Here is a 57,671-nt window from a genome sequence, read left to right on the forward strand (position 1 = left end):
TTGACCTTGCGGATGTACGGCGACACATCGTGAGACTACCCGCGAACCTAGTGCCCCAAATCAAGCCCCAACACGCCGCTGACCAGCACAAACACTCTCAGGACCACCCGCACCTGTGGAAGTCAGGTTCGACCGCGCCGCCCCGGCGGAGCCCTGGGGCACCGAGGCCGTCAGCGACCACCTGCTCGACATCACCGACGCCGGCCAGGTCGCCGCGGCTGTCGCCTCGGCCGTGGCGACGCACGGCCGTCCGGACATCCTCGTCAACATCGCCGGGATCATCGGTCGGCCGGCGCCGTCACACGAGGCGACGGAGGAGGAGTTTGACGACATCTTCGGGGTCAACGTCAAGGGCGTGTGGCAGGTGACCAAACACGTGGTCCCGCACATGATCGAGGCCCGTCAAGGCAGCATCATCAACTTCTCGTCCATCTACGGCCTCACCGGTGGCAAGACCGTGCCGCTGTACCACGCCACCAAGGGCGCCGTGCGGTTGCTCAGCAAGGCTGACGCCGCCGCCTACGGCGAGTACGGCATTCGGGTCAACTCGCTCCACCCGGGCTCCATGAACACGACCATGAGCCGCTCGGCCGCCGAACGGAGCCCGCTGGGCCGGGACGAGTACTACCGCCGGCTCTTCGGCTCCAACCCCCTGCCCCGCCAGGGCGAGCCCGGCGAGATCGCGTACGGCGTCCTCTACCTGGCTTCCGACGAGTCGAGCTTCACCACCGGCGCAGAGCTCGTCATCGACGGCGGCTTCACCGCGATCTGAATACGCATCCGCGCAGAAGAAGGATCTGACATGTCACAGACCACACGCAAGACCGACGTCCTCGTCATCGGGTCGGGTGCCGCCGGCATCGCGACGGCCCTCAAGGCCGCGAAGGACGGCCACAGCGTGATCGTCGTCGAGAAGGAGAAGTACCTCGGAGGTACCTCCGCGATCTCCGGTGGCTGGGCCTGGGTGCCCGGCAACAAGCAGGGGGTAGCGCAGGGTGACACCAGGCGGGAGGTGGAGACGTACCTCAAGGCCATCGCGCCCGACACCTACAACGCCGAGAGCGTGAAGACCTTCCTCGACGAGGTTCCCGAGGCGATGAACTTCCTGGAGGACGAGGTCGGCATCGCCGTCCAGTACGCCGACAAGGCCCCGGACTACCAGATGGACCAGCCCGGCGCGAAGGAGTCCGGCCGGGCCGTGACGTTCCGGGCGGCCAACGCTCGCATGCTCGGTGAGGACCGCCTGCGGGTGCAGCCCTACCTCATGTCGTACACCGTCTTTGGCTACATGCCCGAGATCGGCAAGGACATCGGCACCTTCCTCAAGGCCAACCAGAAGCTCTCCGCGTTCGCGTACGCGACGGCGAAGGTGGGCCGGACCTGGGCCGAGACCGCACTGTTCAAGCGGTCCCTGACCCGTACGAACGGCAATGCGCTGATGACGCGCATGATCTCCGCCGCCCGCGACGCCGGGATCCAGATGTGGACGTCGACCCCCGCCCTCGAGATCCTCACGGATGCGGACGGCGCGGTCACTGGTGCCCGCGTCGGCGGCGACCACGCCGGTGTCATCGAGGCCCGTCTCGGCGTCGTGCTCGCCGCGGGCGGCTTCTCCGGCAACGCCGAGCTGCGCAAGAAGTACTTCCCGCACGACCCCAGCGGGGACAACCACCACACCCCCACCATCGGGCACACGGGAGACTCGTTCCGCCTTGCCGAGCCGTTCGGCGGGCACATCGACGCCTCCCCGCACCAGCCCGCCTCATGGGGTCCGGTGACGGTGTTCAAGGGACTGCGCGGCCAGCGGAGGCTCTTCCCGCACCTCCGGGCCTTCGGGCTCCCTGGGCTGATCGCCGTCAACCGCGAGGGAAGGCGCTTTGCCAACGAGTCCCTCTCGTACCACGACTACGGCGTCGAGATGATCAAGGACAACCAGGGCAAGGACAAGACGTTCGGCTGGATCGTCGCCGATCACACCGCGATGCACAAGTACGGCATCGGCTGGGCCAAGCCGTGGCCCTTCCCGCAGAAGCTGTTCACGTCGGCGGGCTACCTCCACAAGGCGGCCACGGTGCCCGAGCTCGCCCGGAAGATCGGCGTCCCGGCGGCCAACCTCCAGGCCACGCTCGCCGAGTTCAACACAGCCGCCGCCCGAGGCGAGGACCCGAAGTTTCACCGGGGCTCGAACAAGTTCCACCACTTCAAGGGCGACGTGGAGCACAAGCCCAACCCGAACCTCGCGCCGATCGAGAAGGGCCCGTTCTACGCCGTCAAGATCGAGATGGGGGACCTGGGCACCTACGCCGGTCTCGCCGTGAACTCCCGGTCCGAGGTCCTCGACGACCACGGCAACGGGGTGCGTGGCCTCTACGCCGTCGGAACTGCCGCGGTGAGCCCCTTCGGGGGCGGATACCCCGGCTACGGCGCGAACATCGGTCCGGCGCTCGTCTTCGGGTACAAGGTCGGCCGCGACATGGCCGCCCACGCCGCCGAGCGCTCGTCCGCTCGCGCGCCGGAGCTGGAGGTGGCCGATGCGCCGCGACGTTAGTTCGCTCCTCGGTGCAGGACTGGTCGGATCTGGGCGCCTGCCCTCGACGCACCGACCGGGCCGTGGCACGAAGGAGTGCGGGGGGTCCCGATGGTCGTGATCCTGCTCAACGGCCTCGCGTTCGGCGTGCTGCTCATGGTGCTTGCCTCCGGGCTGGCCATGATCTTCGGCCTCCGCGACGTCGTGAACTTCGCGCACGGCGCGATGTACATGCTCGGCGCCTTCGTCGGATTCACGATCTCCAGCGCGACGAACTACTGGGTGGCGATCCTGCTCACCCCGCTGATCTTCGCGGTTTTGGGGGTTCTGTTCGACAGGTACGGCATCCGCTACCTCGCGGACCGCGACCACCTCGACATGATCCTCATCACCTTCGGGCTGACCTTCGTGCTCACCGGCATCGTGCAGCTGGTGTGGGGGACCGCGCCGCGGTCGCTCACGCCGCCGGCCCCGTTCGCCGGGAGCGTCGACATCCTCGGCAGCAGCTATCCCAGCTATCGGGTGTTCGTCATCGTCGTGGGGCTCGTCATCTCGGGGGCGCTCATGCTCTGGCTGCGCAGGTCCCGCACCGGCCTGTACGTCCGTGCCTCGAGCACCGACCGGGGCGTCGCCGCCGTGGTGGGCATCGACGTCGACAAGGTCAGCGCCACCGTGGTGGGCGTGGGCACTGCCCTAGCCGGTGTGGCGGGCGTTCTCGCCGGCCCCTACCTGAGCCTGTCGCCCAACATGGGCGTGGAGATCCTCATCCTCACGTTCATCGTGGTCGTCACCGGCGGGCTGGGCAGCATCGGCGGCGCCATGGTGGCCGCCATCCTGCTGGGCATGCTCAACAGCTTCTCCTCGACCTACCTGCCCGGCTTTGCGGCCTTCGTGCCCTACGCCCTCATGTTCGCGGTCCTTCTGCTGCGTCCGCGTGGGATCGCGGGGGTGAGGGTCGTATGAGCGCGCTCAACCCACCCAAGGAGAAGGCCATGACTGAACCCGGCACCGCGACCCTGTCCCGGCGCCGCCAGGGTACGGCGCCGAGTGTCCAGGAGGCGCTAGGGACCATCCGCGGTTCACTGCCCCGCCGCGCCGTGATCTGGGCACTCATCGCGTTCGTCGGTGTGTGGGCTCCCTACGTCCTGCCCCTTTACCCCCTCCAGCTCGCCGTCCAGGGCGTCACCCTCGGGCTGCTCGGCCTGAGTGTGGGGTGGCTGCGCCGCCAGACCGGCATGCTGAGCTTCGGCCACGCGATGTTCTACGGGTTCACCGGGTACGCCGTCGGCGTCCTCGTCGTGCACGTCGGTCTGACGACGACGCCCGCCCTGCTCCTAGGCATCGCTGCGGGCACGGTCCTCGCCCTCGTAGTCGGGCTGCTCATCATGCGCGCGGGCGGTGTCGCATTCTCCATGCTCACCCTCGCCACCGGCATGCTGATCTGGGTCGCGGTCACCCAGAAGCGGTCCATCACCAACGGTTTCGACGGCCTCCCCGTGAACTTCACCGGAGCGCTTCTGGGTCGCGACCCCAACGATTTCACCAACCCGGTCGTCGCCTGGCCGCTCATCTGGGTTGTGCTGATGGTCGCGGTCGCCGCCTTCTGGCTCATCAGCCGGTCGGTCTTCGGCCGCCACCTGGCAGCCCTGCGGGAGAACGAGGAGCGAACGCGCTTCACGGGGCGCCGCACCTACCTGCCCAAGGTTCTCGCCTTCACGCTCACCGGTCTGCTCGGGAGCATCGCAGGGGCCGTGGCCGTGCTCAACATCGGATACATCTCCCCCGAGAGCCTTTTCTGGTCCATGTCGGGCCAGGCGCTCATCGTCGCCGTCATCGGTGGCGTGGGAAGCGTATGGGGCCCGCCCGCCGGGGCGATCGCCTACGTCTTCCTGCAAGCCTGGCTCTCCGACAGCCCGTACTACCAGCTCATCATCGGCCTGATCCTCATGGTGGTCGTCGTCGCAACCCCCGGTGGTGGCGCGGAGCTGGTCACGCGGGCGTTCCGAGCCCTCGCCCGTCGCACGAAGGGACGCTCCCATGCTTGAGCTGAAGGGGCTGACGTTCGCCTACGGCGCCGTCAAGGCCGTCAACCAGGTCGACCTGTTCGTGGAGAAGGGGTCCATCCACGGTCTGATCGGACCCAACGGTGCGGGAAAGAGCACCTGCATCGAGCTGATCTCGGGCAACCGCAAGCCGACCGCCGGCATGATCGTCTACGACGGTCAGGACATCACTGCCAAGTCCATCAGCTGGCGCCGGCACGCCGGCATCTCCCGGTCCTTCCAGCGCATCAGCGTGTTCGACGGCCTCACCGTGGCGGACCAGCTCGAGCTCGCGGCTCGAGCCGTCGGCGAGTCTGACCTGGACACGATCGTCGCCGAGCTCGACCTGGGCAACACGCTCACCGAGCATTGCGAGGCCGTCAGCTACGGCGAGCAGCGGCGCGTGGACATCGCGCTTGCCCTGCTCGGCGAGCCGCCGCTGGTCCTCCTGGACGAGCCCGCCGCCGGGCTCTCGCGCGATGAGAGCCTCCAGCTCGCCGACCACCTCGCCCACCTCGCCGAGGAGCGCGGCACCACCGTCCTCATCGTCGAGCACCACCTCGAGGTCGTGTTTCGGATCTGCAGCCGGCTCTCCGTGCTCGAGCAGGGCTCGGTCATCGCCGACGGCGTACCCGAGGAGGTGCGGCGGGAGCCGCGTGTCATGGAGGCATACCTGGGGAGGGCAGCCTGATGAATCCCGTGCTGACATTCGACGGCGTGCGCGCCTTCTACGGCCAGGCCCTGATAGTCGACGGCCTTAGCTTCGAGGTCGGCGAGGGGGAGTGCTTCTCGCTCCTCGGCCCGAACGGGGTGGGCAAGACCACCAGCCTCAACGCCATGTTCGGTATTGCCCAGACACGGGGCGGCTCGATCGCCATCGATGGACACGCGCTCGGTGGCAAGAAGGCCCACGAAGCTGCCCGCCTCGGGGCGGCCCTCGTGCCCCAGGGACGCTGGATCATCTCCTCGCTGACCGTGGAGCAGAACCTGCTTCTTGGTCAGGCCTCGGAGCGCAAGGGGCCCTGGACCCTGCCCAAGGTCTACGAGATGTTCCCCGACCTGCAGGACCGCAGCGCTTCACTGGGCACCGCCCTGAGCGGCGGGCAGCAGCAGATGCTCGCCATCGGACGGGCGCTCATGGCCAACCCGCGGATCCTCCTGCTCGACGAACCGTCCGAGGGCCTCGCTCCGGTGATCATCGACCGTCTCGGTGACTCGCTCGCCAAGCTGCGCGAGGAAGGGACGTCGATGCTGCTCATCGAGCAGCGACTAGACCTCGTCATGGATCTCGCTGACCGCTACGCCGTCATGGCAAAGGGCGAGGTCGTCTCGCAGGGTCGCGTCAGCGACACCACCAACGACGCCCTGCGCGAGCTCGTCTCCATCTGACCCCTCCCGGACACCCCGGGAGACGCAGCACCCACCCCTCCACACCACGTGACTCTCAACGAGGAGCAACCGCATGTCTCGCAAGTGCACCCGTCTCGGACTGTCGGCGGGCATCACCGCCCTGGCCCTCACACTCACCGCCTGCTCCGGCGCCGCCACCAGTGCAGGTGCGGGCGCCAGCAACGGCGACGGCACGGAGGCCGAGCCCATCCGGGTCGCGGTCGTCTCGCCCCACTCCGGACCTTACGCAGAGTTCGGCGAGCAGCAGCGTGCCGGCTACCAGTTCGCCGCGGACGAGGCCAACGCCAACGGCGGCATCGACGGTCGGCGGGTCGAGATCTTCGTGGCGGACGACCTCGGCACGAACGAGGGCGCCGTGGCCGCCGCCCAGCGTCTCGTCCAGCAGAAGGACGCCAAGTTCATCGTCGGCACCATCGCCACTCCGACCACCCTGGCCGTCATGCAGCGCCTGGCGTCCTGGGACGCACTGGCTTTCGGCACCCAGTCCCAAGGGGACGCCCTGACCGGGGAGTCGTGCTCCCCGCGGTTCTTCCGCACGAATGTGAACGACCACTTGCTCATCCAAGGAGTCGGTAAATGGCTCGCCGAGCGCGACGCCACCGACTGGGACTCCGTCGCCGCCGACTACGCCTTCGGCCACGGCTCCGCAGAAGGCCTCCAGCAGGTCGCCGACGCGAAGGGCTGGTCCGTGGACAAGAACCTCTTCGCCCCGCTGGGCACCACCGACTACGCCTCCTACCTCAACCAGCTCGACGGCGGCCAGGGCCTGCTCGTCTCCCTCTCCGGCGGGGACTCGGTCCACTTCCTCGGGCAGGCTCTGGACTTTGGCACGCTCGACAAGTACGACCTCATCGTCGGTAACGCGGCCATGACGACCTCATCGCTGAACGCTGTCTCCGACGAACGCCTCATCGGTAAGTACGGCACGGCGAACTGGGGCCCAACGGTCGACGCACCCGAGTCGCAGGCGTTCGTCGAGGCATTCAGCGAGGCCAACGGCGAGGCGCCGGCGGACTTCACCGGCGCCGCCTACATGGCGATGCAGACCATCTTCGCCGGCGTCCGGGCAGCCGGCAGCATCGATCCGTCCGAGGTCGCTACGGCCCTCGACGACCTGACCTTCGACTCCATCAAGGGCGAGGTCACCATGCGCGCCGAGGACCACCAGATCGAGGCACCCATGTACATGGGCAAGGTCGAGAAGGTTGGGGACCGCTACGACCTGGTCATCGAGGACACGATCCCGATGTCGGAGACCATGCCCGAGCCCGACCCTGCCTGCTCCATGCCGGAGCTCTGACCAGATGAGCGTTCTCGTAGTCACCGGCGGCGCCTCAGGCCTGGGCCGCGCCATCGCGGCCCAGGCCGCCGCCGAAGGCTGGACCGTCGTCCTGGTCGACCGCGACGCCGATGCGCTTGCCGTCGCCGCTGAAGAGCTCGGGGTGGCGAGCACCGCCGTCGACGTGACCGACCGGGAGGCGCTCGGCGCCGCCTTCGCGTCGATCGCCGAGCGGCTGGGTCGTATCGGCGGGCTGGTCAACAGCGCCGGCCTCACCCGCCCCGGACCGTCCGAAGGACTCGCCGTCGATGACTGGAAACTGGTCATCGACGTCGACCTCAGCGGCACCTTCTACAGCTGCCAGGCCGCGTTCGACCATCTGGCCGAGTCCGCTTCGATCGTCAACATCGCCTCGATCGGCTCGACCAGGGGGCTGCCGGAGCGGGTGGCCTACAGTGCAGCTAAAGCCGGTGTGGTGGGTCTGACCAGGGCGCTGGCGGCCGAGTGGGCGCCGCTTGGCATCCGTGTCAACGCGGTCGGTCCCTCCTGGGTGGACACCCCGCTGGTGCGTGACCTGATCGCGAGCGGAACGATCGATGAGCAGCAGATGCTCGACAAGGTTCCACTGGGCCGGCTGTGCACTCCTGAGGATGTGGCCAGCTCTGTGCTGTTCCTGCTCGGCAGCGACAAGGCCGGGTATGTGACGGGGCAGACGCTGTACGTCGACGGTGGATACGTATGGGCCGGATAGGCGGTCAGACACGCCCGTGGGGAAGGACGACATGACCGCGACGACGGACCAGATGGCAATGCACCCCGCCGGCATCGCGGTGCGCTCGCTGGACGACTCGTCGGCCTCCTGGTCCTGACCGAGGACGACACTCCCATCCAAGGACTATTCGCCGCAGGCAATGCTGGCCAGCGCGCGGGTTCCCTCCTCGGCTATGGACAGCACATCGAATGAGCCTTCACGTGCGCGCCCGGGCCGGCCCCGATGCGGTCGCCCCGGGCGCGCCCGGGTTGGGGGCGCGCCGCGCACAAGGCCAAGACCCGCCGCGACGCTCACAGCGCCTGACCAAGTCAGAATCACTGACCGAAAGGAACGACCATGCCAGTCTTCGCGCTCACCTACACCTACACCAACGACACCGCCGGCCGCGACGCCTACCGACCGAAGCACAAGGAGCTTCTCGGTGGCCTGGCCGAGAAGGGCATTCTCCGGGCTTCCGGACCGTTCGGGCCGGAGGAGACGCCCGGTGCGCTCCTCCTCGTCCGGGCCGACAGCAAGGAGGAGGCCCTCACCCTCACGCAGCAGGACCCCTTCCGCGTCAACGGGTTCGTCTCATCTGTCACTGCGCAGGAGTGGATCCCGATGACCGGACCGCTCGCTGACGAGTTCTAAGTTCTCGGCCACAGTCGGTCGTGCGCGGAGGAGAGTCGCCATGTCGATCGTCGTAGGTTGCGTATCCCGTCCCGAGGGCGGTGCGGCGCTGGGCTGTGCCGGTGCGAAGCTGCGGAACTCCCGGCCCGTCGCCGTGAACTCGCACCACAGCGGAAGGCGGCTTGACGGCGGTCGGGCGGTGCGATGCGAGGAAGAGCAGGCTCATGTCACGAGACGGCTGGACGAGACCAGTGTGCAGTACGCGGTCCGCACGATCGTGAAGGGACAGGATCTGAGCGAAGACCTCACCGACGTTGCGGCCGAGGAGGGGGCCGATCTCAGTGTCATCGGCCTCCGACGTCGTGGACCGGTCGGAAAGCCCATCTTCCGCTGCAACGCACAGGAGATCCTCCTCGACGCGGAGCGTCAGGTACTGGCCGTCAAAGAACCGCGGTAGAGATGCAACTCGCACGAGGGGGCCGGCTGCCGGTGGGGGAAGCGGTCTCAGCACGATCGCGCTCGGAGTACGTGCAGTCTCTCGACCGGGGACTGGCCGTGATCCGTGCCTTCGATGCGGACCATCAGCGGCTGACCCTCAGCGAGGTCGCGGACCGGACAGGGCTGACGCGGGCAGCGGCACGCCGCTTCCTGCACACCCTGCGAGGCCTCGGATATGTGTCCCTCGAGGGACGGCAGTTCTTCCTGCGCCCGCGACTCCTCGAGCTCGGATACTCCTACCTCTCCACACTGAGCATCCCGCAGCTCGCGGCGCCCCACATCGAACAGCTCGCGTGTGTCGCCGGCGAGTCCGTCTCGATCTCCGTGCTCGACGGCAGCGACGTGGTCTATGTGGCGCGGATCGCGAGCCGGCGGATCATGAGCGTCGATCTGTCCGTGGGGACACGCCTACCCGCCTACGTCACTTCGATGGGCCGGGTGCTCCTGGCGGCGCTTCCGTCCAGCGAGGTGGACCAGCATCTCGGAGATCTGGTGAGGAGGACGGAGCGAACGCTGACCGATCGTGCGCGCCTGCTCGCTGAGCTGCAAAAGGTTCGCGAGCAAGGCTGGGCGGTCGTCGACGAGGAGCTCGAGGACGGGCTTCGGTCCTTGGCGGTCCCAGTCCATGACTCACTCGATCAGGTCGTTGCGGCACTCAACATCTCGACGGTCGCACCCCGAGCCGCCGTCGAGACTTTCGTCGCCGAGCAGCTCGCACGTCTCCTCAAGACCGCGGCAGCCATCTCCGCGGCGGTGCAAGAGCAGACTCGCGTGACCGCGCGTCCGGCCGGATTTGGCCTTTAGCGAGCAGTGCACGCCGACAGCTCTCTCGATTCACAAAGGATTAGGAGGGATTCAACATGCTGGACGACATGCGCGCTGTCGGTGTGACGGAGTTCGGTGGGCCTGAGAGCCTGCGAATCGTGCGTCTGCCGAGGCCGGCTGCTGGTGTAGACGAGGTCCGCATCCGTGTTCGTGCCGCAACGGTCAACCCGACTGACACCCTGCTCCGGTCCGGCCAGGGGCGGCGGAGGCCGCAAGGCGGGGCGCCCTACATCCCAGGGATGGAGTTCGCAGGCGAGGTCGACCAGGTGGGGGAAGGCAGCAGCTGGCGGGTGGGCGACAAGGTCATGGCGATCACGCTGCCCACAGGTCCCCGTGGCGGCGCCTACGCCCAGCACGTGGTCGTCCGGTCCCGGTCCGTGGCGCCCGTCCCGAGCCGGCTCACCGCGGTCGAGGCGGCCACGATCCCGATGAACGGCCTCACCGCCCTGCTCGCGCTCGACAAGCTGGGCCTTGCGCCGGGGCAGGTAGTCGCTGTTACCGGCGCGGCCGGGGCGCTGGGTGGGTATGTGGTTCAGCTGGCCAAGGCGCGTGGACTCACCGTGCTGGCCGACGCCGCCGCGCGTGACGAGCAGTTGGTGCGGATCTGGGCGCAGACCATGTCGTGCAGCGCGGGGACGACGTCGCGTCTCGGTTCCGGGATCTCGTCCCACTGGGGGTGGACGGACTCGTCGACGCGGCGCTGCTTGATCACCGGAGCACCGAAGCGATCAGGGACGACGGCAGCATGGCAGTGGTGCGTGGTTGGGACGGGCAACCAGGCCGCGGCATCAAGGTGCATCAGATATGGGTGCAGGACTATGCGGAGAACTCCGAGGCGCTCAGGCAGTTGGTGCAGCACGTTGAGCGTGGCGAGCTGACCCCGCGCGTGGCCCGCACCTTTCCTGCCGAAGAGGCGGCTGCCGCCCACCGCCAGCTCGAGAGAGGCGGCACCCGCGGGCGGATCGTGCTCGAGTTCTGACCGGTGCTCCAGCCGACCTGACAAGGTCTATTCGTCCACCCGAAGTGGTACCGCGGGCCGCGCTCAGCAGGAGCGATGAGCGGAGAACGAGAACCGCGGATCTGGCAGTAGCCCAGCTGAGGCAGCGGCTGATCGAGCTCTTCCCGTCTCTGGCGACAGTTCGGCTCGAGCAGTCCTGGTCGGGCGTCTTGGGTGTGCCCCGCGACTGGTGCGCGTCGGTGAACTTCGACCGCGCAACCGGCGTCCTCTCCGCGGGAGGGTACGTCGGGCATGGGCTCAGCGGCACCAACCTCGCGGCCCGGACCCTCCGCGACCTCATCCTCGAGCGGGACACGGAGCTCACGCGGCTGCCGTGGGTGGGCCGGCACGCCCGGAACTGGGAGGTCGAGCCCATCCGGTGGTTGGGTGCCTCGGCGCTCTATGCGGCGTACAGATTCGCAGACCGTCGCGAGTACGCGACCGGTTCCCCGCGGACGCACTGGGTTGCCCGTGCAGCGAACGTCGTGAGCGGCCGCTAGCGGATGTCGGGCGAGTTCCAGGCGTATGCCGTGACGCCACGCCAGGCCCCGTCGGCACACGCCCAGACCGCGCCCGCGCACCAGGCAGGAGAGACGCCCCTGGTCGGGAGGGGCCCATGGGCCCGGGTCGTGCCTTCGTTGAGGACGACCTCCCTGTCGACGCGACGCACGGGGTCGACGGTGAGACCGCCGACCCCGTCACGTCAGGCCTGGGCGAGCGCCCCGACGTTCTCGGCGGCGTCGCGGCTCCGCGGGCGGGCGAGCACCGCACGAAGCGCGTCGTCGAGGGCGGCCGTGGCGTCGTCGACGACGGTGATTGAGCGCCACGCGACGTGCGCGTCGGGCCGGACGAGCACGACGCCGTCCTCGGAGATCTCGCTCAGCCGGGCCCAGTCCTCGTACAGGTCGGTGTGTCCATGGCCCGGGCCGACGACATAGGCGGCGATCTCGAGCCCGCGCTCGGCGCCGACGAGACCAAGTCTGGCAACGAGGCGACGGCCCCGTCGGTTGCGAGTGAAGGTCGCCACGCGCCGGCGCCACGACGGCACTGCCGCTCAGGGGCGATCCTGCGTGGACGGCACCGGGCGAAGAAGCCCATTGATCGCGCAGCAGGCCTCCACACCACTGGCCGAGAGAGCCTCCGACCAGGCGCGCGCCTTTCGTGGCTGAACCACCGGCCACTGTTTCGCATGGATGGGGACCGAGTTTGGCCGCAAGGCGACGGTCACCGAGGTGAGTGGGCGCACACCCTCCGGACCTAGTTTTCCAGGATGTCCCGTCGTTATCGTTCCGTGATCTGTAATCGACACGCGTCGCTAACGGCCGCGCGTGGCTTCGACGCCCACGACGGGCGATCCCCTTCCCCGGAGGTACTTCTATGCCGAGCCGTGCGCGCGATGAGCAGCAGGCACTCGGCGGGCGAGCGAGCACGCCCGCTGCCGGACCCAACGAGACCACTGTGACCGCCACCGACACCGCGTGGTGGCACCGGATACCCCGCGCCGCAAAGCTGGGCGCGCTTGGCGCGCTGATCATCGGCGGCTCGATCGCCACCGCTATCGACGGCCGCGAGGCCGCCTTCGCCGACACAGCGTCCGGCGTCGTCCACTCGAGCGACGACTCGATCGCCACCAGGTCCGAGGGCCCCGCGTCCCGCGCCACCGACCGTCAGGAGCTCGACGCCGCAGAGCGGGCGGCTGCGAAGCAAGCTGCGGCGGAGCAGGCAGCTGCGGAGCGGGCGGCTGCGGAGCGGGCGGCGGCGGAGCGGGCGGCTGCGGAGCGGGCGGCTGCGGAGCAGGCCGCGGCGGAGCAGGCCGCGGCGGAGCGGGCGGCGGCGGAGCGTGCGGCGGGCGAGCAGGCCGCGGCGGAGCGGGCCGCCGCCGAGCTGGCCGCGGTGGAGGCCGCGGCGAACAAGGTCGTCATGCCACTGGATGCAGGCACCTACAGCCACACGTCCAGCTACGGCGCCCGCGCCGGTGGCTTCCACCTGGGAACTGACATGGGCGCCCCCCGCGACACCCCGATCCGCGCCGCAGCCGCCGGAACGGTGGTTCACGCCGGGGCAGGCATCCAGGGACGCTCGAGCAACCTCATCAGCATCAAGCACAACATCAACGGCCAGACCTTCTACACCTGGTACGTCCACATGTACGACGACGGCGTGTACGTCACCCAGGGGCAGCAGGTCGCCGCCGGTGACGTCATCGGTGGTGTCGGCTCCAACGGCAACTCCACCGGCAATCACCTCCACTTCGAGGTGCACCCGGCCGACGGCCGCACCATCGAGCCGCTGGGCTGGCTGCGGCAGCACGGAGCATAGGTCGATCCGCTCCGTTACGTCGCCAGCGACGGCGTGCGCCCCCGGTCCTCCTCCGGGGGCGCACGCACGTTTGGGCTGCCGGCGTCGTCGGCGAGCTCGCACTCGTGCGCGGAAGTCACGCCGCCCCCGGGCCGTGATCCCCTCGCGCCGCGGCCAGCGACTCCCCGGCGAGCGCGCGCAGCGCGGAACCGCCACGATCCAGGCCCGGCTTTACCCGAGTTTGACCGTTAAGTGGTTATTGACGGGATGTTCCCCTAATGTGGACGGGCACTCGGACCAGCTGAGGGGGAAGCCGCCCGTGTGGGACTACGTGGTCGAGCGAGGCGACCAGATCGCCTTCCTGGCGTACCAGCACGCCAGCCTCGTCATCCAGAGCGTCGCCCTGGCAACCGCGATCGCGATGCTGGTCGCGGTCCTGGTGTACCGGAACGAGCGGCTCGCCTCGGCGGCGAACTCCGTCTCCGCCGTCGGCCTCACGATCCCGTCGTTCGCGCTGCTCGGCATGCTGGTCGCGCCGTTCGGCTTCGGGGTCGTCTCGGCCGTGATCGCGGTGACGTTCTACGCCGCGCTGCCGATCCTGCGCAACGCGGTCGTGGGCCTGGCGGGCGTCGACCCGCGGCATGCCGAGGCCGCGCGCGGCCTCGGCATGAGCCGGCTGGGCGCGCTGGTGCACGTGGAGCTTCCCCTGGCCTGGCCCGTCATCCTCGCCGGCATCCGGGTGTCCACGCAGATGGTCATGGGCATCGCCGCCATCGCCGCCTACGTGCTCGGCCCGGGGCTGGGCGGCTTCATCTTCTCCGGCCTGGCCCGCCTCGGCGGCGCGAACGCCGTGTACTCCGCGCTGACCGGGACCATCGCCGTCGTCGTCATCGCTCTCGTGGTCGACCTGCTCCTCGTGCTGGTCGGCCGCCTGACCATCCCGAGGGGGATCCGTGCTTGAGACCACCACCGCACCCACGGCGACGGCCACCACCGGCGCCTCCATCCAGCTGCAGGGCGTGACCAAGCGGTACCCCGGCCAGCCCCGACCCGCGGTGGACACCATCGACCTGGACATCCGGGCCGGGGAGATCCTCGTGCTCGTCGGCCCCTCCGGGTGCGGCAAGACGACCACGCTGAAGATGATCAACCGGCTCATCGAGCCGTCCTCGGGCCGGGTCGTGCTGGACGGCGAGGACGTCACCAGCATCGACGCCGACCGGCTGCGCCGCCGGATCGGCTACGTCATCCAGGCCGGCGGGCTGTTCCCGCACATGACCGTCGGCGACAACGTCGCCCTGGTGCCGGGCCTGCTCAAGTGGGACAAGGACCGCACCCGGGCCCGCGTCGACGAGCTGCTGGACCTGGTGGGCCTGGATCCCGACGCCTACCGCGACCGCTACCCGCGCGAGCTCTCCGGCGGTCAGCAGCAGCGCGTCGGCGTGGCCCGCGCTCTCGCCGCGGACCCGCCGGTCCTGCTCATGGACGAGCCCTTCGGCGCGGTGGACCCCATCACCCGGCAACGGCTCCAGGACGAGCTGCTGAGCATCCAGGAGGAGCTCGGCAAGACGATCGTGATCGTCACGCACGACTTCGACGAGGCGGTCAAGCTCGGCGACCGCATCGCGATCCTCGACGTCGGCGCCCGGGTGGTCCAGCTCGACACTCCCGCCGAGATCCTGGCCAACCCCGCCGAGGAGTTCGTCGCCGACTTCATCGGTGCCGGCGCCTCCCTCAAGACCCTGTCCCTGACCCGGCTGGGCGACGTCGAGCTCCGCCCCGGCGTGACCGCCACGGTCGGCACGTCCGCCGACGAGGCCGTGGCCCGCGCCCGCGCTGCCGGGTACCGCTCCGTCGTCGTCGTCGACGAGCGGAACCGCCCGCTGCGCTGGCACCCGCTCGCCCAGCTGGAGGGCACGGGCGCCATCACCGGCGAGCTGGACGAAGACCTCCCCGCGCTCGGCCGGCACGCCAGCCTCAGCGAGGCGCTCGACGCGATGCTCACCGCCTCCCAGAACGGCGTGATCGTCACCGGCCGCCGGGACACCTACCTCGGCCTGGTCACCGTCAAGACCGTCATGTCGTTCATGACCCCGGACGAGGAGACGCAGCCGTGACCGCCTCCGTCGCGCGCGTCGCGGGCGAGGCGACGGCGGCCGCGGCGTCGGGGCAGGCCGGCGAGGCGCAGGCCGAGCTCGACGCGGCCGAGAGCGCCCGACCCTGGCGCACCCTCCTGCGCCAGCCGGTGCTGATCGCCGTCGCCCTGGCCGCCTACGTCGTCTGGCTCTCGACGGCGGAGCTCACCGCGATCGAGCGCCGCCCGCTGTCGTGGGACGCCCTGGGCCCGGCCATCACCGAGCACCTGCGCCTGACCTTCGTCTCCGCCGGCCTCGTGGTCCTCATCGCGGTCCCGCTGGGAATCCTGCTCACCCGCGGGCCGTTCCGCCGGCTGGCCGGGCCGGTCATCGCCCTGGCGAACGTCGGTCAGGCGGCCCCGTCCATCGGCCTCGTGGTCCTGCTGGCCATGTGGCTCGGCTTCGGCCCGGGGACCGCCGTCGTCGCCCTGGTGGCCTACGCCGTGCTGCCGGTGCTGCGCAACACGATGGTCGGCCTCGGCGGCGTGGACGGCCGGCTCGTCGAGGCCGGCCGCGGCATGGGCATGACCGCGCTGGCGGTGCTCCTGCGCGTGGAGCTGCCGCTCGCCGTCCCGGTGATCCTCGCCGGGGTGCGCACCGCCCTGGTGCTGCTCGTCGGCACCGCCACGCTCGCCGTGTTCATCAACGGCGGCGGCCTGGGGATCCTCATCACCACCGGGATCAACCTGTACCTGCCCAACCTGCTCGTCTCCGGCGCGCTGCTGGTGGCGCTGCTGGCCCTGCTCATCGACTGGCTGGGGCGCGTGGTGGAGCACGTGGCCCGCCCCCGAGGACTGTGATGTCTCGACGCACCCGCCTGCTGGCCGCCGCCGCGGCGGCCTCCGCCGCCCTGCTCGCCGCCTGCGGGCTGCAGCCCGCCACCGGTTACGTCCCGGCCGTGGAGCCCGGCAGCATCGCACCGGTCGACGGCGCCGAGGACCTCGCGGTGACCGTGGGGTCCAAGAACTTCAGCGAACAGCTCATCCTGGGCAAGATCGCCGTGATCGCCCTGCGCGCCGCCGGTTTCCAGGTCACCGACTCCACCAACATCCCCGGCTCGGTCGCCTCTCGCGAGGGCCACCTCGCGGGCGACATCGACATGGGGTGGGAGTACACCGGTACCGCCTGGGTCGCCTACATGGGCCAGACCGGCATTCCCGACCGGGAGCAGCAGTGGCGCGCCGTGCGCGACGCGGATCTCGGCAACGGGCTCACCTGGCTGCCGCCCGCCCCGATGAACAACACCTACGGCTTCGCCATGGGTCCCGATGCCGCCGCCAAGCTCGGCGTCGGCGCGCTGTCGCAGGTCAAGGACCTGCCGGCGGAGGAGCGCACGTTCTGCGTGGAGAGCGAGTTCCGCAGCCGCGACGACGGCCTCGAGCCCATGCTCGAGCACTACGGCATCCCGCTCGGCGACCCCGCCGGGGTGCCCGCCGAGAACATCAAGGTGATGGACACCGGCGCCATCTACGCGGCCACCGCGGCGGGGGAGTGCAACTTCGGGGAGATCTTCACGACGGACGGGCGCATCCTCGCCCTCGACCTCACGGTCCTCGAGGACGACGCGAGGTACTTCCCCTCCTACAACGTCGCCCCCGTGGTGCGGACGGACGCGCTCGACGAGGCGCCCGGGATCGCGGCGGTCTTCGAGCAGATCACCCCGCTGCTGACCGACGAGCTGCTCATCGACCTCAACGCCCGGGTCGACGTCGAGGGCGAGGAGCCGGCCGACGTGGCGCTGGACTGGATGGTCTCCGAGGGGCTGGTCACCGCGCCCGCTTCCTGACCGCGCCAGCCCGGCCGGCGCACCGCCCGGCGAGGATCACCGTGAGGCAGGACGGCGGCGGCGAGGGAGTGTCGGTGGCCCATGGCAGGATCGACTGACATGACGGACCCCCTTGTCGAGACCACGTCGGCGGGAACCGACGGCGCCGCGGGCGGCTACGGGCCGTTCGTCTACCTCGGCGCGCCCAACGCTCCGCTGTACCGGCGCGTCATGCGGGCGCTGATGGCGGCGAAGGAACGCTTCACGGTCCACGTGCGTCCGGAGGAGGTGTGCGCGGCGCTGCGCGCGGACGGCGGTGACCCCGTCGACGACGATGCGGTCGCCGAGGCGCTCGAGCGGCTGGCCCAGCCCGCGTGGGGGAACCTGCTCGCCTTTCCCGACTCGAGCCGGGTCACGGCGCTGGAGGACTTCTACCGGCGGCGCATCCTCTACCAGATGTCCCGCCAGGGCGAGGCCGCGGAGCGGGCGCTGGCGCAGTACGACGCCGTGCTCGGCACCCGCGGCGCCCTGCAGTCGGTGGCCCTGGAGGACATCGTCGCGCTGCTCACCAGCCTCCGCGACACCGTCGCCGCCCACGCGGCGGGCGAGGCGGTGGACGCGGCCCGGACGCACCAGACGCTGCGGAGCCTGCGCGACCGGTTCGTCGAGCTCGCCGAGAACGCCGTGGCGTTCATGGGGTCCATGCAGCGCACCATCGACCTTCACGACGCCGACGTCGAGGTCTTCCTGGCGTACAAGGAACAGCTCATCGAGTACCTGGAGCGGTTCATCAACGACCTGCTCACCCGGGGGGCCGCCATCGCGGACCTCCTCGCCGCCATCCCGGACGACGGCGTGGGGTTCCTCGCCGCCGTCGCCGCGGAGCGCGAGTCCGCCGACGCCGCCCCCGGCGAGGCCGACTCGGCGCGGGCGAGGGTGCGCGAGACCTGGCTGCGGCAGTGGTCGGGCCTGACGGACTGGTTCGTCAGCACCCCCGCCCGGGAGAGCGAGGCCAAGCTGCTGCGAGCGCGCGCCCGGGCCGCGATCCCGGCCCTGCTGGCCGTGGTGCGAGCCCTGCACGAGAGGGCCGGCGGCCGGACCGACCGGACCCAGGACTTCCTCACGCTGGCCAGGTGGTTCGCCGCGTTGCCCACCGACGCCGACCGCCACCGGTTGTGGCGTTCAGCCTTCGCCCTCGCTCCGGTACGGCACCTGAGCGTCACCGCCGCAACCGAGGAGGCGTGGGCCGCGGCCGAGCTGGGCACCACGACGCCGTGGGCGCTCGCGCCGCCCCTGGAGATCAGCCCTCAGCTGCGCCGGAGCGGCTCGTACGAGCGCCGCGGGAAGGCGGTCCGTGTCGCGGACCGGACCGCGGCCAAGCGCGTGCTGGCCGAGCGCGCCCGCCACGAGGCGGAGCAGACGGCCGAGGCGCGCCGGCGGATCCTCACCGACGGCCCACGGCCGCTCTCCGCCTTCGGTGAGCTGGACCCGGCGGCCTTCCGCCTCTTCCTCGGCCTGCTCGGCGACGCCCTGGCCGCCATGGGACCGCGGGCCACCACCGCCCAGGTGCACACCTCGGACGGCGAACTCACCGTCACCCTCACCCGCCTCCCGGGCGCGGGCGCCATGGTGATCACCACGCCCGACGGCGAGCTGTCGGGCCCGGACCACCTCGTCGACATCGCGTCCACCGTCGACCGGGTCGCGCCGAGCGCCGCGGCGGGCGAGCGGGTGGAGGTCTACGCATGAGCGGGATCGACCTGGGGCCGAGCATCTCCGGCGCGCTGGAGGCCCGGGAGGCCGAGGGCCGCGCCCGGGCGCTGCGGGCGCTGCTCGTCCGCCCCGTCCTCCGGGCCCAGACCGACGGAGAGCTGTTCCGGCTGGCGCGGCGGCACGCCGACGCGCTGCGGGCCTGGTTCGACCGGGAGACGGGCTGGCGCCTCGCCGTCGAGTCGCGAACCGTGCGCCTCCTGACCTCCTACGTCCCCCACGGCGCGACGGCGATCGCCGTCGGCGAACGCCACCCGGCCCGCGCCCGCAAGGGGGACCCGCCGTTCACCCGGCGCCGTTACGTCCTGCTCTGCCTGGCGCTGGCCGTGCTCGAGCGTTCCGACCCGCAGATCTCCCTCGGCCGCCTCGCGGAGGACGTCGTGCTGGCCGCGCGCCAGCCGGGCCTGGACGGCGTGGCGTTCACCCTGGCCGGCCGGGAGGAGCGCGCCGACCTGGTCGCCGCGATCCGGCTGCTGCTGGCCTACGGCGTGCTGGTCCGGGTGGCAGGCGACGAGGAGTCCTACGTCTCGGCCGGCGGCGACGCCCTGTACGACGTCGACCGTCGGGTGCTGGCCACGATGCTGTCGACCACCCACGGGCCCGGGCTCGTCGGAACCCGGCTGCCGTCCGACCCGACGATCGACCAGATCGAGGCCGCCCTGCACGAGCCGCCGCCGGCCTACACCGAGGAGGAGGCCACCAGGAGGCTGCGGCACGCCGTCACCCGCCGGCTGCTCTGCGACCCGGTCGTCTACTACGACGAGCTGCCCGACGACGAGCGCGCCTACCTCGTCGGTCAGCGCGTCCAGCTCACCAACCGCCTCGCTGAGGCCACCGGTCTTGTCCCCGAGATGCGCGCGGAGGGGATCGCGCTGGTGGACGCGGACGACCAGCTCACCGACGTGCGCATGCCCGAGCAGGGCACCGACGGGCACGTGACCCTGCTGCTTGCCGAGCAGCTCGCCACAGGCTGCCACACCGACATCGCGTCGCTGCGGCGCCGGGTGCGGCGGCTCGCCAAGGAGCACGCCGCCTATTGGCGCAAGACCACCCAGGAACCGGGGGCGGAGAACGCCCTCGTCGCCGACGCGCTCGACCGCCTGGTCGGGCTCGGTCTGGTCCGGGTCACCGGTGCGGGGCCCGAGGCCGTCGTCCACCCGCTGCCGGCCCTGCGGCGATTCGGCGTGGCCGCGCCGACCATCACGACCAGGAGAGCACGATGACCAGCCCCGACGACATCGGCGAGGCCGCCGTGGCGCACGAGGCGCGGCCCGACGGCGCGCTGCCGCGTCCCACCAACGAGCGCTGGCAGCCGCTGCGGCTCGGCCTCGTCGACCTGTTCTACTACGACGACGAGCAGTTCTGGTTCCACGACGGACGCCTGCTCCTGCGCGGCAACAACGGCACCGGGAAGTCGAAGGTCCTCGCGCTGACCCTGCCCTTCCTGCTGGATGGCTCGATCGCGCCGCGGCGCGTGGAGCCGGACGCCGACCCCAAGAAGCGTATGGAGTGGAACCTGCTCCTGGGCGGCGCCCACCCGAGCTCGGAGCGCACCGGCTACTCGTGGGTCGAATTCGGGCGCGTGGACGCCGAAGGCACCGAGCACTTCACCACCCTGGGCATCGGCCTCAAGGCCGCCGCGGGCCGCGGCATCGTGAAGACCTGGTACTTCACGTCAACGCGACGTATCGGCGACCTGCGCCTCCTCGACGTCCACCGCACGGTGCTCAGCCAGGAACGTCTCCGTGAGGAGCTCACGTCCACCGGGTCCGGCCACGTCTACGGCACTCAGGAGGCCTACCGGCGGGCGGTGGACGAGGCGTTGTTCCGGCTGGGTGAGGAACGGTACGCCGCCCTCGTCGACCTGCTCATCCAGCTCCGCCAGCCCCAGCTGTCCAAGAGGCCCGACGAGAAGGCGCTCTCGGCGGCCCTGACCGAGGCCCTCGCCCCGCTGGACCAGGCCGTGATCGCCGACGTCGCCGAGTCCTTCCGCTCCTTGGAGGACGAGCGCGCGGGGATCGCCGAGGCGAAGGACACGCTCCGGGCGGCGCAGGACTTCCTGCGGCACTATCGCGCTTATGCCCAGGTCGCCTCCCGCCGGCACACGACGGCGGTGCGGCTGGCCAACTCCGCCTACGAGCACGCCGGCCGGGAGCTGCGCGACGCCGAGGAGCAGCTCAGTGACGCCGCCGCCGACGTCGAGCTGCTCGCCGGGCGACAGACGGACGCCGCAGAGCGGCAGAGCCGGCTGCAGGGCCAGGAGCAGGCACTGCGCACGAGCCCGGAGATGCGCGACGCCGAGCGTCTCGACCAGGCCGAGCGCGAAGCCACCGAGAAGGAGCGGCAGCTCGCCGCCGCCGGGAGCGAGGCGGAGCAGGCGGCCGCAACGGTGCAGAAGGAGCGTGCGGAGGCCGACGCCGCGGCGCGTCGCCACGAGGAGCTGGCGGCCGAGGCCCAGCGCCACGAGGCGGCTGCCATCCGGCTCGCCGCGGCCGCCGGGCTGCAGGTGGAGCACCCCACTATCGCGCACGACGCCGACGCCGCCGGCCGGGCGCTGAGCCGCCGGCGCGAGCAGGTCGGCCATGTGCGCCGGCTGATCGATGCGGCCCAACGGGCCCGGTCGGAGGCCGACCGTGAGCAGCAGGTCCTCGATGGGGCGGAGAGCGAGGCGGCCGGCCGCGTCGAGGAGCTCGGCGCTGCACGCGTGGCGGTCGACGACGCCGTGTCGGCCTACGGCGCCGCGGTCCGGGAGCACGTGGGCGGCCTGGAAGCCCTCGTCCTCGACGCCGAGGTGGATGAGCTTGCCGACATGGCCGAGGAGTGGGCGCGCAGCATGTCGGGCGAACCGCCCGTGTCGGCCGCGCTCGACGTCGCCGTCGCGACGGCGCTCGACCGCATCGGCCGCGAGCGCGCCGAGGCCGAGCACACGGCGCAGCGGCTGGACCAGGAGCTTGCCGGCGTCCGGGTCGAGATCGCCGCCCTGGAGGACGGGCACGACCCGGAGCCCCCGCCGGCCCCCGGGCGGGACCCTCGCGGCCGGGAGGGCCGGGCCGGCGCTCCGCTGTGGTGGCTGACCGACTTCGCCGACGCCCTGCCGCACGCCGAGCAGGCCGGGGTCGAGGCCGCCCTGCAGTCCGCCGGGCTGCTGGACGCGTGGGTGTTTCCCGACGGCACGGTGGCCGCCGAGGGCGACGTCGTCCTCGGCCCCACCGGACCGCAGCCGGCGGTCTCGCTGGCCGAGGTTCTGGTACCGGCCGCCGGGCCCGACGCCCCGGTCACGGCGGACGCGGTCAGAGCCGTCCTCGGCCGGATCGGGTGGGGAGAGGACCCGGGTGCCACCTGGTGGGTGGACGGCCACGGCCGCTGGGGCGCTGGGCCGGCGCGGGGCTCCTGGACCAAGGAGCGGGCCGAGTTCCTCGGCGCCGGCGCCCGCGAGGCGCACCGGCGCGAGCTGCTCGTCGCGCTCCACGCCCGGCTCGAGGACCTGGACCGTGAGCTCACCACGGCGCGTGATCGGGTGGCGGAGGCCGACCGTCACGCGGAGCAGGTGCGGCTCGAGCGCGCCGGTTACCCGGTCCGGCTCGAGCGCGAGCTCGGCTCGGCGCACGCGCGCGCCGCCACGGCCCAGCGGGAGCTCGAGCGCGCCCAGGACAAGGTCGCAGCGGCGCAGGAGGCCTGGGAGCGTGCCGCCGAGGCGGCCACCCGGGCGACCGAGGATCTCATCGACCAGGCCAGGCAGCTCGGCGTCGGTGCCACCGCCGCCGAGACCGAGGAGGCCCTGAGCGCCGTGACCTCCTACGAGGTGGGGCTCGTCGAGGCCCGGCGAGCGGCCCGCGCCGCCGCAGACGCGGCGAGCGCCCGCGAGCAGGCGGCCGATCGCGCCGGCAAAGCGGCCGAGCTCCTGGCGCGGCGCGAGACAGAGCACCGTGACCTGCGGTCCCGCGCCGCCGCCCTGCGCGCACGGTACGAGGCGCTGCACGCCACCGTCGGGGTGTCGGTCGCCGAGCTGCAGGACCGGCTCGGCGCGACCACCGCCGCGCTGGAGGAGGTGAGGCGCGAGCTCCAAGGGATCGCGAAGGACCAGCTCGCCGCCGCGGCGCGCCGCGGCAACCTGGAGGCGCACGTCGGTGGCCTCACGGAGCGTCGCGAGGAGGCCGGGTCGAGGCGCCAGGGCACCATCGACGCGCTGCGTGCGTTCGCCGAGACCGGACTGCCGCGAGTCGCCCTGCCCGACCTGCCCCTCCCGGCGGCGGAGGAGCCCGAGGGATGGAGTCTCACCGCCGCCCTCGGTCTGTCCCGCACGGCGGAGCAGCGGCTCCACGACATCGACGAGTCCGACGGCGCATGGCGCCGCGCCCAGCAGCGGGTCTCCGGCGCGGCGACCGAGCTGACGGCGCAGATGAGCCGGCACGGGCACACGGCCTTCGTCGAGCAGCGGAGCGAGGTGCTGGTGGTGCGGGTGCGCTATCTCCACGAGGAGGTCGACGTCGATCGGCTCGCGGAGCGGCTGGCCGAGGACGTCGCAGATCGCGAGCGCCTGCTCAGCGCGCGCGAGCGCGAGATCCTCGAGAACCACCTCGTCAACGAGGTGGCCGGTCACCTGCACGAGCTGCTGCTCACCGCCGAGGAACAGATCGACCGGATGAACCGCGAGCTGGCCGACCGCAAGACCTCGACCGGGATGCAGCTGCGGATGAGGTGGCGCGAGCGTGGCGACGGTCCCGCCGGGCTGGCGGCGGCCCGGGACCTCATGGTCCGCTCCGACGCCACCTGGACTGCTGAGGACCGCGCCGCGATCGGGGACTTCCTGCAGGCGCGGATCGCCGAGGTTCGCCAGGCCGACCCGACCGGCGGCTGGCAGGAGCACCTGGAGCAGGCGCTCGACTATCGGCAGTGGCACACCTTCGTCGTCGAACGGTGGCAGCACGGGACGTGGCGCTCGGCGTCCGGCCCGGCCTCGGGCGGCGAGCGGGTGCTGTCCGTCTCCGTGCCGCTGTTCGCCGCCGCCTCGGCGCACTACAACTCGGCCGGTGCCCACGCCCCGCGGCTCATCCTGCTCGACGAGGCCTTCGCCGGGGTGGACGACGACTCTCGGGCCAAGTCGATGGGCCTGCTGGCGACCTTCGACCTCGACGTGGTGCTGACCAGCGAGCGCGAGTGGGGCTGCTACCCCCAGGTTCCTGGGCTCGCGATCGCGCAGCTCTCCCGCGTGGAGGGGGTGGACGCCGTGGGCGTCACCCGCTGGCAGTGGGACGGCCGACGACGCCACCGCGACGCGGAGATCGACCCGGCGGCACGAGCCGGTGGGGAGGCCGCGAGCGCGCCTGACGAGATGACCTTGTTCGGATGACGGAGATGACGTCGGGAACTCCGGGAAGGGCAGGCGGTGGTCAGGCCGCGCTGGACCGGCTGCTGGGCGTACCCGAGATGGCGTGGCTCGTCGCCCGGGTCCGGGCGCGGATCCTCACCGCCGGGGACGAGCCTCTTCGTGGCGTCGTCCAGCTGAATGACCCCACCGACGGGCAGCGGGCCGCGGTCGTGCGGCTCGTGGGACGGCCGAAGCGCGCCGGGTCCGCGCTGCGGCTCGACCTCGCCGTCGTCGAGGAGGTCCTGCGTCGCGGTCCATGGCCCGCCGGTCTCGCCGACGCCGTCGAGACGCTGAGTGGCCCCGTGGTGGATCGCGCGGCCGAGCGGGCGCGGGAGGCTGCCGCGTGGGACGCGGCCCGCGACGGCCTGGCACCCGTGCTGGACCGGTTCCCCGGGCTCGCCGAGTGGTGGGAGAGCTGGTGCGCGACCGGTGGGCTCAAGCGTGCCGCGGGTGCCGAGCATGCCCGGAGCGCTGCCGCGTCGATACCCGAGGTTGCTGCGGACCTGGTCAGGAGGGTGGTCGCGGTGGTCGAGGTCTTGCCGGCCACCGCGCAGCCGTTGGCCATCCTGGCGCGGAAGGTGGTGGGAGATGCTCACGGCCTGGATGCGTCCCGGCCGCTCGGCCGGCTCGCCGCGGCTGTGGTCAGGGCCGCGTTCTTGCCCGGTGCGGCAGACGGGGAGTGGTCGACCCGGGATGTGTGGGCCGCCGCCGGTGTTGTCATGTCGAATGTGGCCTCCACGGCTCTGTGCTTGGGGGTTCCCGGCGTAGATCCGGTTGACACGGACGGTGGCGATGAGAAGTCGCGGACGGCTACGGCGGCTGCGCTGGAGGCGATGCTGGCGGCGCGCATGCCCGTGGTGCTGACCCTTGACCAGGTGCGGTCCGGCGGGGTGCGGACGCTGCCACGCGGCATCGTCATCCACGTGTGTGAGAACCCGACGGTCGTCGAGGTCGTGGCCGAGCGGTGGGCGCGGGCGGCCGACCTCTCCGGCGGCGTCGGACCGGTGCTGGTGTGCACGTCGGGCCAGCCGAGCACAGCGGTGATCGAGCTGCTGCGGACGCTCGCCGCCGACGGCGCAGAGGTCCGGTATCACGGCGACTTCGACTGGGCCGGGCTTCGGATCGCCTGGTCGCTGAGGACGCACGTGGCATGGGTGCCATGGCGCTACACGACCGCCGACTACCGCGAGGCCGTGCAGAACGGGAGGCCGGCGCTCCGTCTGAAAGGGAGTCCAGCGCAGTGCCCGTGGGATCCGGAGCTGACGGCCGCGATGACTGAGTGCGGGCTCGCCGTCGAGGAGGAGGCGGTGGCGAACCTGCTCGCGGCGGACGTGCTGGCCCGGTCTTCGGCCCCGTGGCCGAGCTGACGATTCACGCGCCCTCATCGGACCATGGCCGCAGCACCGCGGGCGCCGGTCACCCGAGCGGCAGGAGCGCCACGACCCGGCCGCCGCTCGGCGTCGGGCCGGCCAGCAGGCGCCCGCCGAGCTCCTCGGCCCGTTCCTGCATCGAGGTCAGCCCGATCCCGGGCACCCATTCCCGGTCCACGGAACCGGCGTCGTCGTCGGTGACCGCCACCTGCAGATCGTCGCCCTCCCTGGTGACGGTCACGGTCACCGTCCGCGAGGCCGTGTGCCGCGCGGCGTTGGTCAGGGCCTCGGTCACGATCCGGTAGGCCGCGACCTCCGCCGCCGCCGGAAGCTCGTCGGCGTCGGGCCCGACCTGGAGGACGATCTCGAGGTCGGCGCGGCGCAGCACATGGGCCTGCTGTGCGATCGCTCCCCGCAGGCCCAGCTGGTCGAGCGTGGGCGGGCGGATGTCGTAGACGATGCGGCGGATGTCGTCGATGGCGCGGCTCGCCTCGCGCCGGAGCAGGCGCAGGAGCTCGGCGACCTGCTCCGAGCCGCCCGCGGCGAGGTTGGTGACGGCGTCGACGGTGAAGGCGATGCCGGCCAGGGTGGGGCCGAGCCCGTCGTGGAGCTCGCGGCGCAGCCGGCGCCGTTCCTCCTCGACCGCGCCGCGGATCGCGGCCCGCGACTGCGAGAGCTCGGCGGCGAGCGCCTCGGCCCGGCGGGTCTGGCCCAACAGACGGGCGACGAGGGCGAGGACCTCGGCGTCGGCGCGCGAGAGCTGCAGGTCCCCGGGGCGGAGGCCCACGACGAGGTCGTCCTCGGCGTGGTCGAGGGGGAAGCGACGGACGTGCGGGGTCGGGTCGCCGCTGCACGCGACGTCCGCACCGGCGGCGTGGATCGCGGCGTAGGGCAGGACCAGGGCCTCCCGGATGCGGGCGAGCACGTCGCCCGGGTCGGTCAGCGGGCCGCCCGCGACCCGCGCGGCGGCGGCGAGCGGGTCGGGGCGGCGCCCGAAGAGGAGCTCGTCGACCGTGGAGTGGAGCAGGCGCCGCAGGGGGCGATACGCCACGGCGCAGCAGCAGGCGACGATGGCCTGGACCCCCACGGCGGGGTCCGTGCCGGTCGTGAGGGCCAGCGTGCTGGCGACCGTCACGTAGAGCGCGAGGCACGCCGTCCAGGTGACGCCGACGACCGTCGCCTCGACGACGATCCCGCGGGCGTCGACGACGTCGGGACGCCGCACGCCGACCACCATGCACACCGCGGGGACCCCGAGGGCGACGAGCGTGAGGGCCTGGGTCGTCGGCGTGCCCTCGACCACGATCGACGTGGCGAAGGCGACGACGGCGGGGACGCCCAGGCCGATGACGAGCCAGACGAGCGGGCGGCGCCCGTCCGGGGTGAGCCGCTCGAAGCGCCACCACAGGTGGACGATGACGAGACCGATGACCCCCGCCGCCGCGGGCACGATCCCTGCGTGCTCGGGGACGGCGGCGGCGACGCCGGCGGCGAGGACGAGCAGCGCGCCGGCGGCGCGGTCGACGTGGCGCGAGAGCGTGCCGGGGCGGGGATAGGCGAGCACCGCGAGCGGGCCGAGGACCAGGCCGGCGGTGAGCTGGGCGGCGAGCGCGACGCCGTCGACGCCCTCGAGGGCCACGCCGACGCCGATGGTGACCGCCGCGGCGGCGAGGAGGACGGCGCCGCGCCGGACTCCGCTGCGCGCGAGGAGGACGGCGCACCCGAGCCAGACCGCCGCCATGACGACGAGGCCGACGTGGTGGACCGGGTTCATGTGCCGAAGCCGTGCTCGCGCGCCCGGATCATCGCCTCGGTCCGGTCGGTGACTTCCAGCTTCGCGAAGATGCTGGTGAGGTGGTTGCTCACGGTCTTCGGGGAGAGGTGGAGCGCCGCGGCGATGGCGGCGGTCCGCAGCCCCGAGGCCAGCCCCTCGAGGATCTCCCGCTCCCGCGCGGTCAGCTCGGGGAAGGCGTCCGGCTCGCGCGGCGGGAGGGCAGCGGGGAAGAGCTCGAGGACGCGCGCCGCGATGCCCGGCCCGAACACCAGCTGGCCCGCCGCGACCGACCGGATCGCGGCGGCGATCTCGTCCTGGTCCGCGCCCTTGAGGACGTAGCCGCGGGCCCCGGCGCGCATCGCGAGGAGGACCGTGGCGTCGTCGTCGAACATCGTCAGCATGAGCACCCGTGCGTCGGGGCATGCCGCGTGGATCGCCCGGGTCGCCTCGACGCCGCCCATCCCGGGCATGGCGATGTCCATCAGCACGACGTCGGGCCGGGTCAGCTGGGCCTCCCGCACCGCCGCCTGGCCGTCCTCGGCGACGCCGACCACCGTGAGGTCGAGCGTGCCGAGCAGGACACGCAGCCCCTCGCGGACGACGGCGTGGTCGTCGACGACGAGGACGCGGATGGTCACCCCGCTCATGATGCCGGGGCGGAGGTTCCCGCGTTCCGGGAATGCTTTCCCCTGAGTCTGGGTGGACGTGCCGGCGGGTTCGGGAACGCTCGCTCTGCCGTCCGGAAGGTCTGGTGGGCCACGCTCGGAACACAGGGCGCCTCCGCCGCGGAGGCCGCCGGGGCACGTGGAGGAGGAGCATCATGGTCGTGACCACTCGTCAGCGCATCGGGCTGGGCATCGCGCTCGCCCTGTCCGTCGCAAACCTGGCGGGCCTCGGGTCGCCGACGCCGGCGGGGGAGACCGGGCCGCCGCTCGTGGTCCTCGTCGTCGGAGCGCTGCTCGGTGTCCTGGGCATCGTCGGGTCCGTCGTCGGGTGGCGGTCCGGGAACCGCAAGGTGCTGCGCGTCGTCGCTGGCGCCGTGATCGTGATGGCGCTGCTCGCGACCCCCGCCTTCTTCTTCCCCGTGCCCGCCGGGGTCAAGGCGCTCGTCGGGGTCGTCACCCTGGTGTCGATCGCAGCCGTGGTCCTCGTGCTCTCTCCCGCCCGTGTGCCCGCCGAGGAGGTGCGGTCGTGAGCGCCCGGCGGGGAGGTGCGACGGTGCGCGCCCGCCGGCTGCGGGACCTGGTGGTCGTCGTCGGGCTCGTCCTCGCCCCGTGGTGCTGGGTCGTGGCGAACACGGCGTACATGGTCGCGATCCGCGACGGGGGGAGCGACGAGGACGGGGCCGCGTCGCTCGCGCTCGCGGCGGAATACCCGGGGCTGATGCGCGTGGCGGCCGTCGCGGTCATTCTCGGGGGCATCCTCGTGGTCCCGGCCGTCGCGGGCTTCTACCGCCTCGCGGGCGACCGGCTCGCCGTGGTCATCGGCGGCGGGCTCATGGCGGCCGGGTACATCTGCTACGGCGGGGTGGGGCCGACCACCTTGCTCCAGATCGCGATGGCCGAGCACGGCGGCCCGGTCGCCGACTTCGCCGCGGCGATCGACGCGGGTATGGCCGACCCCTGGGGGATGTGGCCGTTCCTCCTCTTCGTCCTGGGCAACCTGGGCGGGACGCTGGTGCTCGCGATCGGGCTGTGGCGTGGCCGCGTCGCACCGACCTGGGTCCCGGTCGCGCTGATGTGCTGGCCGCTGCTCCATGTGCTCGGTCTGATCTTCATGCGCAACGAGGTGCCGCAGGTGGTCGGGGCGATCATCCAGGCGGCCGGGTTCGCTGCCTGTGCGCGGCTCGTCCACCGGGCCGGCCGGGACGCGCGGCCGGGACCGTCCAGGCAGCTCGCGGCGCAGGCGCCCACGGTGGCCGGACCCGCCGTGTGAGAGGGACGGCTCGTGCGGCGAGCGAGAGCGGCCGCCCACGCCGGTCCTTCCCGGCGTGAGCGGCTCAGCCCGGCAGCACCCGGTTGCGCCCGACGCCGAGCCCCAGCACGAACTGCGCGACCGTGACCCCGGCGAGGCAGAGCAGCAGCAGGGGCCCGGGCCCGGTGAGGTCGCGCAGCACGCCGGCAAGGAGCACGCCCGCGGCGGCGGAGCCGTAGCCCACGCCCTGCGCCATCGAGGACAGCCGGCTCGCGGTCGGGTGGTCCGGCGAGCGCAGCCCCACCAGGGACATCGCGATGACGATCGAGCCGCCGGAGCCCAGGCCCACCAGCACCACCCAGAGCACGACCAGCCCGGGCGCGAGGACCAGGCCCACCATCCCGGTGATCATCAGGACGGGCATGAGCGTGGACGCGAAGCGCTGGTCGCCGCCCACCCGCATCAGCGCCGGGGCCGCGAGGTTCGAGGCGATCGCGGCGAACATGTAGAGGAAGAGGTGCCAGCCCGCCGCCACTGGGCTCACGCCGGTGTCGTGCTCCAGCGTCGGCAGCCAGTTCACCAGGGTGTAGTAGACGGTCGACTGCAGTCCCATGTACACGGCGACCTGCCAGGCCAGGCCGGAGCGCCACACCGGGGCGCCGCGGGTCGGCCGCGGCCGGTGGGTGACGACCCGCACCTCCCGCCCGGACCGCAGCCGCGGCAGCCACACCACGATCGCCAGGGCGACGAGCACGACCCACAGGCCCAGGGCCACCCGCCACGACGACGCCGCGGCGACGGGCATCGCGAACCCCGAGGCGAGGCCGGCGAACACGGACTGGACGGCGATGTACACCCCCGTCACGACGGTCAGCCGCAGCGGGAAGTCCTTCTTCACCGCCACCGGGAGCAGCACGTTGCCCACCGCGATCGAGGCGCCGATGAGCCCGGTGCCCACCCACAGCGGCGCCACGGAGCCGGGCAGCGAGCGCACCACCGTGCCCACGCCGAGCACGATCATCGCGGCGAGCACCACGCGTTCCATCCCGAACCGCTCGGCCAGCGGGTGCACCACCGGCGAGACGAGCCCGAAGCCGGCGACCGGCACGGCGGCGAGCAGCCCCAGGGCGGCGGGGGAGAGGCCGGTGTCCGCCCCCATGAGCGGCAGCACGGGCCCGACGGCGGTGATGACCGGCCGCAGGTTGGCCGCCACGAGCACGATGCCGGCGAGCAGCAGGCCGGCGCGCAGCGGACGGCCGTGGGGGGAGGAAAAACTCATCGTCCTGCTCCTGCCTCGGCGGTACCACGCCCAGGTCAGGCACCCGGGCGGCGACGGCGACGGGGCCTCCCGGGGCAGGGCGATGCTGGCGCCCAGTATGCCCCGCTTCGCGACCGCCCTCGGCCTGCCGCTCGCGGCAAGCCGCCGTAGCCTCGAAGCGACGCGAGGGAGAGCGAGAGATGACCGACCAGCTGACCACGCACCAGGCCCGGCAGGACGAGCTGCTGGGGGCGCTGCACACCGACCTCTACATCGACGGCGCCTGGCGCCCCGCCGCGAACGGCGGGCGGTTCGACGTCGAGAACCCCGCCACCGGCGAGGTGCTCACCACCGTGGCCGACGCGGGGCCCGAGGACGCCATGGCCGCCCTCGACGCCGCCCACCGCGCGCAGGTGGGCTGGGGCCGCACCCCGCCGCGCGAGCGCGGGGAGATCCTGCGCCGCGCCTTCGAGGCCATCACCGCGCGGGCCGACGACTTCGCCCTGCTCATGACCCTCGAGATGGGCAAGCCGCTCGCCGAGGCCAGGGGCGAGACCACCTACGGCGCCGAGTTCTTCCGCTGGTTCTCCGAGGAGGCCGTGCGCATCGCGGGGCGGTACAACTCCGCCACCGACGGCAAGTCCCGCGTCCTGGTCACCAAGCGGCCGGTGGGGCCCTGCGTGCTCATCACGCCGTGGAACTTCCCGCTGGCCATGGGCACCCGCAAGATCGGCCCCGCGCTCGCGGCCGGGTGCACGGTGGTGCTCAAGCCCGCCCAGCTCACCCCGCTGACGGCGTTGCTGCTCACCGAGGTGCTGGCGGAGGCCGGGGTGCCCGCCGGCGTCCTCAACCTCATCCCCACCAGCCACGCCGGCGCCACCACCGGGCCGCTGCTCAAGGACCCGCGCGCCCGCAAGCTGTCCTTCACCGGCTCCACCCCGGTGGGCCGCTCGCTGCTGGCCGACGCCTCCGAGCAGGTGCTGCGCACCTCCATGGAGCTCGGCGGCAACGCCCCCTTCCTCGTCTTCGAGGACGCCGACGTCGACGCCGCCGTCGCCGGCGCGATGGCGGCGAAGTTCCGCAACGGCGGGGAGGCGTGCACGGCGGCGAACCGGTTCCTCGTCCACGAGGCGGTCGCGGAGGAGTTCACCGCCAAGCTCGTCGAGAAGGTGCGCGGTGTCCGCATGGGCGCGGGTGTGGAGGACGGCGTGACCCTCGGCCCGCTCGTGGAGGCCAAGCAGCGCGACAAGGTCGCCGAGCTGGTCGACGACGCCGTCGCCCATGGCGCGGACGTCCTGCTCGGCGGCGAGGTGCCCGACGGGCCCGGCTGGTTCTACCCGGCCACGGTGCTGCGCGGGGCCGACGCCGACGCCCGGCTGCACCGGGAGGAGATCTTCGGCCCGGTCGTCTCCCTCACCACCTTCGCCGACGAGGCCGAGGCGGTGCGGCTGGCCAACGACACCGAGTACGGCCTGATCTCCTTCGTCTTCACCCGCAGCCTGAACCGCGGCCTGCGCATGGCCGAGGTGCTCGAGACCGGCATGCTGGGCCTGAACTCCGGGGTGATCTCCAACCCGGCCGCCCCCTTCGGTGGGGTCAAGCAGTCCGGCGTGGGGCGCGAGGGCGCTCACGAGGGCATCGAGGAGTACCTGGAGACGGTCTACGTGGGCATCGCCGACCCGCTCGCCTGACCCGCCTCCCCGCGACCAGCCTGTCCTTCCGGCTGCGACCAGCCTGCCCTCCCACCGCAGCCACGGCGGCATGGCCGCTCCGGGCGGGCTCAGCTGCCGGCGAGCGTGAGCGCGATGAGCACGAGGTTGAGCGCGGCGACGAGCAGCACGATCGCCGTCAGCGCCCACCGCACCGCCGGGCGGTTGACCGCCGCGCCCATCAGCCGTCGGTCGCTGGTCAGCGCCAGCAGCGGGACGAGCGCGAAGGGGATGCCGAAGCTGAGCACCACCTGGCTGACCACCAGCGCCCAGGTCGGCTCCACGCCCAGGCCGAGCAGCACCAGCGCCGGGACCATCGTGATCGCCCGCCGCGCCAGCAGCGGGATGTTGCGGCGCAGCAGGCCCTGCATGATCGTCGCCCCGGCGTAGCACCCGACCGACGTCGAGGCCAGGCCGGAGGCGAGCAGGCCGATGGCGAAGACCAGCCCGATGCCCGGGCCCAGGGCCGCGACGACGGCGGCGTGGGCGCCCTCGATGGTGTCGGTGCCCGGCTGGCCGCGCAGGCTCGTGGCGGCCAGCAGCAGCATCGCGACGTTGACGACCCCGGCCACGCCCAGCGCGCCGATGACGTCCCAGCGGGTGGCGCGCAGCAGGCGGACCTTGCGCTCGGGGTCCGCCGCCCGCCCGTGCCGATCCCGGGCGAGGGCGGAGTGGACGTAGATGGCGTGCGGCATGACGGTCGCGCCGAGCATGCTCGTGGCCAGCAGGACGCTGTCCGTGCCCGCGAAACGGGGGACCAGCCCGGCGGCGACGTCGCCCGGCGCCGGCGGGTCCACCACCAGGCCGGCGAGGAACCCGATCGTGATGATGACCAGCAGCCCGACGATGACCGACTCGAAGCGGCGCTGCCCGTAGCGGTCCTGCACGACCAGGATCAGCATCGACACGAGCCCGACGATCAGCCCGCCCAGCAGCAGCGGCGTGCCGAACAGCAGGTGCAACGCGATCGCCCCGCCGATGATCTCCGCCAGGTCGGTGGCCGCGGCCACCACCTCGGCCTGCGCCCAGAAGGCCAGCCGGCCGCGCCGGCCCAGCCGCTGCCCGACGAGCGCCGGCAGCGTCTGCCCGGTGACCAGGCCCAGCTTGGCCGACTGGTACTGGACGAGGACGGCCATCGCGCTCGCGGTGACGAGCACCCACACGAGCAGGTACCCGTAGCGCGCCCCGGCGGTGATGTTCGCCGCCACGTTGCCCGGATCGACGTACGCGATCGCGGCCACGAAGGCCGGCCCCAGCAGCGGCAGCACCCGCCGCGTGCCGGGCCGGGCGAGGACGTCCGACGCCATGCTTCCCCTTCCCGAAACTTCAGTGTTCGGTGAACCGAAAATTATGCCGGGGCCTAGTGAACCACACCACGGGCGCGGTGGCTCGCCGTCGTGCCCGACGTGCCCTCGCGTACCGTGAGCGCCGTGGAGAAGGATCTGACGGCGGCTAACCAGGACTACCTCAAGGTCATCTGGTCGGCGCAGGAGTGGTCCGACGACCCCGTGACCACCACGTTGCTGGCCCGCCGGATGGGCTTCTCCCCGTCCACCGTCTCCGAGGCGGTCAAGAAGCTCACCGCCGCCGGGCTGCTCACGCACGCCCGCTACGGCGCCATCGAGCTGACCGTGGCGGGCCGGGCGGCGGCGTTGGCCATGGTGCGCCGGCACCGCATCCTCGAGACGTTCCTCGTCGCCGAGCTCGGCTACGAGTGGGACGAGGTGCACGAGGAGGCCGAGGTCCTCGAGCACGCGGTCTCGGACCGGCTCATCGACGCCCTCGACGCCCGGCTGGGGCACCCGCGCCGCGACCCGCACGGGGACCCGATCCCGACCAGCGACGGCGAGGTGCCCACCCCGCCCGCCAGCCCGCTGCACCTGGTCGAGCGCGGCGCGGTGCGGGTGGCCCGCATCTCCGACACGGACCCGCAGGTGCTGCGCTACTTCGCCGAGCTGGGTGTCGCCCTCGACACCGAGCTGGTCGTCCTGGAGCGCAAGGAGTTCGCCGGCACGCTGTCGGTGCAGGTGGCCGGCCGGGAGGGCCCGCAGGAGGTGGGCCTGGCCGCCGCCGAGGCGGTGTGGGTCACCCGGTCCTGACGGCGGCCCGGGGCGCGGTCCCGACGGCGATCGGCTCGGCGGACCCGACGGCGCTCTGGGGCGCCCGGTCCGGGCGGCGAGCTCGCCGGACCCGCGCCTGCCGGCTCAGTGGCCGGTAAAACCCTCCATCGAGCGGTGCACCCCGAAGGCGCGGGCCATACGGTCCCACGCGCGCGGGGGCAGCAGCCCGCGGGCGGCGCGGGCCACGTGCACGGTGGCCGGGGTGATGACGTGCGGGCGGCCGGCGAGCATCGCCCGCCACGCCCGGTCCACCGCCCGCTCGGGGCTCAGCGTCGGGGTGAGCAGGATCGGCCGGATGCCGGCGAACATCCCGGTGTCCACGTAGGACGGGCTGAACGTCGTCACCGCCACGTGGGCGTGGCCGGCCTGCTCGAGCTCCAGGCGCACGGTGTCCGACCAGGTCAGCAGGGCCGCCTTGCTCGCGGCGTAGACGCTCATGCGGGGGTTGGGCACCAGCCCCGCGGCCGAGGCGACGTTGAGGATCCGCTTGGGCCGGCCGGCGTCGGCGATCATCGCCGGCAGCAGGCGGCTGACCAGCCGCATCGGTGCGGCGGTGTTCACCCGCAGGGTGTGCGCGGCCTCGGCGGGCGCCTGGTCCCAGAAGTACCCGCTCGAGGTGATCACGCCGGCGTTGTTGACGAGCACGTCCACCGTGCCGAGGTCGTCGAGCACCGCGCGAGCGGCGGCGTCGAGGGCGGCGGCGTCGGCGAGGTCGACGACGTCGGTGCGCACCCGCAGCCCCGGCCGGGCGATCGCGGTCGCCACCTCGCCCAGGCCGGCGGCGTCGCGGCCCCACAGCACGACGGCGGCGGCGCCCGCCGCGGCGGCCCGCTCGGCGAAGAGCCGGCCCATCCCGCGGGTGGCGCCGGTGACCAGGACGCGCGCGCCGCGCACGGTGGCACTCATCGAAGCTCCTTCTGTGTCGTCGTCCGCCGCCTCGGGCAGCGGTTCAGTATCGCGGTCCCGACGGGCCGGCGTCAGATCCAGCTGGGCAGCCACGTGCGCAGCCGCCAGGCGTCGTAGGAGATCGTCTGACCGGTCCAGATCGGCCAGAAGAACACCGCGGCGACGACGGCGAGCCCCACGACCACGCCCCACAGCAGCCAGGCGCGCGGGGTGGGCCGGAGGGCGCCGTCGTCGCTGACGAACCGAGCGAGGCGCGAGGGCGCCGGGGTGACGCCGGGCTCGGGCGCCCGGGGGGCGTCCGGCTCGCCCGCCTCGGGGGCGTCCGGTTCGCCCGCCTCGGGGGCGTGCGGTTCGCCCGCCTCGGGGGCGTCCGGTTCGCCCGCCTCGGGGGCGTGCGGTTCGCCCGCCTCGGGGGCGTCCGGTTCGCCCGCCCCGGCGCCCTGGGGCGAGGCGACCGCGGGCTCGCCGTCCTCGGGCGCGGCCGCACCGTCGGGCCCGACGGCGGCGCCCCGGCGCCGGGGCAGCGGCACCTCCCGCGGCAGGCGCACGATGCCCATCGCCCAACCGAGCACGAACGTCAGGCACAGCGCCACGTAGGGCACGAACGCCACGGCGTAGAAGGTGAAGATCGTGCGGTGGGCGTAGCCCAGCCACGGCACGTACATCGCGCCGTAGCCGGCGAGGATGAGCCAGGCGCGCCAGTCCCGGCCGCGCACGGCGAGGTAGATCAGCACGAGCAGCGCCGCCGCGCCCAGCCACCAGATGATCGGGTTGCCCAGGGCGAGCACCGCCTCCACGCACCGCTTGCCGCCGCACGCCGCCGGCGGCGGCGCCGGGTCGGGCCAGTACATCGACGTCGGCCGCAGCTGCAGCAGCCAGCCCGCCGGCTGGGACTGGTAGGCGTGCTTGGACTCGAGGTTGTTGTGGAACTGCCACATCGCCAGGTGGTACTCCCACCAGGAGTTCAGCGCGTCGGGCAGCCAGCCCCGGGGGACCGGCGCCCCGCTCGCGCGCAGCTCGGCGGCCCACTGGCGGCGGTAGGAGTCGGGGTGGGTGAACCACGAGAACCACGTGGCGAGGTAGGTCAGCGCCGCGACCGGCACGAGCGCGACGAAGGCGGGCACGCCGCCGCGCAGCACGCCCGCGCCCAGCCAGGGCCGCACGCCCACCGCCCGGCGGGCGCAGGTGTCCCACACGAAGACCATGACGCCGAAGACCGCCACCGCGTAGATGCCCGACCACTTCACCCCGCAGGCCAGGCCCAGGGCGACGCCGGCGCCGACCAGCCACCAGCGCACCCCCAGGCGCGGCCCCAGCCCGTCGCCGGGCGGCCCCGCCGGCTGCGCGGCCAGGCGCCCGGCCAGCCGGGCCCGGGACCAGTCGCGGTCCCGCAGGACGCACCACAGCCCGACGAGCACCCAGACCATCACGAAGATGTCGAGGAGGGAGGTGCGCGACTCGGTCAGGTGCAGGCCGTCGACGGCGAGGAGCAGCCCCGCCGTCGTGCCGAGCAGGGCCGAGCCGAAGAGCCGGGTCGCCATCCGGGCGAGGAGGAGCACCGACAGCGTGCCGACCACGGCGGCGGCGACCCGCCAGCCGGCGCCGTTGTCGGCGCCGAAGAGCTTGATGCCGGCGGCGATCATCCACTTGCCCACCGAGGGGTGGACGACGTAGTCCGCGCGGGTGGACAGGCCGGAGTAGTCCCCGCGCGCGAAGCCGGGGTTGGCGTTCTCCGCCCACTCACCCTCGTAGCCGAGGACGAGCAGGGAGTAGGCCTGCTTGACGTAGTAGGTCTCGTCGAAGATGAGTCGGTTGGGGTGGTTGAGGTCGACCAGGCGCATCACGCCCGCCAGCACGGTGACGAGCACCGGCCCGAGCCAGCCCCACAGCGCCGCCGTCGGGTCGAGCCGAGCGCCGAGGGCGCGCAGGCCGAGCCGGCCCCGCAGCTCGTTCTCGCGGTCGACGGCCGAGGCCGGCGCGGCGGGAACCGTGGACACCACGGGCTGTTCGGGCGCGGCGGGAGGGGTGGACGCCGCGGGGTGTTCGGGCGCGGCGGGGGCGGTGGACGCCGCGGGGTGTTCGGGTGCGGCCGGAGCCGCCGCAGGCGCCCCGGGCTCGGGCGCCGCCGCGCTCTCGCGCAGGCTGCGGCGCAGGACGGTCCGGGCGCCGGGCCGGGCCCCGGGGTCGCGGTCGGCGTCCCCCTGGCGCGCCGCTGCCGGCTCCTGCGCGGCGCCGGGGTCGCGCACGGTGTCCGGTTCGGGCGCGGTGCCGGGCTCGGGCGTCACGCGGGGCAGTCTAGGCGGCGCGCCTGGAGCGCCTCGGCGGCACCGTCGCGAGAGGCCGGCGCCGCCCTGGAGGTCACCCTCGCGGCGGGGTCGGTAGGGGCGCCGCCCCCACCGACCCCGCGGCCACGCCCGCCCGGGCCCGCAACCTCCATCGGACGGCTTGCCCCTTGCGCGTCGGCCCGGTGACGCTGAGGTGTCGCAGCGTCGCGTGGAGGGGGCCGAGCCATGGCAGCAGCGAGACGGCGCCGTCGTGCGCCCCGGACCCGGACCGTGACCGCCCTGCTCCTCGCGGTGCCGCTCGCTCTCGCCGGCCTGCTCGCCGGGCCGGCCCGCGCCGCCAGCGCGGAGGGCGAGTACATCGTCGTCCTCTCCCACGCCGACGCCGACAGCGTGCCCGCGCTCGCCGAGGCGCAGAGCCGGCAGTACGGCGTCCGGCCGGCGGAGGAGTTCCGCAGCGCCCTCAAGGGCTACGCCGCGACCATGACCGCCGCGGAGGCCGCCCGCCTGCGCCAGGACCCGGCGGTCGCGTTCGTCTCACCGAACCGCACGTGGCGCCTGCCCGCCGAGGCCCGCGCCGTGCCCGCGGCGCAGACCGTGCCCACCCAGGTGCTGCGCATCGGCTCCGACCGCTCGAGCACGCGCGCCGGCAACGGCAGCGGCGCCGTCGGGATCAACATCGCCGTCATCGACTCCGGCGTGGACGCGGGGCACCCCGACCTCGACGTGCGCGGCGGGGTGGACTGCTCCAGCGGCTCCCTCCAGGTGCCCGGCAACGCGCTCAGCGACACCATCGGGCACGGCACGATGGTCGCCGGCGTGGCCGCGGCCAAGGACAACGCCATCGGGGTCGTCGGCACCGCCCCGGGGGCGCGGGTGTGGTCCGCCCGGGTCGTGGACTCGGCCGGCATGATCAGCCGCGCGGCCCTCGTGTGCGCCATCGACTGGGTGACCTCCACCCGCACCGACGCCGACCCGAACAACGACATCGCCGTGGCGAACATGTCCATCGCCGGGCCCGGCGCCGACGACGGCCAGTGCGGCAACGCCGACGGCGACGCCGTGCACGTCGCCGTGTGCGGCTCGGTGAAGGCCGGGGTGGCCTACGTCGTCGCCGCCGGCAACGCGACGAGCGACGTCGCGGGGACGATGCCCGCCGCCTACCGCGAGGTGCTCACCGTGACCGCCATGGCCGACCTGGACGGCCGTCCCGGCGGGTTGTCGAAGACCACGACGTGCGGGTCCGCCCCGCTGCCGGCTGGGACCAAGGACGACGTCGCCGCGCCCTTCTCCAACTACGCGACCGGGGCCAACACCGGGCACACGATCGCCGCGCCGGGGGTGTGCATCACCTCCACCGCGCCGGGCGGGACCTACCGCGCCGGCTCGGGCACGAGCTTCGCCAGTCCGGCGGTGACCGGCGTCGTCGCGCTGTGCCTGAGCACCGGGCGGTGCCCGGCCGGCAACCCGCGGGCCACCGTCGAGCAGCGGAGCGCGACGTACAACCGCACCGAGCCGGGCTTCGGCTTCACCGGCGACCCGCTGCGCCCGACCAACGGCCGCTACTACGGCTACCTGGTGGCGGGCTCGGTGTTCTGAGGTCCGGCGCCCTCGCGCCGGCCTCCACGCCGGGGCCGTGGGGGAGACTGGTGGGGTGACCCACGACGACGCCCCCCGGCCCCCGCTGCCCGACGAGCCGGACGAGGGCACCGGCGAGGCGGCGGCGATGACGCCGGGCGTCATCCTGCTCGCGGCCACCCCGATCGGCGACGCCGCCGACGCGCCGCCGCGGCTGCGCCGCGCCCTGGCCGAGGCCGACGTCGTCGCCGCGGAGGACACCCGCCGCCTGCGCGCGCTGGCCGGCCGGCTCGGGGTGCACGTGACCGGCCGGCTGCTGAGCTTCCACGAGCACAACGAGCACGACCGGGCGCCCGAGCTCGTGCGCGCGGCGCAGGACGGCGCCCGCGTCCTCGTCGTCTCCGACGCCGGCATGCCGGCGGTGTCCGACCCGGGCTACCGCCTCGTGCGGGCGGCCACCGACGCCGGCGTGCGGGTGAGCGTGGCGCCGGGCCCGTCCGCGGTGCTCACCGCGCTGGCGCTGTCGGGCCTGGCCACCGACCGGTTCTGCTTCGAGGGCTTCGTGGCGCGCCGGGCCGGGGACCGCGCCCGCGCGCTGGCCGGCCTGGCCCAGGAGCCGCGCACGATGATCTTCTTCGAGTCCCCGCACCGGCTGGCCGGGACGCTGGCCGACATGGCGCAGGCCTTCGGCGCCGACCGGGCGGCCGCGGTGTGCCGGGAGCTGACCAAGACCTACGAGGAGGTCCGCCGCGGCCCGCTCGCCGAGCTGGTCGCCTGGGCGCAGGACGGCGTGCGGGGCGAGATCACCGTCGTCGTCGCCGGCGCCCCGCCGGTGGCCGCGCGCGCGGAGGACCACGTGGAGGAGGTGCTCGCGCTCGCCGACGGCGGCGCCCGGCTCAAGGACGCCGCGGCCGCCGTCGCGGCGCAGACCGGCCTGGGCAAGCGCGAGCTCTACCAGGCGGCCCTGGCCCGGAAGAGCTGACCCCCGCAGCCACCCCGCCAGTCCGGCCGCGGCCGCCCTGCCATTCCGGCCGCGGCCAGGATGGCGGACTGGCCGCGCGGGGTCAGGACAGGCCGGACTCCGCCAGCTCCACCCCCGCGGCCGTCAGCTGTTCGCGCGCCTTGGCGCCCAGCTCGGGGCTGACCGGCACGGTCAGGTCGGTGAGCACCCGGGTGGCCAGGCCGAGCTTGTTGGCGTCCAGCGCCGTCTCCTTGACGCAGTGGGACTCCACGAGCCCGACGACGTCGACCTCGGCGATGTCGCCCTCGCGGAGGATCTGCGCGAGGGTGCGCCCGTCGGCGTCGACCCCCTCGAACCCCGAGTAGGCAGCGGCGTACATGCCCTTCTTCACCGAGGCGTCGAACGTCTGGTCGGCCAGCGCGGGGTGCAGCTCGGCCTCGGCGGTGCCGGCCACGCCGTGCGGCGGCCAGGTGTCCACGAAGTCCGGGGTCTCCGAGAAGTGCTCGCCCGGGTCGATGTGCCAGTCCTGGGTGGTGACCACCATGGCGTAGTCCGCGCGCCGCTCCGCCGCGTAACGCGCCACCCGCTCGGAGACGGCGTTGGCGCCGGGGGAGGGCAGCGCCCCGCCCTCGCAGAAGGTCGGCTGCACGTCGACGAGGATGAGCGCCCGCCGGCGCTCTCCCGCTTGCTGGGTCACGTCGTACTCCTCCTCGGTGGGGTCGCCGGCGGCGACGAGATCTGCCGCCATTGTCGCAGGCGGGCGATGCCCGGAAAATCGCTTCCCCGCAGGCACTCCCAGGCCGCACAATCGGGGCCGGTCCGAATCCCGGGCCGTCATCGGTCCCCACCCGGACCGGCCCGGTGCCGGGCCGCCACGGGGCCCACCCAGATCGGCCCGCGTGCCGTGTCGAGATCGGCCCGCGCCGCTCGACGCATGCACGGACCCATTCCCGACGCCGGAGGCCCCGCATGACCGAGACCACCACGCCCGCCCCGATCCTCGCCCCGCCCGAGCGGCTCGCGCCCGAGAGCCGCCTCGTCATCACCCTGCTGCTCGTCTCCGCGTTCGTCGTCATCCTCAACGAGACGATCATGGGCGTGGCGCTGCCGCGGATCATGGCGGACCTGGGGATCGAGCCCAGCGCCGGGCAGTGGCTGACGACGGCGTTCATGCTCACCATGGCGGTGGTCATCCCGGTCACCGGGTACCTGCTCCAGCGACTGGCCACGCGGCCGGTCTTCGCCGCCGCGATGATCCTGTTCTCCCTCGGCACGCTGCTGTGCGCGCTCGCCCCGGGCTTCGCCGCGCTCGTCGTGGGCCGGGTGGTGCAGGCCAGCGGCACGGCGATCATGATGCCGCTGCTCATGACCACGGTGATGACCCTCGTCCCGCCCGCCCTGCGCGGACGGACCATGGGCAACATCTCCATCGTCATGTCCGTGGCGCCCGCGCTGGGCCCGACCATCTCCGGGCTCATCCTCAGCGTGCTGCCCTGGCGCGCGATGTTCTGGCTCGTCCTGCCCATCGCGCTGGCCGCGCTGGCCCTGGGCCTGGCCCGGGTGCGCAACGTCTCCACCCCACGCCCGGGTACGATCGACGTCGCCTCGGTCGCGCTCTCCGCGCTCGCGTTCGGCGGGCTGGTCTACGGGCTCAGCGCCTTCGGGACAGGCGGCGCCGGCGCCGCCGCGTGGGTGCCGCTCGCAGGCGGCGCCGCGGCGCTGGTCGCGTTCGTGCTGCGGCAGCTGGCCCTGCAGCGCCGGGACGCCGCACTGCTCGACCTGCGCACGTTCGCCGCGCCGCAGTTCGCCGTGTCCGTCGGGCTCATGGCCCTGCTGACGATGGCGCTGTTCGGCACGATCATCCTGCTGCCCATCTACACCCAGAACGTGCTCGGCCTGGAGCCGCTGACCACCGGCCTGCTCCTGCTGCCGGGCGGCCTGCTCATGGGCCTTTTGGGGCCGGTGGTCGGCCGGGCCTACGACCGGCGCGGCCCGACCGTGCTGGTCGTGCCCGGGGCGCTGGTCGTCAGCGCGGTGCTGTGGTCGCTGACCCGGCTGGGCACGGACACCCCCGTCGCCGCCGTCCTCGCCGCGCACCTGGGTCTGTGCCTCGGGCTGGCCCTGCTGTTCACCCCGCTGTTCACCACGGCGCTGGGCTCGGTGCGCCCGGCCCTGTACTCCCACGGCAGCGCCATCCTCGGCACCGCCCAGCAGCTCGCCGGGGCCGCCGGCATCGCCCTGTTCGTCGTCGTCATGTCCACCCGGGCGGCGGCGCTGGCGGGCACGACGGCGAGCGACGCCGCCGCCCTCGCCGGCGGCGTCCGGGCCGCGTTCCTGTGCGGGGCGGTGCTCTCCCTGCTGGTCGTCGTGGCGGCGTGCTTCGTCCGCCGGCCGGAGCCGGGCGCCGAGCCACAGGGCTGAGCCGCGCGCGGGCCCCCGGTGGGCAGGTCCGCAGCTCACCGTGGGCCCGCGCCACCGCCCGCCCGGGCGAGCAGGTCGAGCACGTCTTCGCGGACCGGGCCGACCGGGACGTCGGCGACGAGGGAGTCCTCGTGCTCGCACCGCGCGGCCGTCTCGGCGGTGACGTCCCGCCCGCACGCCGGGCAGGCCGTCACCCAGCTGAGGTGCACCCGGTGACGGGCACGCCCCAGCGGCCCGGCGGTGATGACGTTGCCGAACCAGTACACCGCGACCGTCGCGGAACCCACGGCCTGGGCCAGATGCCGGGGGCCGCTGTCGTTGCCGAGGAGGACGTCCGCCTCGGCGAGCAGGCCCGTGAGGCCGGCCAGGGTGAGCCGGCCGGCGCGGGAGGTCACCAGCGACCTCGCGGCGGGCGGCACCGCGGACCGGGCCCGGTCGACGATCTCCTCCGCCGCGGCCGTGTCGCCGGACGCCCCGACCACGACCACCTGCGCCCCGGCGCCGGCGGCCGCCGCGGCGACCTCCGCGAAGCGGTTCGCGGGCCAGCGGCGGCGGGCGTCGGTGGCGCCGGGGTGGACGGCGAGCAGCGCCCGGGCCTCCGGCGCCCGCACCGCCCGGCCGCCCTCGCGCTCGGCCGGCGTGACCACCACGCGCGGCTCGAGCACCACCGGCGGCGCCCCGGCCAGCCCGACCACCTCCAGCGCGCGCAGCACCTCGTGCTGGTAGAGCCGGTAGGGGATCGTCCGTTCCAGGGCCGCGGCGTCCGGGGTGCGCGTGCCCACCGTGTGCCGGGCGCCCAGCCGGAGCAGGAACGGGTTGGAGAACCGACCGCCGCCATGCACCTGCACGGCGAGGTCGAACCGCCGCGCCGCCAGCCGCTCCAGGAAGCGGGCCGTGCCGGGCCGGTCCTCCTCGTGCCCGGCGGCCTCGCGGACCCCGCGGGCGAGCGGCAGCACGACCACCTCCGCCACCGGGCCGGGCCGGCCGGCGAGCAGGTCCGAGTGCAGCGGCGTGCCGAGCAGCGTGATCCGGGCCGCCGGGTAGGCCACGACCAGCGCCTCGACCGCCGGCAGCGCGTACAGCAGGTCCCCCAGCCCACCCCCGCGCAGGACGGCGATCTGCTCGACGTCCTCGAAGCGCGGCGCGAGCGGGCCGATGGCGAGGGACGTGGTCGCGGTCGTGGGGGCCACCATCGCTGCTCCTCCCTGCATGCCGCCGGCCGGTCGGAGCCGCGGCGCTGCACGGACCGGTGCGGCCCTTCCTAGCTGGGCCCGGCGGGCCGGGCAACCGGTGATGACGGGGGCGCGGCGGACGCATCCGGCGGGCGCCGTCCCGGCGGGTTTTCTCGGCGGGTTCTCTCTCGGCGGGTTCCCTCCCGGCGGGCGGGCGCCGCGGGATCGTGTTTCCCTGCTGACGTCGTACTCCTGCGCCGGGAGGGCCGATGAGCAGCTTCCGCAGCCCCGAGGACGCCGCCGGTCTGGCCGAGCGGCTCCGCCGGGCCGCGCCGCGGGTCGCGGTCGTCGGCGACCTCATCCTCGACGGGTGGTGGACCGGCCACGCCGGGCGCATCACCCGGGAGGCGCCGGCCCCCGTCGTGCAGGTCTCCGGACGGCGCCACGCCCCGGGCGGCGCGGCCAACACCGCGATGAACCTCGCCGCCCTCGGCGCCCGGGTGCGCCTCGCCGGCGTCGTCGGCGACGACGAGGCCGGCCGCCGGCTGCTCGGCCTGCTGCGCGCCGTCGGGGTCGACCTCGCCGCGGTGGTCGTCGCCGCCGGCGTGGCGACGACGGCGAAGACCCGGATCGTCGCCGACGACCAGGTGCTCCTGCGGGTCGACGACGCCCCCGGCCCGGGGTACCCGCCGGCGGTGCGCGACGCGCTGGCCCGGGCGGCGCTCGCGGCCACCCGCGACGTCGCCGCCGAGGTGGTGTGCGACTACGGCGCCGGCGCCCTCGCCGACCCCGTCCGTGCCGCGCTCACCGCCCGGACCCGCCGCCCGCCGCTGACCGTCGTCGACGCCCACGACCCGCGGCCCTGGGCCGCCCTGCACCCGGCCGTCGCCACGCCGAACGCCGAGGAGCTCGCGACGCTGATCGGCGGCCCGCTGGGCGTCGACCGGGTGGCCGAGGTGGTCGCCCGCGCCGCGGAGATCCTCGCCGCCAGCGGGGCCGAGGCTGTTGTGGTCACCCTCGACCGCGACGGCACGGTCGTGCTCACGCCCGACGCCGCGCCCCGCCGGACCGTGGCCCAGCCGGTGCCCGAGGCCCAGGCGTCCGGCGCCGGGGACACCTTCGTCGCCGGGCTCACCGTGGCCCTCGCCGCCGGGCTGCCCCTGGCCCCGGCCGCGGACGTCGCCCAGGCGGCGGCCGACGTCGTCGTCCGCCAGGCGGGCACGACGGTGTGCACCAGCGACGAGCTGGCCGCCCGGCTGGGCGCCCGCCGCGCGAAGACCCTCGCCGAGGACGAGCTGGTCGCCCGCGTCGCCGCCGACCGCGCGGCCGGGCGCCGCGTCGTGCTCACCAACGGCTGTTTCGACGTCCTCCACCGCGGGCACACCCGCTGCCTCGAGCAGGCCAAGGACCTCGGCGACGTCCTCGTCGTCGCCATCAACGGCGACGAGTCGGTGCGCCGGCTCAAGGGGCCCGGCCGGCCCATCAACCCCGCGGCCGACCGCGCGGCCGTCCTCGCCGCGCTCGGCTGCGTGGACTACGTCACCGTCTTCGACACCGACACCCCGATCCCGCTCATCGAGCGCATCCGCCCCGACGTGTACGCCAAGGGCGGGGACTACACCCCCGAGATGCTCGCCGAGACCGGGCCGGTGCGGGCCTACGGCGGCGCGGTCCGCATGCTCGACTACGTCGCCGAGCACTCCACCACCGCCGTCGTCGAGCGCATCCGGCAGCCGGCCGGGGAGGGATGACGTGACGTCGGGGAGCGACAGGTGGCGCCGGGGGAGCCGGACGACGCCGTCCTGACGGGCGAAGCTGGTGACCGGCCCGACAGCCGCCTCGCGGCGGACGGCCGCTCGTAGCGGCTCTGGGTGAGGCCCGGGGGCATGAACCGGGCCGGTCGCTGGGCACAACGGGCCGGCGTCGCCGCGCATTCCGGCCCCTGCCGGTGAACCGGCTCACCTCGGCAGGCGCCCACCTCGGCCGACGCCCGCTCGGCCGGCGCCGCCCGGCCGCCCGCACGCGGCGCGTGGTGCCGCGGCAACTAGGCTGGCGCCATGACCCGCATCCTTTCCGCCGTGGCGTGGCCGTATGCCAACGGGCCGCGTCACATCGGCCACGTGGCCGGCTTCGGTGTGCCCTCCGACGTCTTCAGCCGCTACATGCGCATGGCCGGCCACGACGTCCTGATGGTCTCGGGCACCGACGAGCACGGCACGCCGATCCTCGTGGCGGCGGACGCGCTGGGCTACACCGCCAAGGAGTTCGCGGACCAGAACAACCGGCTCATCGTCGAGGACCTGGTGGCGCTGGGGCTGAGCTATGACCTGTTCACCCGCACCACCACCCGCAACCACTACGCCGTCGTGCAGGAGATGTTCCGCACGGTGCGCGACAACGGGTACATGGTCGAGCAGACGATGCTCTCCGCGATCAGCCCCTCCACCGGCCGCACCCTGCCGGACCGCTACATCGAGGGCACCTGCCCGATCTGCGGCTACCACGACGCCCGCGGCGACCAGTGCGACAACTGCGGCAACCAGCTCGACCCGGTCGACCTCATCGACCCGCGCAGCAAGATCAACGGCGAGGTGCCCCAGTTCGTCGAGACCACCCACTACTTCCTCGACCTGCCCGCGCTGGCCGAGGCCCTGGGCAAGTGGCTGGACGGGCGGGCCGCGTCGGGCACCTGGCGCCCCAACGTCATCAAGTTCAGCCAGCACCTGCTCGAGGACATCAAGCCGCGGGCGATGACCCGCGACATCGACTGGGGCATCCCGGTGCCCGGCTGGGAGGACCAGCCCACCAAGCGGCTGTACGTCTGGTTCGACGCCGTCGTCGGCTACCTCTCCGCCTCCATCGAGTGGGCCCGCCGCACCGGCGACCCCGACGCCTGGCGGCAGTGGTGGAACGACCCCGAGGCGCTGTCCTACTACTTCATGGGCAAGGACAACATCGTCTTCCACTCCCAAATCTGGCCCGCGGAGCTGCTCGGCTACAACGGCGAGGGGGCCCGGGGCGGGGCGCCGGGGACGTACGGCACGCTCAACCTGCCCACCGAGGTGGTCTCCTCGGAGTTCCTCACCATGGAGGGCAAGCAGTTCTCCTCCTCCCGCGGGGTGGTCATCTACGTGCGCGACGTGCTCTCGCGCTACCAGCCCGACGCGCTGCGCTACTTCATCTCCGCGGCCGGCCCGGAGACCCAGGACTCCGACTTCACCTGGGCGGAGTTCGTCCGGCGCACCAACGGCGAGCTCGTCGCCGGCTGGGGCAACCTCGTCAACCGCACGGCGGCGATGATCGCGAAGAACGTCGGCGAGATCCCAGCCCCGGGCGAGCTCGAGCCGATCGACGTGGAGCTGCAGGGCACGATCCGCGACGGCTTCGCCACGGTGGGCGGGCTCATCGAGGGCCACCACCAGCGCGCCGCCCTGGCCGAGGCCATGCGCCTGGTGGGGGAGGCCAACACCTACGTCACCCGCACCGAGCCGTTCAAGCTCAAGGCCCCCGAGCAGCGCGCGCGCCTGGCCACGGTGCTGCACACCCTCGCCCAGGCCGTCTCCGACCTCAACGTCATGCTCAGCCCGTTCCTGCCGCACTCGGCCAACGCCGTCGACGCGGTCCTGGGCGGCAGCGGCGACGTCGCGCCCATGCCCCGCATCGAGGAGGTCGAGGACCTCGACGGCGGCGCCCCCTACCCGGTCATCACCGGCGACTACGGCCGCGGCGGCGAGGGCACGCTGCCGGCCTGGGGGCCGCGGCCGGTGACGGTCGGGGCGCCGGTGGCCAAGCCGACGCCGATCTTCACCAAGCTCGACGAGGACGTCGTCGACAGCGAGCTCGCCCGGCTGCGGGCCGAGGGCTGATGGCGAAGAAGACCAAGCGCCGCGGCTGGCCCGAGGCGCCCGCGCCGCTGCCCGCGCCCGTGGTGGACAACCACGCCCACTTCCCGCTGCTCGGCGAGGACGGCGCCCCGCTGCTCGACGACGACGTCGCCCTGCCGCCGGGCGAGGCGCCGCTGAGCACCGCCGAGCAGCTGGCGCGCGCCGCGGCGGTCGGCGTGGAGCGGATGATCACCGTCGGGTGCGACGTGCCGTCCCTGGCCGGCACGCTGGCGCTGGCCCACGCCCACCGCGAGCTGGCCGCCGGGCTGGCCATCCACCCCAACGAGGCGCCGCTGCACGCCGGCGTGCGCGAGGTCGGCCCCGACGGCCTCGAGCCGCACGTGCGCGCCCACCACCGCATCAGCCTGGACGAGGCCGTCGCGCACGTCGCCGACCTGGCCCGCGACCCGCGAGTGGTCGTCATCGGCGAGACCGGCCTGGACTTCTTCCGCACCGGCGAGGAGGGCAAGGCCTCCCAGCTGCGCGCCTTCCGGGACCACATCGCCCTCGCCAAGGAGCTGGGCAAGCCGCTGCAGATCCACGACCGCGACGCCCACGCCGAGGTGGTGGCCACGCTCCTGGCCGACGGCGCCCCCGAGCGCACCGTCTTCCACTGCTTCTCCGGCGACGCCGAGCTCGCGCGCACCTGCGCCCAGCACGGCTGGTACGCCTCCTTCGCCGGGCCGGTGACCTTCAAGGCCAACCACGACCTGCGGGCCGCGCTGCGCGAGCTGCCGCCCGAGCTCGTCCTCGTCGAGACCGACGCGCCCTACCTCACCCCGGCGCCGCACCGGGGCCGCCCCAACGCCTCCTACGTGCTGCCGCTGACCGTGCAGGCGGTCGCCGAGCAGCTGGGCCGGGGCCTGGCCGAGACGTGCACCACGCTGACGGCGACGACGGACGCCGTCTACGGCACCTGGTAGGGCGCTTCCCCGCGGCCACCCGCCACTGTGGCTGCGACCACCCTGGCATTCCCGCTGCGACCACCCTGGCATTCCGGCTGTAGCCGGGCCGTCATTCTGGCTGCGCGGGTTCCCGCCCGGACACGGCGGGAACGGCAGCTCGCCGGCGGGCCGCCGTGGCCCGAAACCAGCGGGCGGCCGTGCGTCCTGCGGTGCCGCGCGTGCAGCGTGATCCACAACACCTGTTGCGGCAGTTTTGCGCGAGGTTACGAATCGGTTACGGTCACTCCCGGAATCGAACCCTCCGATCGGCAGGACTGCTTCTCGTGGCACGACACACCGCTGGGCGACACGGCGCGCCCCACACCGCTCCGGCGCCCGTGGCGGGCCCGCCCGCCCCCGGTTCGCGTCGTGCGCTGCGCGAGGCCGCACAGGGCGCCGAGCGGGGCTCCGCCAGCTTCGGGCTGCCGACCCCGGCGGTGCACACCCTGCGCGCCGGCGTGCTCGGCGCGGTGGTCGTGGGCACCGGCGCCTTCGCCCTCACCCAGGGCCCCGACCTGCCCGCCGCGGACATCAGCGCCGACGCCGGCACCCTCGCCATGCGCTCGGGCGACGTCGCCTCCCGCTCCCAGGTGGACGGCCGCGCCGCGCTCGCCGCCCAGGGCGCGCGCACCTTCACCGCGACCGTCGACGGCGAGGATCACGAGGTCATCTCCGCGGCCACCACCCTGGGCCAGGCCTTCGCCGAGGCCGGGATCGTGGTCGGCGCCGACGACGTCGTCTCCGCCCCGCTCTCCGGGCAGGTGCCCGACGGCGGCACGGTCACCGTGACCCGGGTGGTCGCCGAGCACGTGACCGAGGAGACGCTCGACAAGTTCGCCACGGTGGAGAAGCAGGACGCCTCCCTGCCCGAGGGGGAGCGGAAGGTCCAGACCGCCGGCATCGACGGCGTGGCCACCCACACCTACGTCGTGAAGAAGGCCGGCGACAAGGAGGTCTCCCGCGAGCTCGTCGCCTCGGTCGTCGCCACCGTCAAGGTCGACGAGGTCGTCCTCGTGGGCACCAAGAAGGCCGCCCCGGCGCCGGCCGCGGGGCTCGCCGTCTCCGGCGACGCGCGCGCCATCGGCCGCCAGCTCGCCGCGGCGCGTGGCTGGGGCGCGGACCAGTTCTCCTGCCTCGACTCCCTGTGGACCAAGGAGTCGAACTGGAACGTCTACGCGGACAACCCCACCTCCAGCGCCTACGGCATCCCGCAGGCGCTGCCCGGCTCGAAGATGGCCTCCGCCGGCGCCGACTGGGCCACCAACCCGGCCACCCAGATCACCTGGGGCCTCAACTACATCGCCGGCCGGTACGGGACGCCGTGCAGCGCGTGGTCCCACTCCAAGGCCGTCAACTGGTACTGACCGGTCGCGACGCGGCACGTCCGGTGAGATGCCGCACCGCCCGGACGTGACGCGTCCCACGGCGAGTCGCCCGGACGTGAAGCGTCCCTCGCGGGGCCGACCCGGCGTCGCCGAACCGTCGCTGGCGCGGACGTGACGCGTCTCGCCGTGCCGGTGGCGCCCGGGGGCAGTGGCCCCGTCTGGCGAGCGACACGCCGGTCCGCCACGCCGAACTTTGAAGACTGACGGTCTCGGGGCCCCCGCGGGGCCCCGCCCGCACGACGACGGCGCGTTTCTGGCGCGCTCGTGCGGATCCCCGGACCGGTCGGCACGTCGCAGGGGGTCGTGCCGACCGGTCCGGCAGTGGTGTTGAGTCGATTGGCGGCCACTCGACACGCCTGGACGGCAGGTCACGATTCGATTACGGTTTTCGAATCGGTCCACCCCGGACCGGTGGGCGTTGCGCGTCCACAACCGTCAGCCGGATCAGACCGGCCGTCGTGCCGCTCCGCGGGCGGCGGGTCCTCCCCGTCGCGACGGCGCTCTGTGCCCGGGTCCCGCGTCAAAGGAACCTCGTGACCGCGAACCACAGCACCTCCTCCCTCCCCGCCGTGGGCGCCGCTCCGACGTCCGACCCCACCCGCAAGAAGTTCCGCCTCCGCTGGCTCGCGCTGGGCATCGTCCCGGTGCTCGTCCTCGGTGGTGCGGCCACCGCCCAGGCGCACAAGAGCGTCGAGCTGGAGATCAACGGCCAGCGCCACACCCTGTCCACCTTCGCCGGCTCGGTCGACGGCCTGCTCGCCGAGCAGGGCATCACCGTCGGCGACCACGACCTCCTCGCCCCCGGCGGCGACACCGCCCTGAAGGACGGGACCGACGTCGTCGTGCGCACCGGCCGCGAGGTCGCCGTGACCGTCGGCGGCCAGGAGCAGAAGGTCTGGACCACCGCCCTGACCAGCGGCGAGGTCGTCGCCAGCCTGGCCGACTCCGGCCGCGACGTCTTCGTCGCCGCCTCCCGGTCCCTCGAGGACGGGCGCCAGCCGCTCGACATGCCCCTCGTGGTCGACGGCCCGGTCGACGTCGTCGCCGACGGCAACACCAACCGCGTGCAGCTCGAGGGCACCGCCTACGTCACCGACGCGCTCAAGGCCGCCGGCGTGACCACCGAGAACCCCGACCGGGTCGAGATCCGCCCGGGCGCCGACGGCACCGCGCAGGTCGTGGTCACCCGGGTCGAGCGCACCGAGCGCCAGGAGACCCAGCCGGTGGACTTCGCCACGGTCCAGCGCGAGGACGCCTCGCTGTACAAGGGCCAGAGCAAGGTCGTCCAGGAGGGCCTTCCCGGCGAGCGCACCCTCACCTTCGCGACCGTGATTGAGGACGGCACGGAGGTCCGCTCCGAGCAGACCGGCGACGAGATCACCCGCGCGCCCGTCGACCGTGTCGTCGCCGTGGGCACCACGGCCCGCCCGGCGCCCGCCGCCACCGGCGGCGCCGCCCCGGCCGCCCCGGCCCCCGCGCTGGCGTCCGGCGACGTGTGGGCCCGCCTGGCCCAGTGCGAGTCCGGCGGCAACCCGCGGGCCGTGAGCGCCAACGGCCTCTACCACGGCCTGTACCAGTTCTCCGTGCAGACCTGGCAGGCCATGGGCGGTGCGGGCCTGCCCTCGCAGGCCGCGCCCGGCGAGCAGACCCAGCGCGCCCAGGCCCTGCAGGCCCGCTCCGGCTGGGGCCAGTGGCCGGCCTGCGCCGCCAAGCTCGGCCTCCGCTGAGCCCGGCCAGCACCACCCGCGCGCGGGGCCTCGTCGTGAGGCCCCGCGCGCGCCGTTAGGCTCGACGCCGTGACTGCAGACGCCGCCCCGCCCGCCACCGGCCTGCTCGGGGCGGCGGACGTGCGCCGCCTCGCCGACGCGCTCGGCGTGCGGCCCACCAAGACCCTCGGGCAGAACTTCGTCCACGACGCCGGCACCGTCCGCCGCATCGTGCGCACCGCCGGGGTCGAGCCGGGCGACGCCGTCCTCGAGGTCGGCCCGGGCCTGGGCTCGCTCACGCTCGCCCTGCTCGAGGCGGGGGCGAGCGTCGTCGCCGTCGAGATCGACCCGCCGCTGGCCCGGGCGCTGCCCGCCACCGTCGCGGCGCGGATGCCCGCGGCCGCCGACCGGCTGGCCGTGCTGCCCGCCGACGCCCTGACCGTGACCGGGCCGGACGTCCTTCCCGCCCCGCCAGCCCTGGCCGGCGCCCCGGTGGTGCCCACCCGGCTCGTCGCGAACCTGCCCTACAACGTGGCCGTCCCCGTGCTCCTCACCCTCCTCGAGCGCCTGCCCAGCCTGGAGGCCGTGCTGGTGATGGTGCAGGCCGAGGTGGCCGACCGCATCGCCGCCCCGCCCGGCTCGCGCACCTACGGCGTGCCGTCGGTCAAGGCCGCCTGGTACGCCGAGGCCGCCCGCGCCGGCACGGTGTCCCGCTCGGTGTTCTGGCCGGTGCCCAACGTCGACTCCGCGCTCGTGCGCCTCACCCGCCGCGAGCCCCCGGGCACGACGGCCACCCGCGAGGCGGTCTTCGCCGTCGTCGACGCCGCCTTCGCCCAGCGCCGCAAGACCCTGCGGGCGGCGCTGGCCGGCTGGGCCGGCTCGGCCGCCGCGGCCGAGGCGGCGCTGGTGGCGGCCGGCGTGGACCCCACCGTGCGGGGCGAGCGGCTCGCCGTCGCCGACTTCGCCCGCATCGCCGAGCACCGCCCGGCGGGCGCACCTGCCGTCCCCTCTGGCACGCTGAGCCGGTGACGCCCAAGGTCCAGGTCCGCGCGCCGGGGAAAATCAACCTCGCGCTGCACGTGGGCCCGCCGCGCCCGGACGGCTACCACCCGCTGGCGACCCTCTTCCAGGCCGTCTCCCTCTACGAGGACGTCGTGGCCGAGGCCGCCGACGGCGTCACCCTCACCATCCGCGGGCGCGGCGCCGACCTTCCCACCGACGCGAGCAACCTCGCCGTGCGCGCCGCCCAGCTGCTGCGCGAGACCAGCGGCGTGGACCGGGGCGTGGCGCTGACGCTGACCAAGGAGGTCCCCGTGGCCGGCGGCATGGCCGGCGGCTCGGCGGACGCCGCCGCCACCCTGCTGGCCTGCGACCAGCTGTGGGGCACCGGGCTGGGCCGGGAGGAGCTGGCCGAGCTGGCCGCCGAGCTCGGCGCCGACGTGCCGTTCGCGCTCACCGGCCTGTCCGCCATGGGCACCGGCCGCGGCGACCTGCTCACGCCGGTGATGAGCCGCGGCACCTACCACTGGGTGCTGGCGGTGCAGGGCGAGGGGCTGTCCACCCCGGCGGTCTTCCGCGCGTTCGACGCGATGCACGGCCTCTCGGCCGACGGCGCCGCTCGTGCCGGCGGCGTCGCAGCGGCGGACGACGCGGGCTCGGCTGGCGCGGGCTCGGCTGGCGGCGCGGAGGCGCCCCGCGTGGACCCCGCGCTGTTGTCGGCGCTGCTGTCCGCCGACCCGCTCGTGCTCGCCCGGCACCTGACCAACGACCTGCAGGAGCCCGCGCTGGAGCTGCGCCCCGAGCTCGGCGACGTCCTCGCCGCCGCCGACCGGGCGGGCGCGCTGGCCGCCGTCGTCTCCGGCTCCGGGCCCACCGTCGCCGCGCTGGCGCTGGACGCCCCGCATGCCGCCAGCGTCGCGGGGGTCATGCGGGCGGCCGAGGTGGCCGCCGAGATCCTCACCGTCACCGGACCGGTGCCCGGCGCGCGGGTGCTCGAGCGGGTCCACGCCCGGCGCTAGGCGGCCCGGCCGCGCGAGCGCGTCCACGCCGCGGCCGCCGATTCCGCACCCGGCGGGCGCGGCTGCGACACTGGAACCCGTGACGATCTTCAGCCAGCGCGCCGGCGGTGGGCGCTAGTGGCCCATCTGCTCGGCATCGAGGGCGCCGGCGTCGTCCTCGGCTCGCGACCCATCCTCACCGACGTCACCCTCGGCCTCGACGACGGCATGCGCGTGGGCGTGCTCGGGCGCAACGGCGCCGGCAAGTCCACCCTGCTGCGCCTGCTCGCCGGGCGCAGCCGGCCCGACGCCGGCCGGGTCACCCGGGCCGGCGGCACCCGGGTGGTCGCCCTCGAGCAGTCCGACGCCCTGCCCGCCGGCACCGCCGTGCGCGACGTCGTCCACCCCGGCGTCCCCGACCACGTGTGGGCCTCCCAGCCGGCGGTGCGCGACATCCACACCGGCCTGCTCGCCGACGTCGGCCTCGACGCCGACGTGGCCACCCTCTCCGGCGGGCAGCGCCGCCGGGTCGCGCTGGCCCGCGTGCTCACCCAGCCCGCCGAGGTCCTCATCCTCGACGAGCCCACCAACCACCTCGACGTCGAGGGCGTGGACTGGCTCGCCCGGCACCTGCAGGGCCGCTACGGCCGCGGGGAGGGCGCGCTCGTCGTCGTCACCCACGACCGCTGGTTCCTCGACGCGGTGTGCACCCGGGTGTGGGAGGTCGTGCCCGGGCACGACGGCGCCGCCGGCCGGGCGCCGGTCGGCGGGCACGTGGAGACCTACGACGGCGGGTACGCCGCCTACGTCCTCGCCCGCGCCGAGCGGGCCCGCACCGCCGCCCAGGCGGAGGAGAAGCGGCAGAACCTGCTGCGCAAGGAGCTGGCGTGGCTGCGCCGCGGCGCCCCGGCCCGCACCTCCAAGCCGAAGTTCCGCCTCGACGCCGCCGCGACCCTCATCGCCGACGAGCCGCCGCCGCGCGACCCGCTCGAGCTCACCCGGCTCGCCACCGCCCGGCTGGGCAAGGACGTCCTGGACCTCGAGGACGTCACGGTCACCTACCCGTGGCGCCCCGGCGAGCGCCCCGCCCCCCGGCGCGACCGCAATGACAACCTGGTCGCCCCCGGGCGCGACCAGCATGGCGATCTGGCCGCGGAGCGGGTGGTGCTCGACCACGTCACCTGGCGGCTGGCGCCGGGGGAGCGCGTCGGCATCGTCGGCGTCAACGGCGCCGGGAAGTCCACCCTGCTGCGCCTGCTCGCCGGCACCCAGCAGCCCACGTCCGGGCGGGTCAAGCGCGGCAAGACCGTCCAGGTCTCCCAGCTCTCCCAGGAGACCCGCGAGCTCGACGCCGTCGCCGACCTGCGGGTGGTCGAGGCCGTCGAGGAGGTGCGCGGCCGGGTAGAGGTCGGCGGCAAGGAGCTGACCGCCGGACAGCTCGTCGAGCGCCTCGGCTTCACCCGCGAGCGGGCGTGGACCCCGGTGGCCGACCTCTCCGGCGGCGAGCGGCGCCGGCTGCAGCTGCTGCGCCTGCTCGTCGCCGAGCCCAACGTCCTCCTGCTCGACGAGCCCACCAACGACCTCGACACCGACACCCTCGCCGCCGTCGAGGACCTGCTCGACGGCTGGCCCGGCACCCTCGTCGTCGTCTCGCACGACCGGTACCTGCTCGAGCGGGTCACCGACCACCAGGTCGCCCTGCTCGGGGACGGCAAGGTCCGCGACCTGCCCGGCGGGATCGACGAGTACCTGCGCCTGCGCCGCGAGCTCGAGACCGCCGGCTCGACCGCGCCCCGGCCCGTCGAGGCGCCCGCCGCCGCGTCGGCGCCCTCGGCCGGGCCCAGCCCCGCCGAGCAGCGTGCCGCGAAGAAGGAGCTGGCCCGCCTCGAGCGTCAGCTCGCCCGCGCCTCCGCCCGGATCGAGGAGCTGCACGCCGAGCTCGCGCTGGCGTCGGCCGACCCCGACCGCGTGGCGGAGCTGGGCGACCTGGCGGCGCGCGCGAAGGAGGTCGAGGACGAGCACGCCGCGCTGGAGGAGGAGTGGCTCGCCGCCGCCGAGGTCGCCGAGGCCTGACGCCGAAGCCAGACTGCCACCCTGGTCGCGGCCAGACTGGCGGGGTGGTCGCGGGGGAGGGACGGGTCAGACCGCCTCGAAGGGCAGCAGCAACCGGCGCAGCAGGTCGCGCAGCTGGGTGCGTTCGCCCGGGCTGAGCGCGGCGAGCAGGTCGCGCTCGGAGTCGAGCAGGGTCGACATCGCCGCGTCCACCCGGGCCCTGCCCTCCGCGGTCAGGCGGACCTTGACCACGCGGCGGTCGGTGGTGTCGGCCGAGCGCACCACCAGGCCGTGGGCGACCATCCGGTCGATCCGGTTGGTCATGGTGCCGGAGGAGACGAGCGTCTCGGCGATGAGCCGCCCCGGGGTGAGCTCGTAGGGCTCCCCGGCGCGGCGCAGGGCGGAGAGGACGTCGAACTCCCAGGCCTCCACGCCGTGCTCGGTGAAGGCGTGCCGGCGGGCCAGGTCGAGGTGGCGCGCCAGCCGCGAGACGCGCGAGAAGACGTGCAGCGGCATGGGATACAGGTCGGGGCGCTCGCGCTGCCAGGCGCTGACGATGCGGTCGACCTCGTCCTGGGTGGCGCGCACGTCCGCCGTGCCGGGGGATGCCCCGGCACGGTCGCCCGGCTGCGCTGCGCTCATCCCCCGAGATTACTCGACATCGAGATACTTTCGTCGGACCTGGCGCCGTGGGCGACGCGCCAACCGCGACGGCGCCCCCGCCGCGCGTGCGGGAGGGGTGCCGGTCGAGGAGGTGCCGGCTGCTCAGCCGCGCAGGGCCTCGCCGAGCTTCATCCGCCCCCCGGTGTGCAGCACCCCGCGCTGGTAGATCCGCGCCGCGACCCACACCAGCAGCGGGATGGTCACCACGGCGATGGCGACCGCCAGCGGCAGCTCCCACGCCGCGAGGCCGCCGAAGGCCTCGCGCACCGGCATCATGAACGGCGCGAAGAACGGCACCTGGGACAGGATCCGCACCGCCGTGCCGTCGGGGTCGTTCGGCACCAAGAACATGGTGACGTAGAACGGGATGAGCAGCATGAGCATCAGCGGGGTCGTCACCGTGCCGATGTCCTCCTGGCGCGAGACGAGGGCCGCGAGGCCGCCGAAGAGCAGCGCGAACAGCGCGTAGCCGAGGAGGAACCAGACGACCATCATCGCCAGGGACGCGCCGACGTTGATCTCCAGGCCGTCCAGGAGGCCGATGGCGCTGGCCGCGACCGCCATCGCCCCACCGAGCACCACCACCTGGAACAGGCCGTAGAGGCCGACGCCGAGGATCTTCCCGGCGAGCAGCTGGGTGGGCTTGATCGTCGCGAGCAGGATCTCCACCACCCGGGAGGTCTTCTCCTCCACCACGCCCATGGCGATGAGGGTGCCGGAGCCGATGAGGGAGAAAAGCAGCACCGAGAGCATCGCCATGGCGATGCCGTAGGTCGGCCCGTCGAAGCCGGGGTTGCCGTCCGCCGCGGCGAGCGTCTCCACGGTCGGGGTCGCGGTGGCCATCGCCTGGCCGACGGCGGCCGGGTCGCCGCCGAGGTCGCTGACCTGCTGGGCGAGGACGAAGGACTGCGTGGCGGTCGTGACCAGGGCGAGCAGCTGGGGGTCGGCCGCGCCGGCGACGAGCACCGTGGGCGCCGTGGGGTCGCCGTCGAGGAAGGCGTCGAGCTCGTCGTCGGTGTCGCCGGCCAGGGCCGCCTCGGCCGCGTCGCGGGTCATGGTGACCACGTCGACCTCGGTCTGCTGCCCGGCGGCCCCCGCCCGCAGCCCGTCGCCCAGCGCCGCGGTGGAGTCGGTGACGGCGACGGTCAGGGCGGGGGCGTCGTCGTCGCGGCTGAGGAAGTACCCGCCCACGACGGCGGCGACGACGATGACGGCGAGCATGACGGCCATCGAGATGATGTTCGCCTTGGTCATCATGCGGGTCCTGACCTCGCGGCCGG

Annotated in this window: 47 protein-coding genes and 1 pseudogene (1 of these 48 running past the window's edge); 37 read left to right on the forward strand and 11 right to left on the reverse strand. The window is 73.8% G+C overall.

Annotated elements, in window-relative coordinates:
* The first annotated feature begins 115 nt into the window (after positions 1 to 115).
* From GD880_RS05710 to GD880_RS20630, 13 genes and pseudogenes are all read left to right on the forward strand, one after another.
* Complete coding sequence (locus tag GD880_RS05710; protein WP_152230673.1) at positions 116 to 772, forward strand: SDR family NAD(P)-dependent oxidoreductase; 657 nt, start codon at positions 116 to 118, stop codon at positions 770 to 772.
* Between the two features lie 30 nt (positions 773 to 802).
* Positions 803 to 2,548 (forward strand): FAD-dependent oxidoreductase, encoded by a 1,746-nt coding sequence (locus tag GD880_RS05715; RefSeq protein WP_152230674.1) that lies wholly within the window; start codon positions 803 to 805, stop codon positions 2,546 to 2,548.
* 90 nt (positions 2,549 to 2,638) lie between these two features.
* A complete protein-coding gene (locus tag GD880_RS05720) occupies positions 2,639 to 3,490 on the forward strand; it encodes a branched-chain amino acid ABC transporter permease (RefSeq protein ID WP_152230675.1) in 852 nt (283 codons plus the stop codon).
* A 29-nt stretch (positions 3,491 to 3,519) separates the two neighbouring features.
* Entirely contained in the window at positions 3,520 to 4,572 is a 1,053-nt protein-coding gene (locus tag GD880_RS05725) for a branched-chain amino acid ABC transporter permease (protein ID WP_193314382.1), read from the forward strand.
* Positions 4,565 to 5,260 carry an ABC transporter ATP-binding protein gene (locus GD880_RS05730; protein ID WP_152230677.1) on the forward strand — a complete coding sequence of 232 codons (696 nt, stop codon included), beginning with the start codon at positions 4,565 to 4,567 and terminating at the stop codon, positions 5,258 to 5,260. Before GD880_RS05725 ends, GD880_RS05730 begins: the two co-directional genes overlap by 8 nt.
* Positions 5,260 to 5,958, forward strand: coding sequence for an ABC transporter ATP-binding protein (locus GD880_RS05735; protein ID WP_152230678.1), 699 nt, complete (start codon positions 5,260 to 5,262; stop codon positions 5,956 to 5,958). Before GD880_RS05730 ends, GD880_RS05735 begins: the two co-directional genes overlap by 1 nt.
* Positions 5,959 to 6,031: 73 nt before the next feature.
* The gene (locus GD880_RS05740) at positions 6,032 to 7,279 is read left to right on the forward strand and encodes an ABC transporter substrate-binding protein (RefSeq protein ID WP_152230679.1); all 1,248 of its coding nucleotides are present in this window, start codon (positions 6,032 to 6,034) and stop codon (positions 7,277 to 7,279) included.
* A gap of 4 nt (positions 7,280 to 7,283) precedes the next feature.
* Positions 7,284 to 8,009, forward strand: coding sequence for an SDR family NAD(P)-dependent oxidoreductase (locus tag GD880_RS05745; protein ID WP_152230680.1), 726 nt, complete (start codon positions 7,284 to 7,286; stop codon positions 8,007 to 8,009).
* Positions 8,010 to 8,366: 357 nt separating this feature from the next.
* Positions 8,367 to 8,660 carry a YciI family protein gene (locus GD880_RS05750; RefSeq protein ID WP_152230681.1) on the forward strand — a complete coding sequence of 98 codons (294 nt, stop codon included), beginning with the start codon at positions 8,367 to 8,369 and terminating at the stop codon, positions 8,658 to 8,660.
* Between the two features lie 40 nt (positions 8,661 to 8,700).
* Complete coding sequence (locus GD880_RS05755) at positions 8,701 to 9,096, forward strand: universal stress protein (protein WP_152230682.1); 396 nt, start codon at positions 8,701 to 8,703, stop codon at positions 9,094 to 9,096.
* A 71-nt stretch (positions 9,097 to 9,167) separates the two neighbouring features.
* A complete protein-coding gene (locus tag GD880_RS05760; RefSeq protein WP_264372272.1) occupies positions 9,168 to 9,941 on the forward strand; it encodes an IclR family transcriptional regulator domain-containing protein in 774 nt (257 codons plus the stop codon).
* 68 nt (positions 9,942 to 10,009) lie between these two features.
* Positions 10,010 to 10,294: pseudogene (locus GD880_RS20625) on the forward strand (alcohol dehydrogenase catalytic domain-containing protein); the annotation flags it as partial.
* A 290-nt stretch (positions 10,295 to 10,584) separates the two neighbouring features.
* Complete coding sequence (locus GD880_RS20630; RefSeq protein ID WP_264372273.1) at positions 10,585 to 10,941, forward strand: zinc-binding dehydrogenase; 357 nt, start codon at positions 10,585 to 10,587, stop codon at positions 10,939 to 10,941.
* Between the two features lie 721 nt (positions 10,942 to 11,662).
* On the opposite strand, the gene GD880_RS05775 is transcribed toward GD880_RS20630, so the two are convergent.
* Positions 11,663 to 11,986 (reverse strand): aromatic-ring hydroxylase C-terminal domain-containing protein, encoded by a 324-nt coding sequence (locus tag GD880_RS05775; protein ID WP_152230684.1) that lies wholly within the window; start codon positions 11,984 to 11,986, stop codon positions 11,663 to 11,665.
* A gap of 431 nt (positions 11,987 to 12,417) precedes the next feature.
* Here GD880_RS05775 and GD880_RS05780 point away from each other — a divergent pair, with 431 nt between their 5' ends.
* The 9 genes from GD880_RS05780 (at position 12,418) to GD880_RS05820 (ending at position 25,662) form a co-directional block, all read left to right on the forward strand.
* On the forward strand, positions 12,418 to 13,278 hold the full coding sequence (locus GD880_RS05780) for a M23 family metallopeptidase (protein WP_152230685.1): 861 nt from the start codon (positions 12,418 to 12,420) through the stop codon (positions 13,276 to 13,278).
* A gap of 298 nt (positions 13,279 to 13,576) precedes the next feature.
* The gene (locus GD880_RS05785; RefSeq protein WP_152230686.1) at positions 13,577 to 14,218 is read left to right on the forward strand and encodes an ABC transporter permease; all 642 of its coding nucleotides are present in this window, start codon (positions 13,577 to 13,579) and stop codon (positions 14,216 to 14,218) included.
* Positions 14,211 to 15,374 (forward strand): ABC transporter ATP-binding protein, encoded by a 1,164-nt coding sequence (locus GD880_RS05790; protein WP_152230687.1) that lies wholly within the window; start codon positions 14,211 to 14,213, stop codon positions 15,372 to 15,374. Before GD880_RS05785 ends, GD880_RS05790 begins: the two co-directional genes overlap by 8 nt.
* On the forward strand, positions 15,371 to 16,192 hold the full coding sequence (locus GD880_RS05795) for an ABC transporter permease (protein ID WP_152230688.1): 822 nt from the start codon (positions 15,371 to 15,373) through the stop codon (positions 16,190 to 16,192). The genes GD880_RS05790 and GD880_RS05795 overlap by 4 nt, the downstream gene beginning before the upstream one ends.
* Positions 16,192 to 17,178: a glycine betaine ABC transporter substrate-binding protein gene (locus GD880_RS05800; RefSeq protein ID WP_152230689.1), complete on the forward strand. Its 987-nt coding sequence runs from the start codon at positions 16,192 to 16,194 to the stop codon at positions 17,176 to 17,178. Before GD880_RS05795 ends, GD880_RS05800 begins: the two co-directional genes overlap by 1 nt.
* A gap of 99 nt (positions 17,179 to 17,277) precedes the next feature.
* The gene (locus GD880_RS05805; protein WP_152230690.1) at positions 17,278 to 18,906 is read left to right on the forward strand and encodes a TIGR02677 family protein; all 1,629 of its coding nucleotides are present in this window, start codon (positions 17,278 to 17,280) and stop codon (positions 18,904 to 18,906) included.
* The gene (locus GD880_RS05810) at positions 18,903 to 20,150 is read left to right on the forward strand and encodes a TIGR02678 family protein (protein ID WP_152230691.1); all 1,248 of its coding nucleotides are present in this window, start codon (positions 18,903 to 18,905) and stop codon (positions 20,148 to 20,150) included. The genes GD880_RS05805 and GD880_RS05810 overlap by 4 nt, the downstream gene beginning before the upstream one ends.
* Positions 20,147 to 24,277, forward strand: a complete 4,131-nt coding sequence (locus GD880_RS05815) for a TIGR02680 family protein (protein WP_152230692.1) — start codon at positions 20,147 to 20,149, stop codon at positions 24,275 to 24,277. The genes GD880_RS05810 and GD880_RS05815 overlap by 4 nt, the downstream gene beginning before the upstream one ends.
* A complete protein-coding gene (locus GD880_RS05820; RefSeq protein WP_152230693.1) occupies positions 24,274 to 25,662 on the forward strand; it encodes a TIGR02679 family protein in 1,389 nt (462 codons plus the stop codon). The genes GD880_RS05815 and GD880_RS05820 overlap by 4 nt, the downstream gene beginning before the upstream one ends.
* A 49-nt stretch (positions 25,663 to 25,711) precedes the next feature.
* Here GD880_RS05820 and GD880_RS05825 read toward each other — a convergent pair whose 3' ends face one another.
* Positions 25,712 to 27,439 (reverse strand): sensor histidine kinase, encoded by a 1,728-nt coding sequence (locus GD880_RS05825; RefSeq protein WP_152230694.1) that lies wholly within the window; start codon positions 27,437 to 27,439, stop codon positions 25,712 to 25,714.
* Positions 27,436 to 28,086, reverse strand: a complete 651-nt coding sequence (locus tag GD880_RS05830) for a response regulator transcription factor (RefSeq protein WP_152230695.1) — start codon at positions 28,084 to 28,086, stop codon at positions 27,436 to 27,438. Before GD880_RS05830 ends, GD880_RS05825 begins: the two co-directional genes overlap by 4 nt.
* A gap of 173 nt (positions 28,087 to 28,259) precedes the next feature.
* Here GD880_RS05830 and GD880_RS05835 point away from each other — a divergent pair, with 173 nt between their 5' ends.
* The gene (locus tag GD880_RS05835; protein WP_152230696.1) at positions 28,260 to 28,634 is read left to right on the forward strand and encodes a hypothetical protein; all 375 of its coding nucleotides are present in this window, start codon (positions 28,260 to 28,262) and stop codon (positions 28,632 to 28,634) included.
* A complete protein-coding gene (locus tag GD880_RS05840; RefSeq protein ID WP_152230697.1) occupies positions 28,631 to 29,374 on the forward strand; it encodes a hypothetical protein in 744 nt (247 codons plus the stop codon). The genes GD880_RS05835 and GD880_RS05840 overlap by 4 nt, the downstream gene beginning before the upstream one ends.
* Before the next feature lie 64 nt (positions 29,375 to 29,438).
* Here the strand turns inward: GD880_RS05840 and GD880_RS05845 are convergent, their stop codons facing one another.
* Positions 29,439 to 30,632 carry an MFS transporter gene (locus GD880_RS05845; RefSeq protein ID WP_152230698.1) on the reverse strand — a complete coding sequence of 398 codons (1,194 nt, stop codon included), beginning with the start codon at positions 30,630 to 30,632 and terminating at the stop codon, positions 29,439 to 29,441.
* Between the two features lie 179 nt (positions 30,633 to 30,811).
* On the opposite strand from GD880_RS05845, the gene GD880_RS05850 reads away from it, so the two are divergent.
* Positions 30,812 to 32,302 (forward strand): NAD-dependent succinate-semialdehyde dehydrogenase, encoded by a 1,491-nt coding sequence (locus GD880_RS05850; protein WP_152230699.1) that lies wholly within the window; start codon positions 30,812 to 30,814, stop codon positions 32,300 to 32,302.
* 89 nt (positions 32,303 to 32,391) lie between these two features.
* On the opposite strand, the gene GD880_RS05855 is transcribed toward GD880_RS05850, so the two are convergent.
* Positions 32,392 to 33,627 (reverse strand): Nramp family divalent metal transporter, encoded by a 1,236-nt coding sequence (locus tag GD880_RS05855; protein WP_152230700.1) that lies wholly within the window; start codon positions 33,625 to 33,627, stop codon positions 32,392 to 32,394.
* 123 nt (positions 33,628 to 33,750) lie between these two features.
* On the opposite strand from GD880_RS05855, the gene GD880_RS05860 reads away from it, so the two are divergent.
* On the forward strand, positions 33,751 to 34,419 hold the full coding sequence (locus tag GD880_RS05860) for a metal-dependent transcriptional regulator (protein WP_319593247.1): 669 nt from the start codon (positions 33,751 to 33,753) through the stop codon (positions 34,417 to 34,419).
* Between the two features lie 105 nt (positions 34,420 to 34,524).
* On the opposite strand, the gene GD880_RS05865 is transcribed toward GD880_RS05860, so the two are convergent.
* Complete coding sequence (locus GD880_RS05865; protein WP_152230702.1) at positions 34,525 to 35,346, reverse strand: SDR family NAD(P)-dependent oxidoreductase; 822 nt, start codon at positions 35,344 to 35,346, stop codon at positions 34,525 to 34,527.
* 71 nt (positions 35,347 to 35,417) lie between these two features.
* On the reverse strand, positions 35,418 to 37,631 hold the full coding sequence (locus tag GD880_RS05870; protein ID WP_226909412.1) for a phospholipid carrier-dependent glycosyltransferase: 2,214 nt from the start codon (positions 37,629 to 37,631) through the stop codon (positions 35,418 to 35,420).
* 270 nt (positions 37,632 to 37,901) lie between these two features.
* Here GD880_RS05870 and GD880_RS05875 point away from each other — a divergent pair, with 270 nt between their 5' ends.
* On the forward strand, positions 37,902 to 39,227 hold the full coding sequence (locus GD880_RS05875; protein ID WP_226909413.1) for a S8 family serine peptidase: 1,326 nt from the start codon (positions 37,902 to 37,904) through the stop codon (positions 39,225 to 39,227).
* A 55-nt stretch (positions 39,228 to 39,282) separates the two neighbouring features.
* Positions 39,283 to 40,188 carry a 16S rRNA (cytidine(1402)-2'-O)-methyltransferase gene (gene rsmI, locus GD880_RS05880; RefSeq protein WP_452176734.1) on the forward strand — a complete coding sequence of 302 codons (906 nt, stop codon included), beginning with the start codon at positions 39,283 to 39,285 and terminating at the stop codon, positions 40,186 to 40,188.
* 82 nt (positions 40,189 to 40,270) lie between these two features.
* Here the strand turns inward: rsmI and GD880_RS05885 are convergent, their stop codons facing one another.
* A complete protein-coding gene (locus GD880_RS05885) occupies positions 40,271 to 40,915 on the reverse strand; it encodes an isochorismatase family protein (RefSeq protein ID WP_152230704.1) in 645 nt (214 codons plus the stop codon).
* Positions 40,916 to 41,136: 221 nt separating this feature from the next.
* On the opposite strand from GD880_RS05885, the gene GD880_RS05890 reads away from it, so the two are divergent.
* A complete protein-coding gene (locus GD880_RS05890) occupies positions 41,137 to 42,588 on the forward strand; it encodes a DHA2 family efflux MFS transporter permease subunit (protein WP_152230705.1) in 1,452 nt (483 codons plus the stop codon).
* 35 nt (positions 42,589 to 42,623) lie between these two features.
* On the opposite strand, the gene GD880_RS05895 is transcribed toward GD880_RS05890, so the two are convergent.
* Positions 42,624 to 43,781, reverse strand: a complete 1,158-nt coding sequence (locus GD880_RS05895; protein WP_152230706.1) for a glycosyltransferase family 9 protein — start codon at positions 43,779 to 43,781, stop codon at positions 42,624 to 42,626.
* 248 nt (positions 43,782 to 44,029) lie between these two features.
* Between GD880_RS05895 and rfaE2 the strand changes: the two genes are divergently transcribed.
* The 8 genes from rfaE2 (at position 44,030) to GD880_RS05935 (ending at position 55,749) form a co-directional block, all read left to right on the forward strand.
* The gene (rfaE2, locus tag GD880_RS05900) at positions 44,030 to 45,511 is read left to right on the forward strand and encodes a D-glycero-beta-D-manno-heptose 1-phosphate adenylyltransferase (protein WP_152230707.1); all 1,482 of its coding nucleotides are present in this window, start codon (positions 44,030 to 44,032) and stop codon (positions 45,509 to 45,511) included.
* Between the two features lie 306 nt (positions 45,512 to 45,817).
* Positions 45,818 to 47,626: a methionine--tRNA ligase gene (gene metG / locus GD880_RS05905; RefSeq protein WP_152230708.1), complete on the forward strand. Its 1,809-nt coding sequence runs from the start codon at positions 45,818 to 45,820 to the stop codon at positions 47,624 to 47,626.
* A complete protein-coding gene (locus GD880_RS05910) occupies positions 47,626 to 48,567 on the forward strand; it encodes a TatD family hydrolase (RefSeq protein ID WP_152230709.1) in 942 nt (313 codons plus the stop codon). The genes metG and GD880_RS05910 overlap by 1 nt, the downstream gene beginning before the upstream one ends.
* A gap of 359 nt (positions 48,568 to 48,926) precedes the next feature.
* Positions 48,927 to 49,952, forward strand: coding sequence for an aggregation-promoting factor C-terminal-like domain-containing protein (locus GD880_RS05915; protein ID WP_193314383.1), 1,026 nt, complete (start codon positions 48,927 to 48,929; stop codon positions 49,950 to 49,952).
* A 554-nt stretch (positions 49,953 to 50,506) separates the two neighbouring features.
* Positions 50,507 to 51,700 carry a resuscitation-promoting factor gene (locus GD880_RS05920; protein ID WP_152230710.1) on the forward strand — a complete coding sequence of 398 codons (1,194 nt, stop codon included), beginning with the start codon at positions 50,507 to 50,509 and terminating at the stop codon, positions 51,698 to 51,700.
* Between the two features lie 69 nt (positions 51,701 to 51,769).
* Positions 51,770 to 52,708, forward strand: a complete 939-nt coding sequence (rsmA, locus tag GD880_RS05925; protein ID WP_152230711.1) for a 16S rRNA (adenine(1518)-N(6)/adenine(1519)-N(6))-dimethyltransferase RsmA — start codon at positions 51,770 to 51,772, stop codon at positions 52,706 to 52,708.
* Positions 52,705 to 53,697, forward strand: a complete 993-nt coding sequence (locus tag GD880_RS05930) for a 4-(cytidine 5'-diphospho)-2-C-methyl-D-erythritol kinase (RefSeq protein ID WP_152230712.1) — start codon at positions 52,705 to 52,707, stop codon at positions 53,695 to 53,697. The genes rsmA and GD880_RS05930 overlap by 4 nt, the downstream gene beginning before the upstream one ends.
* A 117-nt stretch (positions 53,698 to 53,814) precedes the next feature.
* Positions 53,815 to 55,749: an ABC-F family ATP-binding cassette domain-containing protein gene (locus GD880_RS05935; protein WP_152230713.1), complete on the forward strand. Its 1,935-nt coding sequence runs from the start codon at positions 53,815 to 53,817 to the stop codon at positions 55,747 to 55,749.
* 66 nt (positions 55,750 to 55,815) lie between these two features.
* Here GD880_RS05935 and GD880_RS05940 read toward each other — a convergent pair whose 3' ends face one another.
* Both GD880_RS05940 and GD880_RS05945 read right to left on the reverse strand, forming a co-directional pair.
* Positions 55,816 to 56,370: a MarR family winged helix-turn-helix transcriptional regulator gene (locus tag GD880_RS05940; RefSeq protein ID WP_152230714.1), complete on the reverse strand. Its 555-nt coding sequence runs from the start codon at positions 56,368 to 56,370 to the stop codon at positions 55,816 to 55,818.
* 123 nt (positions 56,371 to 56,493) lie between these two features.
* Positions 56,494 to 57,671, reverse strand: the 3' portion of a protein-coding gene (locus tag GD880_RS05945) for an ABC transporter permease (RefSeq protein ID WP_152230715.1). The gene runs 31 nt beyond the window's last position; only the last 1,178 of its 1,209 coding nucleotides appear in the window; the start codon falls outside the window, past its right edge — the gene reads right to left on this strand; it ends in the stop codon at positions 56,494 to 56,496.

The organism is Georgenia ruanii, from assembly GCF_009193175.1.
Classification (GTDB): domain Bacteria; phylum Actinomycetota; class Actinomycetes; order Actinomycetales; family Actinomycetaceae; genus Georgenia; species Georgenia ruanii.

Coding starts and splice junctions, on each gene's coding strand:
- GD880_RS05845 (WP_152230698.1), bottom strand. CDS start 30,632: ATGAGTTTTTCCTCCCCCCACGGCCGTCCGCTGCGCGCCGGCCTGCTG.
- GD880_RS05855 (WP_152230700.1), bottom strand. CDS start 33,627: ATGGCGTCGGACGTCCTCGCCCGGCCCGGCACGCGGCGGGTGCTGCCG.
- rfaE2 (WP_152230707.1), top strand. CDS start 44,030: ATGAGCAGCTTCCGCAGCCCCGAGGACGCCGCCGGTCTGGCCGAGCGG.
- GD880_RS05865 (WP_152230702.1), bottom strand. CDS start 35,346: ATGAGTGCCACCGTGCGCGGCGCGCGCGTCCTGGTCACCGGCGCCACC.
- GD880_RS05895 (WP_152230706.1), bottom strand. CDS start 43,781: ATGGTGGCCCCCACGACCGCGACCACGTCCCTCGCCATCGGCCCGCTC.
- GD880_RS05715 (WP_152230674.1), top strand. CDS start 803: ATGTCACAGACCACACGCAAGACCGACGTCCTCGTCATCGGGTCGGGT.
- GD880_RS05910 (WP_152230709.1), top strand. CDS start 47,626: ATGGCGAAGAAGACCAAGCGCCGCGGCTGGCCCGAGGCGCCCGCGCCG.
- metG (WP_152230708.1), top strand. CDS start 45,818: ATGACCCGCATCCTTTCCGCCGTGGCGTGGCCGTATGCCAACGGGCCG.
- GD880_RS05850 (WP_152230699.1), top strand. CDS start 30,812: ATGACCGACCAGCTGACCACGCACCAGGCCCGGCAGGACGAGCTGCTG.
- GD880_RS05800 (WP_152230689.1), top strand. CDS start 16,192: ATGTCTCGACGCACCCGCCTGCTGGCCGCCGCCGCGGCGGCCTCCGCC.
- GD880_RS05805 (WP_152230690.1), top strand. CDS start 17,278: ATGACGGACCCCCTTGTCGAGACCACGTCGGCGGGAACCGACGGCGCC.
- GD880_RS05720 (WP_152230675.1), top strand. CDS start 2,639: ATGGTCGTGATCCTGCTCAACGGCCTCGCGTTCGGCGTGCTGCTCATG.
- GD880_RS05940 (WP_152230714.1), bottom strand. CDS start 56,370: ATGAGCGCAGCGCAGCCGGGCGACCGTGCCGGGGCATCCCCCGGCACG.
- GD880_RS05725 (WP_193314382.1), top strand. CDS start 3,520: ATGACTGAACCCGGCACCGCGACCCTGTCCCGGCGCCGCCAGGGTACG.
- GD880_RS05815 (WP_152230692.1), top strand. CDS start 20,147: ATGACCAGCCCCGACGACATCGGCGAGGCCGCCGTGGCGCACGAGGCG.
- GD880_RS05755 (WP_152230682.1), top strand. CDS start 8,701: ATGTCGATCGTCGTAGGTTGCGTATCCCGTCCCGAGGGCGGTGCGGCG.
- GD880_RS05730 (WP_152230677.1), top strand. CDS start 4,565: ATGCTTGAGCTGAAGGGGCTGACGTTCGCCTACGGCGCCGTCAAGGCC.
- GD880_RS05735 (WP_152230678.1), top strand. CDS start 5,260: ATGAATCCCGTGCTGACATTCGACGGCGTGCGCGCCTTCTACGGCCAG.
- GD880_RS05745 (WP_152230680.1), top strand. CDS start 7,284: ATGAGCGTTCTCGTAGTCACCGGCGGCGCCTCAGGCCTGGGCCGCGCC.
- GD880_RS05835 (WP_152230696.1), top strand. CDS start 28,260: ATGGTCGTGACCACTCGTCAGCGCATCGGGCTGGGCATCGCGCTCGCC.
- GD880_RS05810 (WP_152230691.1), top strand. CDS start 18,903: ATGAGCGGGATCGACCTGGGGCCGAGCATCTCCGGCGCGCTGGAGGCC.
- GD880_RS05890 (WP_152230705.1), top strand. CDS start 41,137: ATGACCGAGACCACCACGCCCGCCCCGATCCTCGCCCCGCCCGAGCGG.
- GD880_RS05825 (WP_152230694.1), bottom strand. CDS start 27,439: ATGAACCCGGTCCACCACGTCGGCCTCGTCGTCATGGCGGCGGTCTGG.
- GD880_RS05750 (WP_152230681.1), top strand. CDS start 8,367: ATGCCAGTCTTCGCGCTCACCTACACCTACACCAACGACACCGCCGGC.
- GD880_RS05740 (WP_152230679.1), top strand. CDS start 6,032: ATGTCTCGCAAGTGCACCCGTCTCGGACTGTCGGCGGGCATCACCGCC.
- GD880_RS05820 (WP_152230693.1), top strand. CDS start 24,274: ATGACGGAGATGACGTCGGGAACTCCGGGAAGGGCAGGCGGTGGTCAG.
- GD880_RS05885 (WP_152230704.1), bottom strand. CDS start 40,915: ATGGCGGCAGATCTCGTCGCCGCCGGCGACCCCACCGAGGAGGAGTAC.
- GD880_RS05830 (WP_152230695.1), bottom strand. CDS start 28,086: ATGAGCGGGGTGACCATCCGCGTCCTCGTCGTCGACGACCACGCCGTC.